Raw genomic sequence first — 56776 nt, forward strand, 5'->3', positions numbered from 1 at the left:
CTTTGATCGGAGCAAACGAGATGGTGGTCTCCAGCGACGCGGAACAGAAATTCGACCGGGTCAAGGCCCAGTTGAAGGCGCGCCTGGGAACCGAAGTCTATTCCAGCTGGTTCGGCCGCATGAAGGTCGCGGAAGCTTCCAAGGGCATTGTCCGCATCTCCGTGCCCACCGCGTTCCTGCGCTCGTGGATCAACGGCCACTATCACGATCTCATTTCCGAGCTGTGGAAGCAGGAGGATCCCGAGCTTCTCAAGATCGAGATCGTCGTGCGCACCGCGACCCGTCAGGGACGCAGCCAGCCTGAACCGGAGTTGGCCCCGGCGCGCAAGATGACGCGACAGACGCAGACGGCGCTGGCCGCCGGCACGGTCAGCCCAGGCAGAGTGGAGCGGTCTCCCATGCCGCGTCCGGGTGTGCCGGTCGAGAGCGAGTTCCGCCACAATGTGCTGGGTTCGCCGCTTGACCCGCGTTACACGTTCGGCTCCTTCATCGAAGGACCCTCGAACCGCGTGGCCTTCGCCGCCGCCAAGGCCGTGGCGGAATCGCAGTCGAGCGCGGTGCGCTTCAATCCGCTTTTCCTGCATGCCACCGTCGGGCTCGGCAAGACGCACCTCTTGCAGGCCATAGCCGCGGAATCGCTGAAGCAGAACCCGAAGTCCCGCGTCGTCTATCTTACCGCCGAGTATTTCATGTGGCGCTTCGCCACCGCGATCCGCGACAACAACGCATTGACGCTCAAGGAGCAGTTGCGCGACATCGACCTCTTGATCATCGACGACATGCAGTTCCTGCAGGGCAAGTCGATCCAGCATGAATTCTGCCATCTGATCAACATGCTGCTCGACAGCGCCAAGCAGGTCGTCGTCGCCGCCGACCGGCCACCGTCGGAGCTGGAATCACTCGAACCGCGGGTCCGTTCGCGCCTCAATGGCGGCGTCGCGCTCGAAATGTCGGCACCCGATTTCGCCATGCGGCTCGGCATGCTCAAACTGCGCCTGGCCACGGCCAGGATCGACGATGCATCGCTCGACATTTCCGAAGAGATCCTCAACCACGTTGCCCGCACCGTGACCGGCAGCGGACGCGAACTGGAAGGCGCCTTTAACCAGCTGCTGTTTCGCCAGTCGTTCGAACCGCAGATCACCATCGACCGCATCGACGAGATCCTCGGCCACATCTATCGCACGGGCGAACCGAAGCGGGTCCGCATCGAGGACATCCAGCGCATCGTGGCGCGCCACTACAACGTCTCGAAGACCGAACTTTTGTCCAACCGGCGCACGCGCACCATCGTCAAGCCGCGCCAGGTCGCCATGTATCTGTCGAAGGTGATGACGCCGCGCTCGCTGCCGGAAATCGGGCGGCGCTTCGGCGGCCGCGATCACACGACGGTGCTGCACGCCGTGCGCAAGATCGAGGACCTTTCCGGCAATGACAACACGCTGGCGCAGGAACTGGAATTGCTGAGAAGGCTGATCAACGACCAGGCCTGACCGGCTAGAAACCGCCCGCTTGCAGGGTTGGCCAGCTTTATCCCCAGAAAGCCCGCGTAACCGGCCCGAACCGGTGGCGCGGGCTTGCGTTCACTGGTTTTTTCCTGTCAGTTTGCGTAGATTCTGAAGCCTGTTCAGAGCTTTCGCGGGGCGCCGGCAGCCGGAGACCCGTTCATTCATTCAAGCGAGCCTGTTTCGTCATGCGTGTTATCCTGGAACGGTCAAATCTCCTGAAGTCGCTCAACCACGTGCACCGCGTGGTCGAACGGCGCAACACCATACCGATCCTGTCCAACGTGCTGCTCAGCGCCGAAGGCGCCAGCCTCGAAATGAAGGCCACCGACCTCGACCTGGAGGTGACGGAAGCGACGCCCGCCAAGGTCGAGCGCGGCGGCGCGACGACGGTCCCCGCGCATCTGCTCTATGACATCGTGCGCAAGCTTTCCGACGGCGCCGAGGTGATGCTGAAGACTGATGAGGACGGCAACGCCATGACGGTGACGTCGGGCCGCTCCAGCTTCCGCCTGCAGTGCCTGCCGCAATCCGACTTTCCGGAGCTTTCGGCCGGATCCTTCTCGCACATCTTCCGCCTCGACTCGGTGGCGCTGAAGGGGCTGATCGAGAAGACGCAGTTCGCCATCTCCACCGAGGAGACGCGCTACTATCTCAACGGCATCTACCTGCACACGCATGAAGTCGGCGGCAAGCTGAAGCTGCGCTCGGTGGCGACCGACGGCCACCGCCTGGCGCGCGCCGAGATCGACGCCCCGGCTGGCTCCGAGGGCATGCCGGGCATCATCATTCCGCGCAAGACGGTAAGCGAACTGCAGAAGCTGGTCGACGATCCGGATGTCGCCGTGACCACCGAACTGTCCGACACCAAGATCCGCTTCACCATCGGCAGCGTCGTCCTGACCTCGAAACTGATCGACGGCACCTTCCCCGACTATCAGCGGGTCATCCCGACCGGCAACGACAAGAAGCTGATCCTCGACCGCCAGAGCTTCGCCGCCGCGGTCGACCGCGTCTCGACCATCTCCTCCGAACGCGGCCGCGCGGTGAAGCTCTCGATCAGCGAAGGCCAGGTGACGCTTGCCGTCAACAATCCGGATTCGGGCAGCGCAACGGAAGAGCTGGCGGCCGACTATTCGGCCGACCCGATCGAGATCGGCTTCAATGCCAAATATCTGCTCGATGTCGCAGCGCAGCTAACCGGCACGGAAGCCAAATTCATGCTGGCCGATGCCGGTTCACCGACGCTGATCCACGACATGGCCGACGAGACCGCGCTTTACGTGCTGATGCCGATGCGGGTATAGCCGGCGCGGCGCCTGGCGAATACGGCCGGCGGCGGGCGTTGGTTGCGGTGACTTCCACGGGCGGATAGCGGTTGCCGGCACAAACCCATATAAGTAAGCTTACGCTTACCAATTTTCGTAACTACGCGACCCTGGCGATCGATGTTGCGCCGGGCGCCGTGGTCTTTTCGGGCGACAATGGTGCCGGCAAGACCAATCTCCTCGAAGCGATCTCCTTTCTGACGCCCGGGCGCGGCTTGCGACGCGCGCCTTATGGGGATGTGGCACGTGAGGGCGGCGATGGCGGCTTTGCCCTGCACGCACGGCTCGACGGGCCAGACGGCGAGGTCGAGATCGGCACGGGCATCTCCGGGGGCGACACGGCGGAAAGCGGCAGGCGGGTGCGTATAAACGGAGCCGCCGCACGGGCCGAGGGCATGCTGGAGTGGCTGCGGGTGGTGTGGCTGACGCCGGCGATGGATTCGTTGTTCACCGGACCGGCCGCGGATCGCCGGCGCTTTCTCGACCGGCTGGTGCTGGCGATCGATCCCGGACATGGCCAGCGTGCGCTCGACTACGAGAAGGCGATGCGGGGCCGTAACCGTTTGCTGACGGAAGGCTCGCGGGACGCCGGCTGGTTCGAGGCGATAGAGACGCAGATGGCAGAGACCGGCGTGGCGATCGCCGCGGCGCGCGCCGAAATGGTGCGGCTGCTGGCCGCCATGATCGGCAGGTTGCCCGACACCGGACCGTTTCCGCAGGCCGATATCGGCCTTTCGGGTGACCTGGAGGCCGAGATTGCCGGCGCACCGGCGGTCGACGTCGAGGAGCGGTTCCGGCGGGCGCTTGCCGATGGCCGAGACCGTGACCGTGCCGCCGGGCGCACCCTCGAAGGCCCGCACCGCTCAGACCTCATGGTCCGGCACCGGCCCAAGGCGATGCCGGCCGAACTCTGCTCGACCGGCGAACAGAAGGCACTGCTGGTCGGCATCGTGCTGTCGCATGCCCGGCTGACCGGCGAAATGTCCGGCCTGACGCCGATCCTGCTGCTCGACGAGATCGCGGCGCATCTCGACGGCGGCCGGCGCGCGGCACTGTTCTCGATCCTGGAGGAACTGAACTGCCAGGCTTTCATGACGGGAACCGATGCTGCGCTGTTTTCCAGCCTGCATGGCCGAGCGCAGTTCCTGACGGTCGACCATGGCACGGTTGGGCCAACCGAAGACCCCTGACAAGCTTTTTCGACCGCTATATGGTCCTGATATGACCACAGCGCTCACCGCCGACGAGATCGAACGCTATGCCCGCCACATCGTCCTGCCCGAGGTCGGCGGCGCGGGCCAGCAGAAGCTCAAGCAGGCGCGGGTCCTGGTGATCGGCGCCGGCGGGCTCGGTGCGCCGGTGCTTGAATATCTCGCAGCGGCCGGCGTCGGTACGCTCGGCGTGGTCGATGACGACACCGTGTCGCTCTCCAACCTGCAGCGCCAGGTCATCCATGGCACCGATACGATCGGCATGCTGAAAACCCAGAGCGCCGAGGCGGCGATCGCCCGCATCAATCCCAACATTGCAGTCGAACCGCACACATTCCGGCTGACCGCGGAGAACGCCCCTGCCCTCGTTGCCAAGTACGATATCGTCGTCGATGGGTCCGACAATTTCGAGACGCGTTATGTGGTGGCCGATGCCTGCGCCAGCCAAGGGAAGCCGCTGGTGCATGCAGCCGTCGGACGTTTCGATGGCTCGGTGACCGTGCTGAAGCCTTTCGAAAGCGGCAGCGACGGCAAGCCAAACCCGAGCTATCGGGATCTGTTTCCCGAGGCCCCGCCGCCGGGCCTGGTGCCGTCCTGCGCCGAGGCCGGGGTGCTCGGAGCGCTGACCGGGGTCGTCGGCACGCTGCAGGCGATGGAGGCGATCAAGCTGATCACCGGCATAGGCGAGCCGCTGATCGGCCGGCTGCTGCTCTATGATGCGCTGGCCGCGCGCTTCGAGACGATCCGCTACAAGAGACGCTGATCTTGGAACAATCCCATGTTTCGATCACGCGGATCTCGGCCGATTTCGGCCGCTGGGGCGATGTGCTCGCCCTCATCATGCGTGCCTTCGCCTTCATGGACGGCATCATCGACCCGCCGTCGTCGGCCCACCTGCTCACGGCCGATGCCCTGTGCGCCAAGGCGCTGCGGGAGACCGGCTTCCTGGCACTCGACGGCGACAGGATCGTGGGCTGCGTTTTTGCCCTTGAAAGGCCTGACGGTTTTTATGTCGGCAAGCTCGCCGTCGCCCCGGATCGCCAAGGGCACGGCATTGGCCGGCGGCTGATGCAAGCGGTCGAAGATCTGGCCCGCAGCCGCGGCAAGGCCGACATCGAGCTCGAGACGAGGATCGAGCTCACCGCCAATCATGCCGCCTTTGCCCGGCTCGGCTTTTGCGAGACCGGACGGACGGCGCATGACGGCTATGACAGGCCGACGTCCATCACCATGCGCAAAGCGATCCCGTAAGCTTCGCATTACATTGAACGGCGAGCCTGCGCCGGAAGGTGTTCAGGTTCTGAGCGGCAGCACGCGGTCCGGCGGGCGATGGCCATCGACGAAGGCGCGGATATTGATGATGACCTTCTCGCCCATGTCGATGCGGCCCTCGAGCGTGGCCGAACCCATATGCGGCAGAAGCACAACCTTGTTCCTGGCGGCGAGCTTCAAGAGCTTGGCGTTCAGGGCCGGCTCATGCTCGTAAACGTCGAGGCCGGCGCCGGCGATCTTGCCGTCCTGGATCAGCTTGACCAGCGCTTCTTCATCGATGATGTCGCCGCGGGCGGTGTTGACGATATAGGCGGTGGGCTGCAGCAACGCCAGCCGCCGTGCCGACAGAAGATGGAAGGTTGCCGGCGTCGACGGACAATTGACCGAGATGATGTCCATGCGGGCCAGCATCTGGTCGAGACTCTCCCAATAGGTCGCCTCCAACCCATCCTCGACCGCCGGCAGCACGCGATGCCGGTTGTGATAGTGGATGGACAGACCGAAGGCCTTGGCCCGCCTGGCAACGGCGGTGCCGATGCGCCCCATGCCGACAATGCCGAGCCGCTTGCCCCAGATGCGCCGGCCAAGCATCCAGGTCGGCGACCAGCCGGCCCATTTCTTGTCGCCCGTGAGCACGTTGGCGCCTTCCGCCAGCCGGCGCGGCACAGCCAGCATCAATGCCATGGTCATATCGGCGGTATCTTCGGTGAGCACGTTGGGCGTGTTGGTGACGGTGATGCCTTTCTTGGCCGCCGCCGCCACGTCGATCTTGTCGACGCCGTTGCCGAAATTGGCGATCAGCTTGAGGTTGTCGCCGGCCTGGGCGATCAATGCGGCATCGATGTGGTCGGTCACGGTCGGCACCAGCACGTCGGCTTCCTTGACCGCGGCGACCAGTTCCGGCTGCGTCATCGGCCGGTCCTCGACATTCAGCCTTGCGTCGAAGAGTTCGCGCATGCGGGTCTCGACCGGGTCGGGCAGCTTTCGCGTGATGACCACGAGAGGCTTCTTTTTGCCTGGCATTGTTTCCCTCGTTGAGACCTCTTTAACCAAGACCGGCGAAACTGAAAGCTGGTCGCGGTAGCCGATTTTACCCATGTAACAAGCGGTGCCGCCGAAGACAAAGAAAAAGGGGTGCCGCAGCCGTCGGGCCGGCGCCGAAAGGAACGAAAGTGTCTGGTTTCGCGTCGCTTCGCCTGGCCCTCAGCGCAGCATTTCTCGGCGCTCTCCTCTATTCTCCGCTTGCCGGCGCGCAGAGCGCGGCCGCCCCTGCCCAGAGCGCCATCACGCTCGGACCGAGCGGTCTGCCGCTGCCGCGATTCGTCAGCCTGAAATCCGGCCGCGTCAACTCGCGCGTCGGCCCCGGCGCCAACTATTCGGTCGACTGGATGTACATGAAGGCTGGCCTGCCGATGGAGATCATCCAGGAATTCGATACGTGGCGGCGCGTGCGCGACGCCGATGGGTCGGAAGGGTGGATCAACCAGTCGCTGCTGTCGGGCCGGCGCACTGCGATCGTCGCGCCCTGGCAGCGCGGCAAGGGCGGCCAGGTCAATCTTCTGAAAGGTCCCGACAAGGATGCCAGGGTGGTGGCGATCGTCGAACCGGGCGTTATGGGCATGATCAAGTCCTGCGACGGCCAATGGTGCGAAATGACGCTCGACGGCCACACCGGCTGGCTTGCCCAGTCGGTCGTCTGGGGCGCCTATCCGGGCGAGCGGGTCAAGGACTGAACGTCTCGCGTTTGCGCCCAATAGGGCCAAGATGGGTGTCCTGAAACCCTGTTGACAGCTTCAAGCCGTAACCCAGTGCACGGTCGATCGCGATATGAGCGGTCCAGATCAGTGCGATGGCGCTGCCGACCGCACTGCCGGCGAGACGCCCGGCAAGCAGTAGAAGCACCGGTACGATCAGAATGTGCAAGGCGTTGTAGGCAATTGCGCCGATGCGAGGTCCACCGAGATAACCCAGCATCGACAGGTCCGGCGCCAGGATGAGCAACGCGAAGAGCCACCAGGAAACGCCCGTCGCGCCATAAAAGACGATTGCGGCAATCGCCACCACCGCCCATTCGAGACGCACTATCCAATCCAAGGGTTTCATCCCACACCGATTGTTCCGGCTTCGCCGGTCATTCCGGACGCTTGGGACGCAGCCTCACCACGATATCGACATTGGCGATTTCCATGCCCTCGGGCGGGTCCGGCAGGTTGGTGACCGTGACCGGGCCGTTGGCGATGTCGAAAATCCTGTTTTCGCCTTCGATATAGAAATGGTGGTGATCGGAGGTATTGGTGTCGAAATAGGTCTTGGAACCTTCGACGGCGAGGATACGCAGGAGCCCCGCCTGGGTAAACTGGTGAAGCGCGTTGTAGACGGTGGCCAGCGACACCGGCACGCCGGCGGCCTGCGCCTCCTCGTGCAGTTCCTCAGCCGACAAATGGCGGTCGCCCTTGGCGAAAAGCAGGTCGGCCAGCGCAATGCGCTGACGCGTCGGCCTCAGGCCGGCTTCACGTACCCGCTTGTCCACAGCGACATTTTCCTTCCGGCAGCCCCGGTCCATCTGGTCTTCCAAGCCCACAGTCCCGCTTCAAGACACGCCCAGAGTGGCAAAAAAATGAATGTCTGCCGAACCCGGACCCCTGTTGACATATATTCTGTCGCCCGAATGCGATCAATAGCGCGCATTGACCCGGGCAGACTGGCGGGTTAAGCGCAAACGCCGGTTTCCGGCCTGAAACAGATTGTGTTAGGACACCAACGACAAGGGCGCGCTACCGCCCGGACGATATGGGGAGAAATTGATGGCGGGTTCGAAATCCAGCTACGACTACGAAGAATTGCTGGCCTGCGCCCGCGGCGAGCTGTTCGGAGAGGGCAATGCCCAGTTGCCCTACCCGCCGATGCTGATGTTCGACCGTATCACCGAGGTCAGCGAGACCGGCGGCGCCTTCGAGAAGGGTTTCATTCGCGCGGAATTCGATATCAAGCCCGACCTGTGGTTCTTTGCCTGCCATTTCATCGGCAATCCGATCATGCCTGGGTGCCTCGGCCTGGACGCCCTGTGGCAATTGACCGGCTTCTATCTCGGCTGGCTGGGCGAACCCGGCAAGGGAATGGCGCTATCGACTGGAGAGGTCAAGTTCAAGGGCATGGTCACGCCATCGGTCAAGAAGGTCGAGTATGGCGTGGATTTCAAGCGTGTGATGCGCGGCCGGCTGGTGCTCGGCATCGCTGATGGCTGGATGAAGGCGGATGGCGAGCCCATATACGCGGCGACGGACCTGAAGGTCGGTCTGTCAAAGCAGTCGGCGGTCGCTTGACCGCAGCCCTGGCCAGCCCATTGGCCAGCATCCCTGGAAGGAGTTGCGAATGAGACGTGTCGTAGTCACAGGCCTCGGCATCGTGTCGTCGATCGGCAACAATGCCAACGAGGTGCAGACCTCGCTGCATGACGCCAGATCCGGCATCAGCTTTTCCGATTCCTTTGCCGAGCATGGCTTCCGCTGTCAGGTCTGGGGCGCGCCGACGCTCGACCCTTCCGCCATGATCGACCGCCGCGCGATGCGCTTCCTGAGCCAGGGCGCGGCCTGGAATCACGTCGCCATGGACCAGGCGATCGCGGATGCCGGCCTCGGCGAGAGCGATATCACCAATGAGCGCACCGGCATCGTCATGGGGTCGGGCGGTCCGTCCACCCGCACCATCGTCGAGGCGGCCGAGACCACGCTCAAGAACGGCAGCCCCAAGCGCATCGGTCCCTTCGCGGTGCCGAAGGCGATGTCGTCGACCGCGTCGGCGACGCTGGCGACCTGGTTCAAGATCCATGGCGTCAACTATTCGATCTCGTCGGCCTGCTCGACCTCGGCGCATTGCATCGGCAATGGTTACGAGCTGATCCAGTGGGGCAAGCAGGACATGGTCTTCGCCGGCGGCCACGAGGATCTCGACTGGACCATGTCCGATCTGTTCGACGCTATGGGTGCCATGTCGTCGAAGTTCAACGACAGGGCCTCGACCGCATCGCGCGCCTATGACGCCAATCGCGACGGCTTCGTCATCGCCGGCGGCGCCGGCGTGCTGGTGCTGGAAGAACTGGAGCATGCCAAGGCGCGCGGCGCCAAGATCTACGCCGAGATCGTCGGCTATGGCGCGACCTCGGACGGCTACGACATGGTTGCGCCCTCGGGCGAAGGCGCGGTCCGCTGCATGCGCCAGGCACTGGCGACGGTCTCCACGCCGGTCGACTACATCAACACCCACGGCACCTCGACCCCGGTCGGGGATTCCAAGGAAATGGGAGCGATCCGCGAAGTGTTCGGCGAGAAGATGCCGTTCATCACGTCGACCAAGTCGCTGACCGGCCATTCGCTGGGTGCGGCCGGCGTGCAGGAATCCATCTATTCGATCCTGATGATGCAAGGCGGCTTCATCGGCGAAAGCGCCCATATCGAGACGCTCGATCCGGAATTCGAGGGCATGCCGATCGTGCGTAAGCGCATCGACAACGCCGCGATCGACACCGTTCTGTCGAATTCCTTCGGTTTCGGCGGCACCAACGCAACGCTCGTTTTCCAGCGCTATTCCGCATAGGGCCAAGTTTTATATAAGGATTGCCGGCCATGGACGGATTGATGAAAGGCAAGCGCGGGCTTGTCATGGGTGTCGCCAACGATCATTCGATCGCCTGGGGCATCGCCCGGAAATTATCCGAACATGGGGCGGAACTCGCCTTCACCTACCAGGGCGACGCTTTCGGCCGCCGCGTCAAACCGCTCGCCGACAAGCTCGGCGCTTCGTTGGTCGTTCCCTGCGACGTCGAGGACAGCGCTTCGGTCGCCGCCACGTTCGAGACGCTTGGCAAAGAATGGGGCGGGCTGGACTTCGTCGTCCATGCCATCGGCTTTTCCGACAAGAACGAGTTGAAGGGCCTCTATGCCGACACCAGCCGGGACAATTTCGTCCGCACCATGGTGATCTCCTGCTATTCCTTCACCGAGGTGGCGCGCAATGCCGCGCCGCTGATGACTGCCGGCGGCTCGATGATCACGCTGACCTATGCCGGCTCGGTCCGCGTCATGCCGAACTATAATGTCATGGGCGTTGCCAAGGCCGGGCTCGAGGCCAGCGTGCGCTACCTCGCCAACGACTACGGTCCGCGCGGCATCCGCGTCAACGGCATCTCGGCCGGTCCGGTGCGCACACTGGCTGGCGCCGGCATTTCGGACGCCCGCCACATGTTCTCCTACCAGCAGCGCAATTCGCCGTTGCGCCGGACCGTGACGATCGACGAGGTCGGCGGCTCCGCGCTCTATCTTCTGTGCGACCTCGCTTCCGGTGTCACCGGCGAAATCCACTATGTCGATTCCGGCTACCATATCGTCTCGATGCCGACGCTCGATGAGTTGAAGCAGACGGATGGCGGGCGCGACTGAAGAGCGGTCCCGTCAAGTGGGTCCTTTCCCAGTAAAGAAAATAATCCTCTCCAGTAAAATTGAATGCATTCACGGAAACTCATTTTAAGAGGATTTCCGCTATAGGGGTCTCCGACTTGGGGACCTTTTCATGCCTGCCGTCAGCAACCCGAAGCGAACACCAGTGTTCCGACTGCTCACGATAGCAAGTTCGGGCATTGGCAGTTTCGTCCTCGGCATCTGGGGCCTGAAGCACGGTCTCGGCGACGGGTTTGCCGGCATATCGGCTGACATGATGGTCGCGATCATGGCCGCGCTTTGCGCACTGGCGGCATCGGTGGCGGCAATGTCCTTCTTCGCCGGCATCGATGAATCGGCGGATTTCGTCTTCAACGAAACCCATTTCGACAAGCTGACCGGACTGCTGGCGCGCCCGGCCATGGTCGGCAAGATCGCCGAGGCGGCATGCGCGACAAGCCGTACCGGGGAACCGGTGTTCCTGATCGACATCGACATCGACCGGTTCAAGCAGATCAACGACGCGATCGGCTACACCCAGGGCGACGAACTGATCCGTGCCTTCACCCAGCGGCTGCATAGCTGCGTGCCCGCGCGCGCACTGATCGGCCGCATCGGGGCCGGCGAGTTCGCGGTGCTGCTCCCGGACCATCAGATCCAGGGAACCCTGGAAAGCATGGTCGAGAGGCTCATCGACGAAATGATGGAGCCGTATGAACTCGGCAGCCACCAGCAATCGTTGAGCCTGTCGGTCGGCATCGTGGCGATGCCCAAGGACGGTGTCGATCCGGTCCTCATCCTGCGGCGCTCCAACCTGGCGCTGCAGAATGCGCGTGCGAGCGGAGTTGGCAACTGGTCGGTCTTCGACAGCGAGATGGGACGCGTGGCCGACCATCGCCAATGGGTCGAATCCGAGCTGCACAGCGCCTTTGAACGCGGTGATTTCGACCTGCACTACCAGCCGCAGCTCGACCTCCCGACCGGCCGGATCGTCGGCTACGAGGCGTTGATCCGCTGGAGGCATCCCGAACGCGGCATGATCCCGCCGATGGAGTTCATCCAGATCGCCGAGGAGACCGGCATGATCAACCCGATCGGCGAATGGGTGCTGCGCAAGGCCTGCAGCGATGCCCGCCATCTGCCGGACGATTGTTTCGTCGCCGTCAACATCTCGCCGGTCCAGTTCATGACCAAGGACTTTGTCGGCATCGTGCGCGACACGATGCGGGCCACCGGCATCAAGCCGTCACGGCTGGAACTCGAAGTCACCGAGACGGCGATGATGCAGGACCGCGACCGCGCCGCCGCCATCCTGAAAGAGCTTGCCGAGATGGGCATCTCGGTCGCGGTCGATGATTTCGGCACCGGCTATTCCAACCTCAGCTATCTGATCGATTTCTCGTTCGGCAAGCTGAAGATCGATCGTTCCTTCGTCAGCCGCATCGATACCGATGCCAGCTCCGGCGCCGTCGTGTCGACCATCGTCGGGCTGTCGCGGGCGCTCGGCGTCAGCATCATTGCCGAAGGCGTCGAGACCGAAAGCCAGGCGACGCTGCTCAGGGCAGCCGGCTGCGAGGTGGTGCAAGGCTACCTGTTCGGCCGGCCGGCGCCACTCACTGCCAGTATCGGTGGCCATGCGTCAGAAGACACCAGGCGAGTCGCCAACCTCCATTGAGCGCCATGGCTCGCGCGTTGCATCAGCGGCGCGCCGAAAACACCTTGAACATGCCGTCACGGGCAAGCTCGGCGTGGCTGGCGAAGGCCGCTGACAGCACGGTTTCGTAAGGAAGCTGCCGGTTGGCGACCATGAACAGGCGTCCGCCGGGCTTCAGGGCCTTGGCTGCCGCGCGGATCATGCCGGCACCGATCTCAGGCTCCGCCGCACGGCTGCGGTGGAAGGGCGGGTTCATGGCGATGACGTCGTAACGGCGCTCGACAGGCTCGGCGAGCAGATCCGTCCAGAAGAAGCCCTGTGCCACGGTGTTGCCGAGATTGCCCCTGGCCGCCGCCAGCGCATCGAAATCGGCCTCGTAGAGATCGAGGGCCGACAAGCCCGGCGAGCGGACGGCCATCTCTGCCGCCACATAGCCCCAGCCGGCGCAGAAATCGGCCGCGCTGCCACGCAGATCGCCTGGCAGGTTGTCGACCAGCAGTTTCGAACCGGCATCGACGCGATCGAAAGAGAACATGCCGGGCGTGGTGTGGAACCGATCCGCAACCAGCAAGGCGGGATTGGCGGCGCGAAGCGCGATGGCGGCCTGCATGTCATCCGGGCGGCGCAGCCAAAAGGCAATGCCGTGATATTTCGGCATGTGGCCATCGAGCGGTGCAAGATCGCCGACGCGCTTGCGCAGACTGGCGATGCCATCCTCCTTGCCACCGGCAATGACGATCAATCCCCCCTCGGCCACGCGCTCGATGGCCTCGGCGATGCGCAATTCGTTCTGGCCGCGATGGCGGCCGGCGAGCACCAACGCGGCATCAAAACCGTCGCCGGCAGGTTGCGGCGTGACCGTGAAGCCCGCCGCCTGCAACGCACGAAAATACGGCCGGAAGCCCTGTACGAGATTGAGCGTAGCCTCGAAAGCCGGCGGCAATCGCAGGCCGGGTTCGGCGCCAAGGAAGAGAACGCGCTCGCCCTGCCGCGGCAAGGAAAGAGCCTCGGCCTCGAACGGGTGAAAAAGCGTCTTCAGCGCTTCAGCGGACATAGCCGTGCTCCATAAAACAAAAACGGGCGCGACCTAAGCCGCGCCCGCCTCGTTTTTCCGTCGGACCGATCAGGCGGCGTTTTCTTCGCCTTCGGCCTTCTTGTCGCGGGCGATTTCCTTGCCGGTGGCCTGGTCGACGACCTTCATCGACAGGCGAACCTTGCCGCGCTCGTCGAAGCCCATCAGTTTGACCCAGACCTTGTCGCCTTCCTTGACGACGTCCGAGGTCTTGGCGACCCGGTCATTGGCGAGCTGCGAGATGTGGACGAGGCCGTCACGCGGACCGAAGAAGTTGACGAAGGCGCCGAAGTCGGCGGTCTTGACGACCGTGCCTTCGTAAATTTCGCCGACTTCCGGCTCGGCGACGATGGTGTGGATCCACTTCTTCGCCGCCTCGATCTCCTTGGCGTTCGAGGAAGCGATCTTGACCGTGCCGTCGTCCTCGATGTTGATCTTGGCGCCGGTCTTCTCGACGATCTCGCGGATGACCTTGCCGCCCGAACCGATGACGTCGCGGATCTTGTCGGTCGGGATGTGCATGACCTCGATGCGCGGCGCGAACTCGCCGAGTTCGGGACGGGCGCCGGTCAGAGCATGGGCCATCTCGCCGAGGATGTGCAGGCGGCCGTCCTTGGCCTGGCCAAGGGCGATCTTCATGATCTCCTCGGTGATGCCATCGATCTTGATGTCCATCTGCAGCGAGGTGATGCCGCCTTCGGTGCCGGCGACCTTGAAGTCCATGTCGCCGAGATGATCCTCGTCGCCAAGGATGTCGGAGAGCACGGCGAAGCGCTCGCCTTCCTTGATCAGGCCCATGGCGATGCCGGCAACCGGCTTGGCCAGCGGCACGCCGGCATCCATCAGCGCCAGCGAGGTACCGCAGACGGTCGCCATCGACGACGAACCGTTGGACTCGGTGATCTCCGAGACGACACGCAGCGTGTAGGGGAACTGGTCAGCGGAGGGCAGCATCGGACGGATAGCGCGCCAGGCGAGCTTGCCGTGGCCGATTTCGCGGCGGCCCGGCGAACCCATGCGGCCGGTCTCACCGACCGAGTAGGGAGGGAAGTTGTAGTGAAGGAGGAACTTCTCCTTGTACATGCCGGTCAAGGAATCGACATACTGCTCGTCCTCGCCGGTGCCAAGCGTGGCAACGACCAGCGCCTGGGTCTCGCCGCGGGTGAACAGCGCCGAACCATGGGTGCGCGGCAGGACGCCGACTTCGGAAACGATCTTGCGAACCGTCTTCAGATCGCGGCCATCGATGCGCGAGCCGGTGTCGAGAATGTTCCAGCGCACGACCTTGGCCTGGAGCTCCTTGAACACCGAGCCGATCTGTTCGGAGGTGTACTTTGCGTCCTCGCCTTCAGCGGGGGCAAACGCGGCCTTGACCTTCGCCTTGACGGCGTCGACCGCGGCGTAACGCTTCTGCTTGTCGACGTTCTTGTAGGCATTGCTGAGCTCGTCGCCGACGATCTTGAGCATCTCGGCCTCAAGCGCGGAATAATCCGGCGCAGTGAAATCGCGCGGTTCCTTGGCCGCAACTTCGGCCAGCTTGATGATGGCGTCGATGACCGGCTGGAAACCCTTGTGGCCAAACATGACGGCGCCGAGCATCAGCTCTTCGCCAAGTTCCTTGGCTTCCGACTCGACCATCAGCACGGCGTCGGCAGTGCCGGCGACAACGAGGTCGAGCTTGGATTCCTGCATCTCGTCGACATGCGGGTTCAGCACATATTCGCCGTTGATATAACCGACGCGGGCGCCGCCGACCGGGCCCATGAACGGGACGCCGGAGAGCGTCAGGGCCGCCGAGGTGGCGACGATCGACAGGATGTCCGGATCATTTTCGAGATCGTGCTGCACGACGGTGACGACGATCTGCGTGTCGTTCTTGTAGCCGTCGGCGAAGAGCGGGCGGATCGGGCGGTCGATGAGGCGGGAAACCAGCGTTTCCTTTTCGCTCGGACGGCCTTCACGCTTGAAATAGCCGCCCGGGATCTTGCCGGCGGCATAGGTCTTTTCCTGGTAGTTGACGGTCAGCGGAAAGAAATCGAGGCCCGGCTTCGGCTCCTTCATCGAAACGACGGTGGCCAGAACCTTGGTCTCGCCATAGGTGGCGAGCACCGCGCCATCGGCCTGACGCGCGATCTTGCCGGTTTCCAGGATGAGCGGACGGCCGCCCCATTCGATTTCCACTTTGTGGTGATTGAACATGTCTTGTCCTTAATAAGCGGAAAGGGGCGCGCCGTTCACGGTGCGCGGATGCCCTTTCCCTGGCTTCCTTTCTCGGGCAGCCACGGGCAAGACAACGGGAAGCTCGGGTGATTAGGCGCGACGAGCGCGCACGAGCGTCCTGCAATCCTGCCCCATGACCGTCCATGGGCGGTTTCGAGTGGCCCTCTGCACGCTCGGAACCGGGTCTGGCCAGCCGATACGGCTGGCAGAATGCGTGACCGGCGGACTTTCCGAAGAAAGTCCGCCGGTCAAATCGTCAACGGCGTAGACCGAGCTTCTCGATCAGTGTCTGATAGCGCGCGTCATCCTTGCGCTTGAGGTAATCAAGCAGGCTGCGGCGCTGGGACACGAGAGCGAGCAGACCACGGCGGGAATGGTTATCCTTCTTGTGGTCCTTGAAATGGTCGGTCAGGTTCTTGATGCGCTCGGAAAGGATGGCCACCTGGACTTCCGGAGACCCGGTATCGCCCTTGGCGGTTGCGAATTCACCCATCAATTCCTGTTTGCGCTCGGCAGTAATCGACATCGTGTTTTTCCTTATCTGTTTGAGGAAACGGGTCGCCCACAGCCGGGATGTCGTCCAGCAGGGGCCGTGCATGCAAAGCGTCAAGGCGCTATGCTGCGGCGCATATAGTGCAATTCCCCGAAAAACACCAGCCCAATTCACAAGCCGGCTTTGTCGTGGCTTTTGCGGTATGAAAGAAGGCTTTCGCCGTGGCTAAAGCCACTTCTTCCATCTGAAGAAGGCGATCAGACCGGCCGCGACGAGCAGCATGAAGACGAGTGCCGCTGGATAACCATAGTAGGATCGCAACTCCGGCATGTTCCATGGCGAGGCGTCGGGACTGAAGTTCATGCCCCAGACGCCGACCAGGAAGGTGAGCGGCATGAAGATGACCGAGACGATGGTGAGGTAGGAGATGACGTCGTTGGTGCGCGCCTGGCTCAGCGACAGGTGCATCTCGATCAGCCCGGTCAGCATGTCGCGCTGGGTCTCGACCAGCTCGATCAGCCTGAGCGAATGGTCGAGCGTGTCGTTGAGGAAGACCTTGGTTTCAGCTCTGACATAGGACACGTCGTTGCGGATCAGCGTCGCCAGCGCATCGCGCATCGGCCACAGCACACCTTTCAGGACGTTGGCATCGCGCCGCAATTCGTGCAGCTGCCGCATCTGGTGCTTGTGCGTCGAATGCAGCATCTGGTCCTCGATGCTGTCGACCAGGTCGCCGGCAGCCTCGATCGGCGGAAAATAGCTGTCGACGATGGCGTCGATCAGCGCGTAGGCGAGATAGTCGGCGCCGCGTGTGCGCAAGCGGTTGGGCGCCGAACTCTCGATGCGCTTGCGTACGGGATTGAACGGATCGCCTTCGCGCTCCTGGAAGGTGACGACGAAGTTCTCGCCGAGAAAGAGAGCGATCTGCTCGTAACGATGCGACGTGACATCGTCGATCATACGCACGACGACGAAGGCGTGATCCTCGAAGAAGTCAACTTTCGGCCGCTGGCCGGTGTTGACGACATCCTCCAGCGCCAGCGGATGCAGGCTGAAGATGCGGCCGATTTCCTCGATCAATTGGATGTTGGCGAGGCCGGTGCAGTCGAGCCAGATGACGGGCCATTTCCGGCAATTGGCCTCGACATCGTCGATGCTGGCATTCTCGATCGTCTTGAATTTCTGCGGCGAGATCAGGGTCAGCCGCAATTCGGAGCGTCGCGCCGCCGGATCGGCGATCAGCGTGCCCGGCGAGGCGCCGACAGGCGGCCGCCTCGTCTTCACCGGCGCGCGCTTCTTGACCGTGTCAGCCTTTGCCATGGAGCCCTCTGCCGAGATGTCGCACCGACATTAGATGAGTGGCATCACCCGGCAAAGACCCGCTTGGGCTTGAACATGCCTTGCTCGATCGCGCCGATGGCGACCAGCTTGCCGCGTGACGTCGCGCAGGCCTCTTCGGCCTCCACCGGTGCGTCACGGCCACGAATGATGACAGGATTGCCGAGGCGGATCTTTGTCGCCGCGTCATCGCTGATGGCGATCTGCGGCAGGCAGTCGAGAGCAGCCGAGGTGTCGACCAGAAGCGTGTCGATGGCGCCGAAGTCGACCGGCTTGGCCAGTGCGTCCGCCGGTTCGGCTTCGTCGGCCGCTTCCCCTCCCTCATCGCCCTTGGCGCCGAAGCGGGCGGCCTCGAGTTCGGCGATGGTGACGAAGTCCTCTGGCGTGAACGGCTCGACCTCAACCCGGCGCAGCTCGCTGATATGGCCGAAGCAGCCGAGGTCGCGGCCCATGTCGCGGGCCAGCGAACGCACATAGGTGCCCTTGCCGCATTCGACTTCGAAAATCGTCTGGTCCGGCTTGTGCTCGACAATGTCGAGCCTGCCGATCTCGATCTCGCGCGGCGGTATGTCGATCATCTCGCCTTCGCGGGCGAGGTCGTAGGCGCGCTCGCCCGCAATCTTGATGGCCGAGAATTGGGGCGGCGTCTGCATGATGACGCCGGTGTATTTCGGCAGCAGCGCCCGCACCTCGGCTTCCGCCGGACGCAGGTCGGAGCTCTTCGTCACCGGCCCTTCAAGATCGTCGGTGGAGCGCTCATCGCCCCAGGCAACGGTGAAGCGATAGATCTTGGCGCCGTCCTGCACGTAGGGCACGGTCTTGGTGGCTTCGCCGAGCGCGATCGGCAGCATGCCGGAGGCAAGAGGGTCGAGCGTGCCGGCATGGCCGGCCTTTTCGGCCTGGAACAGCCATTTGATCTTGGAGACGGCTTCGGTCGAGCCCATGCCGACCGGCTTGTCCAGCACCACCCAACCGGAGACCGGCCGGCCCTTCTTCTTGCCGCGACGCGCCATCATTCTTCTTCCTTATTGCCGTCGCTATCCAGATCGCGTGCCACTTCGGGCGATTTCAGCAGGTCGTTGATCCTGGCGAAATTGTCGAAGGAGGTATCGAGCCGGAAGCGGAATTCCGGCATGTACTTCATCTGCCTGAGCGCGCCGGAGACACGGCCGCGCACGAACTTGGCATGCTTGTTCAGCGCCTCGATCACCGCGTCGGCATCCTTGGCGCCGAGCGGAGAAACAAAGGCGGTGGCGATCTTCAGATCGGGCGACATGCGCACTTCCGAGACCGAAACGACCGAGTTTTCAATCAACGGGTCGATGATTTCACCGCGCTGCAAGGTTTCGGAGAGCGCATGGCGCACCTGCTCGCCGACGCGCAACATGCGCTGGGATGGGCTTGATGTTGTGGAACGGGGCATTTTTCTCAATCCTGAAAGCGTGAGGCGCGGGATAGGACCGTGCCGCATGTCTCAAACGGTCATTCTCAATAGCACCGAGGCGGCGGTCTTTCGACCACCGCCCAATATCGACAAGCCACTCGAACTCAGAGTGTGCGGGTCACCATCTCGACGCGGAAGCACTCGATGATGTCGCCGACGCGCATGTCTTCGTAGTTCTGGAAGGCCATGCCGCACTCCTGGCCGCCCGGGACTTCCGAAACCTCGTCCTTGAAGCGCTTGAGGGTCTTCAGCGTGCCTTCGTGGATGACGACGTTGTCGCGGATCAGGCGCACGCCCGCGCCACGCTCGACCTTGCCTTCGGTGACACGGCAGCCGGCGATCTTGCCAACCTTGGTGATGTCGAAGATCTCGAGGATCTCGGCATTGCCGATGAAGGTCTCGCGACGCTCCGGCGACAGCAGGCCCGACAGAGCCGCCTTCACATCATCCACCAGGTTGTAGATGATCGAGTAGTAGCGGATCTCGATGCCCGCGGCCGCAGCCGCGGCACGCGCCTGCACATTGGCGCGCACGTTGAAGCCGATGATCGCCGCGCCGGACGTTTCCGCCAGCGAGACGTCGCTTTCGGTGATGGCGCCAGCGCCGGAATGAACGATGCGCGCACGCACTTCGTCGGTGCCGAGCTTGTCCAAGGCAGCATTGATCGCTTCGATCGAACCCTGCACGTCGCCCTTGATGACCAGCGGGAATTCCTTCAGTCCGCTCGTCTGCAACTGCGACATCATCTGTTCGAGCGAGCCGCGCTGGCCGGCATGCCTGGCCACCGCCTTCTCGCGTGCCAGACGCTGGCGATATTCGGTGATCTCGCGGGCGCGGGCCTCGTTGTTGACCACCGCGAAGCGGTCGCCGGCCTGCGGGGTTCCCTGAAGGCCGAGCACCTCGACCGGCATCGCCGGCGGCGCTTCCTTGATCTGCTCGCCGCGATCGTTGACCAGCGCGCGCACACGGCCCCATTCGTTGCCGGCGACGAGGATGTCGCCCGGCATCAAGGTGCCGGTCTGCACCAGCACGGTGGCGACGGGACCACGGCCCTTGTCGAGCTGCGCCTCGATGACGACGCCTTCGGCGGTGCGGTCGGGGTTGGCCTTGAGGTCGAGGATTTCGGCCTGCAGCAGGATCGCTTCGAGCAACTTGTCGAGATTGGTGCCCTTGGTCGCCGATACTTCGACGTCCAGCACCTCACCGCCCATCGATTCGACGAAGACCTCGTGGCGCAAGAGTTCCGAGCGCACTTTCTGCGGATCGGCATCATGCTTGTCGATCTTGTTGATCGCCACGATGATCGGAACGCCGGCCGCCTTGGCATGGCTGATCGATTCGATCGTCTGCGGCATGACGCTGTCGTCGGCCGCAACCACCAGGATGGCGATGTCGGTCGCCTGGGCGCCACGGGCGCGCATGGCCGTGAAGGCGGCGTGGCCGGGCGTGTCGATGAAGGTGATCTTCTGACCGTTCTTCTCGACCTGATAGGCGCCGATATGCTGGGTGATGCCGCCGGCCTCGCCGGAAACGACATTGGCGTTGCGGATGGCATCGAGCAGCGACGTCTTGCCGTGGTCGACGTGGCCCATGATGGTGACGACCGGCGGACGCGAAACGAGGTCTTCCGGACGGTCGGCGATGTTGAACAGGCCTTCCTCGATGTCTGACTCCGCGACGCGGCGGACCGTATGACCGAATTCGGTGGCCACCAACTCGGCCGTGTCGGCGTCGATGACGTCGCCGGGCTTCAGGATCTGGCCCTGCTTCATGAAGTACTTGACCAGGTCGACAGCACGCTCGGACATGCGCTGCGCCAGTTCCTGGATGGTGATGGTCTCGGGCAGGATCACTTCGCGCATGACCTTCTCGCGCGGCTCATTGTGCATCGCGCGCTTGAATTTTTCCTGGCGGCGACGCATCGACGACAGCGAACGGGCCCGCGCATCCTCGTCGGACAACGCGGAATTCAGTGTCAGCTTGCCACGGCGGCGGTCTTCCTCGCTCTTGGTGGGCTTGGCCGGGCGCGCCACTTCGGGCGTGACCAGGCGGCGCACCGGCGCACCGGCGGTCGCCCGCTTCGGCTTGACCTCTTCCTCCTCGTCGGCGGTCGCCAACTCAGCGGCTTGCGGTGCACGGCGGCGGGCTTCTTCCTCGGCGCGACGGCGCGATTCGGCCTCGGTCTGCAGCCGTGCCTCCTCCTCGGCCTGGCGGCGCGCAGAGTCCTCGCGTTCGCGCTTGCGGCGCTCTTCGTCCTCGGCGCGGCGCTTGGCCTCTTCGGCTGCGCGCTGGCGGTCTTCGACCTCGCGGACCTTCGAGCCCTCCAGCGCCCTGCGGCGCGCTTCCATTTCGCTGCGCGACAATTCGTTCAGCACCATGCCGCTGCGCTCGACCGGAGGCCTCGGCGGGGGCGGCGCCTTGGGCGCTTCCTGCACGACAGGTGCAGCCATGACCGCCGGCTTCGGCGTGAAGACGGGCGCAGGCGGAGCGGCAACCGGCTCCGGCTTATCGCCGGGCAGCGAGAACTTGCGCTTCTTGGTCTCGACCACGACCGACTTGGTACGGCCGTGCGAGAAGTTCTGGCGCACAGTGCCCTGTTCCATGCCGGGGCGCTTCAGCGTCAAGGTCTTCTTCGGTGTAACACTCAACGTCTTGTCGTCGCCCGATTTCGTATCGTTCATTCCATATCCTCTGCAGCATCATCTTCGTCAGCAACGGCCGCAAGCATTGCAAGATCGTCCGGGGTTCCGCCCCGATATCGGTCGAGCGCAACCATGCGCTTCTGGACCGCCTTACCCGCGTCTCCCGCGAGGACGGCAGCATGTATCACATTTGTACCCCCAATGCCAAGCTCAACTCGGCCTCGGAGAAAAGTTTGTAGGCAAGGATGGAAGGGCCGCCGATATGGACGGTCGCCCGCCGTGCCTGGCTGATCTTGCGCACGCCGTCGTCGGATGCCTCGGTCGCGTGGAGCACGAAAAGTGCCAGCCCGCCGCGCACCGCGCTCTCCACCTTGGTGGCACCTAGCGAAATCGCGCCTGCCTTGCGGGCGAGGCCCAGCATGCCTAGAGCGGATCTGGAGAGCAACCCGTCGACCATGCCGCCGAGATCGGGCGGTACGACCACCTGTGCCTTGAAGGCGCGGGCAAAAAGGTTCTTGGCCGCCGCCTTCTCGATATGTAGGCGGTCGGCGCTCACCCAGCAACCACGGCCGGGCAGATTTCTCTTGAGATCGGGAACGACGGCCGAATCCGGACCGACGACGAACCGGATCAGTTCATCCGGTTCGGCCTGTTTTCGGGTGACGATGCAGGTGCGATCGTTCATCTCGTCCAAGGGCGGGTTGTGTGCGATGCGGTTTCACCTCACGCACCAACGGCTTCGTCAGCCGTTTCTTCTTCGGCCGCAAGCTCGTCCTCGGTGATCCAGCCGGCCTTGAGGCGAGCGGCCAGAACCATCTGCTCGGCATCGGCGCGCGAAACGCCGTGGTTGGCCAGCACGCCGGGATAGACCTTGGTCTCGCCGTCCTTGCGTTCCTTCCAGCCGGTGAGGTCGTCGGCGGCGTAGCCGGCGAAATCCTCGATCGTCTTCACGCCGTCCTCGCCGAGCGTCACCATCATGGCGGTGGTGACGCCGGGAATTTCGCGTAGATCATCCGAAACGCCCAGCGCCTTGCGCTTCTCGTCATGCTCGGCTTCGATCTTCTCCAGATATTCGCGGGCGCGAGTCTGGATTTCAGAGGCGGTATCCTCATCGAAGCCGTCGATGGAGGCGATTTCGCCGGCATCGACATAGGCGACTTCCTCGACACTGGTGAAGCCTTCGGAGGCCAGCACCTGGCCGACCATCTCGTCGACATCGAGCGCTTCCATGAACAGCGCCGAGCGCTCGACGAATTCCTTTTGACGGCGCTCGGATTCCTCGGCCTCGGTCAGGATGTCGATATCCCAGCCGGTGAGCTGCGAGGCAAGGCGCACGTTCTGGCCGCGGCGGCCGATGGCCAGCGACAGCTGATCGTCGGGAACCACCACTTCGATGCGCTCCGCATCCTCGTCGAGCACGACCTTGGCGACTTCCGCCGGCTGCAGCGCATTGACGATGAAGGAGGCGGCCGAAGGCGACCAGGGGATAATGTCGATTTTCTCGCCCTGCAATTCGCCGACGACGGCCTGGACGCGGCTGCCGCGCATACCAACGCAGGCGCCGACCGGATCGATCGAGCTATCACGCGAGATGACGGCGATCTTGGCGCGCGAGCCCGGGTCGCGGGCGACCGACTTGATCTCGATGATGCCGTCATAGATCTCCGGCACTTCCATGGTGAAGAGCTTGGCCATGAACTGCGGATGGGTACGCGACAGGAAGATCTGCGGGCCGCGCTGCTCGCGGCGCACGTCGTAGACATAGGCGCGGACGCGATCGCCGTATTTGTAGTTTTCACGCGGGATCAGCTCGTCGCGGCGGATGATCGCCTCGCCACGGCCGAGATCGACGATGACATTGCCATATTCGACGCGCTTGACGGTGCCGTTGACGATCTCGCCGATACGGTCCTTGTATTCGTCGTACTGGCGGTCACGCTCGGCCTCGCGCACCTTCTGCACGATAACCTGCTTGGCAGACTGGGCGGCGATGCGGCCGAAATCCATCGGCGGCAGCTGTTCGGCGATGAAATCGCCGAGCTGGGCGTCGGGATTGCGCTCGCGGGCGGAGGAAATGGCGATCTGGGTGGCGTAATCGTCGACCTTCTCGACCACTTCCATCAGCCGCTGCAGCTTCATCTCGCCAGTGTTCGGGTTGATGTCGGCGCGGATGTTGGTCTCCTGACCATAACGCGAACGCGCCGCCTTCTGGATCGCATCGGCCATGGCGGCGATGACGATCGACTTGTCGATCGACTTTTCACGCGCGACCGCATCGGCAATCTGCAGCAGTTCAAGTCTGTTGGCGCTTACAACCATGTTCTTTCTCCCGAGCCTGTTCGCCGGACCTTTGCGCCCGGCAGCTCAATCAAATTTCCTGTTCGTGTTCTTCCGTGGCGTCCGGTTCGGCCCCCTCGGACACATCGTCGTCCGGTTCACCGCGGCGTCTCTTGGCTTCCTTGCGCGCCCTGTTGTCCTTCGACAACGCTTCGCGAATGAGGTCGTCGGTCAGGATCAGCCGGACATCGGCAATTGCATCGTAGGGCACGCGCACCGTAGGCTCCTCGCCATAGGCCGCCTTGTCGCGCTCGATCAGCACGTCGTTCTCACCGGCCTCGGCGATCTTGCCCTTGAAACGTTTGCGATCCGCGACGACGACCGATGTCTCCATCTTCACCAGATGACCGGTCCAGGTCACGAAATCCGATTTGCGCACCAGAGGCCGATCGATTCCAGGCGAAGAAACTTCGAGATGGTAGGCCTTTTCGATCGGATCATCGACGTCGAGCGCCGGCGACACCGCGCGGCTGACCTCTTCGCAATCCTCGACGGTCATGGTGCCGTCCTCACGCTCGGCCATGATCTGCAGGGTCAGCCCGTTCTGGCCGGACAGGTGCACGCGCACGAGGCGAAAACCGATGCCGCGCAGCACCGGCTGGACGATCAGCGCAATGCGCGCATCGATGCCGCTTTCGCGGATGATGCGGTCGTCACCTTCGCTTGCCGTTGCAGTCATCAATTGCCTGTCGTTCATTTCGAACCTATCGGCAGGTAATAAAAAAGAGCGGGACCGGGTGGACCCACTCTTCGTCATACCGACCAAGAATTTGAGGCTGATATAAACGATCCGGGCCGGTGTTTCAAGTCCGCAGTCCCGGCCGGACAAAAGCCTGTGGGTTCAGGGTTGTTCCAGGCGCATGGCCGCCATGCGGCAATCCCCCTGTGAGAGGCCGCGGCGCGCTCTTATTTGTTAGCCATCAAATGAATTGAATTGGCGCGCGTTGGCGTGCGGAAGGACAAGATCATGAGCAACCGCAGGATATTCTCCGCCTTGGGCGATCTCTTCACCACATTCGGCAGCGCCGTTGCCGCATCGCGCGCGGTGGAAGCCGGGCGCAAGCCACGGGCCGACGACCTACGCAATCTCGGCATGGACCCGGCCATATTCAACAGGATCGGCCGTTTCTGACTGCAATGCGCATTCGATTCGGCTCCCGGCAAGTGACGGAGCCGTTGGCGGTTGGGCGCGCCTACGTCCTGATGAAGGTAAGATAGGCCGGCCGGCGACCTTCGCGAATGGCCTTGGCCTCATAGCGCGTACCTGGCCAACCCTCGTAGGGACGATGCCAGTCGGCCGCCTCATCCGCCTGCCACGCAAAAGCGCCATGCGCCCGGCAATGCAGCAGGGTCCAGTTCACATAAGTGTCGATGTCGGACGCGAAGCGGAATTTTGAGCCGGGCTTCAGGACACGCGCGAAACGGTCGAGATTGACCGGGCTGACGAAACGCCGCTTCCAGTGCTTTTTCTTCGGCCAGGGGTCGGGATAGAGAAGGTCGATACCGTCAAGCGAGGACGGTGGGAGCCAGTCAAGCAACTGGGTGGCGTCGTCGTCATAGACTCTGAGATTGGCCAGCGGCGCTGTCCGCACTGCCATCATCATCTTGGCCATGCCGTTGACGAAGGGTTCCACGCCGATGAAGCCGATCGTCGGCGCCTCGGTCGCGCGATGCAGAAGATGTTCGCCGCCGCCAAAGCCGATCTCGAGCCGAACCGCCGAAACCTCGTTTTTGAACAGAGTTCGCAGATCCGACGGGGCTTCAGCCGTCAGATCGAGCCGATAGGCGCCAAGCCCCCTTTCCAGCGCCGCCGCCTGCTGCGGGCGAACGGGTTTGCCGCGCCGACGGCCGAAGAACGCTTCGGTCGTGCGGCTTGGCCTGTTCCCGTCACGCATCGATTGGCGCAAGTCCTGCCGCCGCCCTCAGGCCGCGACAGCATCCTTGAGCGCCTTGGCCAGATCGGTCTTTTCCCAGGAGAAAGACCCGTCACGGCCGGCCTTGCGGCCAAAATGGCCGTAAGACGACGTCTTGGCGTAGATCGGCTTGTTGAGATCGAGATGACGGCGAATGCCGGAAGGCGACAGGTCCATCACGGTGCGCAACGCGTCCTCGAGCTTGGCCTCGTCGACCTTGCCGGTGCCGTGCAGGTCGACATAGACCGACAGCGGCTGGGCGACGCCGATGGCGTAGGAGAGCTGGATGGTGCAGCGGTCGGCAAGCTTCGCCGCCACGACGTTCTTGGCCAGGTAGCGCGCCGCATAGGCGGCCGACCGGTCCACCTTGGTGGTGTCCTTGCCGGAGAAGGCGCCGCCGCCATGGGGGGCCGCGCCGCCATAGGTGTCGACGATGATCTTGCGGCCGGTCAGGCCGGCATCGCCGTCCGGACCGCCGATGACGAACTTGCCGGTCGGGTTGATGTACCACATGCAGTCGTCAGCGATCTTGAGGTCGCCCAATGCCTCGCGGACATAGGGTTCCACGACCTTGCGGACCTTCTTGGAATCCCAGCTTGAATCCAGATGCTGGGTTGACAGCACGATCTGCGTCGCCTCGGCGGCCTTGCCGTCGACATAGCGGACGGTGACCTGGCTCTTGGCATCGGGGCCAAGCTTGCCGGCCTCGCCATTGTTCTCGTGACGGGCGGCGGCCAGGAGTTCGAGGATCTTGTGGCTGTAGTAGATCGGCGCCGGCATCAGGTCAGGCGTCTCGCGGCAGGCGTAGCCGAACATGATGCCCTGGTCGCCGGCACCTTCCTCGCCCTGACGGTCGGCGGCGTTGTCGACGCCCTGGCCGATGTCGGGCGACTGGCCATGCAGCAGGACCTCGATCTTGGCCGTTTTCCAGTGGAAGCCGGCCTGCTCGTAACCGATCTCGCGGATCGCCTTGCGGGCGACGGATTTGAACTTCGCCGGATTGACGACCGGGTGGCCCGCGGCATCCTTGAGGATGTTGCCGGCCTTGTCCTTCTTCAAGAGCGTCTCGGGGACGCGCACCTCGCCGGCGATGACAACGCGGTTGGTGGTCGCCAGCGTCTCGCAGGCGACACGGACTTTCCACGGGTCCATGCCGGTCTTCTTGGCTTCACGATAGACCAGATCGACGATTTCGTCGGAGATCCGGTCACAGACTTTGTCGGGATGGCCCTCGGCAACGGATTCCGAGGTAAAGAAGTAGTTCTGCCGCGTCACGGGTGTCCCCTCTTGAAAAACGATCGGCAGGCTGCCGATTTTGGCGCGCCACGTGTTAGCGGGGCAAAGCGCTGCTCGTCAAGCGTTGCCGCGGATCTGGCCTGAATGTCGGAGACGATATCTTGTGCCACCGGCGGCGCACGCCGCCGGTGCGAAGCGCATTGCGGATCAGTCGAGATCGTCCTCGGCGAGCGATTTCACCAGGTCTATGATCCTGCGGCGTACCTTGACGTCGGCGATCTTGACAAAGGCCCGGTTGAGCTGAAGCCCTTCGGGACTGCCGCAGAATTCGACGGCGAAAGCCATCGAACTGTCCTCGGCAAAACCACGGTTGGCCGTCAGTTCCTGGCCCGGCGCATCCTCGAAAAAGAAGGCGACGGGTACGCCGAGTATGGAGGCTATCGCCTGCAGGCGGCTGGCACCGACGCGATTGGTGCCCTTTTCATATTTCTGGATCTGTTGAAACGTGATGCCGAGATTCTCGCCCAGCTTTTCCTGGCTCATTCCGAGCATATTGCGACGAAGCCGGACCCGGCTTCCAACGTGGATGTCGATGGGATTCGGTTTCTTCTTGTTTTCTTCTGTCATTTTTTCCTCGCCGAATTTTTTCGGCTTTGTGATTTTTTTCCTGCCCAAAGAAAACCGGAGGCGACTGCCCCAACAGAACGATCCACCGGCTTCGAGAAATTTTCAGGCGGTACAGTATGAGTTTCTAATGTGCCAACTGTCAATTCACCCGTAGCCTTTGCCTTACGTTCAACAACACCCCTCCCAGCGCAAACAGCAACATGATCAGCATTCCGTTAATGCGCCGCTGGCGGGGCGAAATCACCGTCTGTTCGGAGACAGGCACCCTCACATCGATGGCCCCGCGCGCGTCGATCGCCAGCGCATCGACGACGCGGCCACGTGGGTCGACAACGGCCGAGATGCCGTTGTTGGCAGCACGCAACAAGGGCAATCCGTTTTCCACCGCGCGAATCTGGGCCTGCCTGAAATGCTGATACGGTCCCGGCGTGTCGCCGAACCATGCATCATTGGTAACGTTCACAATAAGCTGCGCTGACGTAGCGTCAACTGCCACCAGATCGGGAAAGATCACCTCATAACAGATAAATGGCAGGGCACGCATGCCGCCCGGCAGCGTGATGGGATGGCGCTCGTTGCCAGCCGTGAACGTCATCGGCCCCGCGACGAGCTGTTCGATGCCGAAACGGCCGAGCAGGTCGGCAAAAGGCAGGTACTCGCCGAACGGCACCAGATGGACCTTGTCGACGGCATCGGCGATCTCGCCCTTGTCGTTGATCGCCACGACGGAGTTGTAGTAGCGGCTGTCGGGGCTTGCCGCCGAGCCGCCCTCTTCGCGCACGACGCCCGCGATCAGCATCTGGCCGTCGCCCAGCATGTCGCCCAGCGCCGTCAAGGCATCGGGGCGCTCGGTGAAAAGGAACGGCACCGAGGTTTCCGGCCAGAGAATCAGTTGCGGTTTCTCGTGACCTGGATCCGGCGCCTTGGAAGACAGGCCCAGCAAGGTGGCGAAGATGCGGTCGCGCACCGAGGCATCCCACTTTTCCGACAGGTCGACGGCCGGCTGGACGATGCGGACATTGAGACTGCGCGCCGCCGGCTTTTCGGGGGCCGTAAGCCTGACAAAGCCAAAGCCGGCATGGGCAGCGACGAGCAGGACAAACAGGGCGGCGCCCAGCCGAAGATGCCGGCGCGCCGCCAGCAGCGCCGGCAGTGCGAAAAGGAAGACCGCGAGCGCGTTCATGCCGATCATGCCGGTCACCGAGACGCTCTGCATCAATAGGGGCACCGGCATCGCCGCGTAGCCGATGGCATTCCATGGAAAACCGGTGAACAGGAAGCCGCGCAGCCACTCCGCCAGCGCAAAGCCGAAGGCAAGGGCAGCGATACGCCCGATATCGCTGCTCCACAGGAGCCGGGCGACCATCGTTGCGAAGCCATAGAAAAATGCGAGCGCGAAAGGAATGCCGACCACGGCGAAGGGAAGCGCCCAGGCAAAATCATCGGCCTCGACCAGCAGCGCCGAGCCGATCCACCAGAGGCCGGCGAGGAAATAGCCGAAGCCGAACCACCAGCCGACGGCGAAAGCTGGCCGCAGGCGCCGGACCAGGCTGCCGGAGGCTTCGCCGGTCGCGCCGTCGAGCAGCCAGACCAGCACCGGAAACGAAATGAAACAGGCGGCGAAGAAATCGTAAGGCGCCTGGCCCAGCACCGCCAGCGCTCCGGCGAGAAAGGCCACCAGCGCGCGGCGCCAGCCCCAGAGCAGAATTATCCGGCCGGCAAGGCGCACCATGAATACTTCCGAGTCGCGCGAATCAGGAGCCAAGATTTATCAGGCCGCGGCCTGCACTCCAAACGCCCGCCGCATGACCGACCATGGCTCTAGCGGTGCCAACCCTCGATTCGCAAGCCACCCAGGCGCTCGGCCTCTTCACGGGAAACAGAACGGATTGGCTGCGTGAACGTCCAGACATGGCCTTCGGGATCTCGCGCCCGATACTGGCGTTCGCCATAGAACTGGTCGGCCGGTTCCTGGATTATGGCGGCACCGGCCGCGCGGGCCTGCTCGCAATGCGCATCCAGGCCGTCTTTCAGCCTGATATAGACCGATTGCGTGTTCTTGCCACCGACCGATGCGGGGCTCGCGACATGATCGGCCCATTCGGAATCGACGATGATGCAACCATCCCCGAACCGCATCTCGGCATGCATCAGCTTCCCGCCGGTATCGCTGACCACCATGCTGGGCTCGAAGCCGAAGGCCGCTTCGAGCCAATTCAGCGCCGCACGCGGGTCTCGGTAGAACACGCCAGAACCGAGGACCGGATGCTTGAACGGATCCTCGATTGTCATGGCGCGGCAGCTTTTCAGGCCTGTTCGGTGCGCGCCGTGGCGCGCCGGCGGCGCTCGCCCTTCTGGCTCTGCACGATGCGCACGCGCTTGACGCGGCGCGGATCGGCATCGAGCACATGGAACTCGAAGCCAGGGATGGCCTGCACCACCTCGCCACGCGCCGGCACGCGGCCGAGCGTGTTGAAGATCATGCCGCCAATGGTATCGACATATTCGCCATGTTCACCCGCGGCGAAATCCTCGCCGATCATCTTGGCGACCTCGTCGATCTCGGCCTTGCCGTCGACGATGAACACGCCGTCGCCGGTCTGGGTGATCATCGGTTCATCGTCGTCGTGCTCATCCTCGATGTCGCCGACCACCATCTCGACGATGTCCTCGAGCGAGACGAGACCGTCCGTGCCGCCATATTCATCGATGACCAGGGCCATTTGCGTGCGCGTCGTCTGCATGCGGCCCATCAGGTCGGAAGCAAGCATCGACGGCGGCACGAACAGGACCTGGCGGATCAGATTGAGCTCGCCGATGGTGCGCGCGAGGTCGACCTGGGCAAGATCAAGAACCGTGGCGACGGGCGTTTTGCGGCTCGTGCGGCCTTTCCTGACGCGCGCCAGCTTGGTGATATGGGCCAGCACGTCTCGGATATGGACCATGCCGCGCGGGTCGTCGAGCGTCTCGGAATAGACCGGCATGCGGGAATGGCCGGATTGTTCGAACATGCCAAGCAAGTCACCAAGCGTCGTGGCGATCTCGACCGCCTCGATATCGGCGCGCGGCACCATGACGTCCTCGACGCGCACTTCGCGCAGGCGCAGGATGTTGTTGAGCATGGCGCGCTCGCCGGGCGAGAAGGATTCGACATCGCTCGTCGTCTCGGCGAGCGCGCCGGCGATCTCCTCGCGCAGGCTGGTGCCGTTGCGTTGCCGGAACAGGCCCAGCACGCGGTTGAACAGGGAGGGACCGGCAGGCGACGGCTCGACGGCGGCGCTGCCAGTAATGGTACTCGGACTTGATCCCTCTTCCGACGTATCGGAAGCCTTGGTCGCACTGCCGGCGTCCGGGCGGGCGGCAGTCTCTGGTTTGTCGTTCATCGTCGTCCGGTCAATTGGTCTTTTTTAGTTACGCGTAGGGATCGGGAATGGCAAGCCTTGCAAGCGCGGCGCGCTCGATGGCTTCCATCTCCTCGGCCTCGGCGTCGGTCTCATGATCATGGCCCATGAGGTGCAGCAGGCCATGGATGACGAGATGGCAGATATGGTTCTCCAGCGGCTTGTCTTCCAGTGCCGCTTCGCGCGCCACGGTTTCGGCCGCTAGCACGATGTCGCCGAGCATAGGCGGCAGTGGGCCACCTTTCAGATGCGGAAAAGCCGGGAAAGACAAGACGTTGGTGGGCTTGTCCTTGCCGCGCCAGTCCGCATTCAAGATACGGATATGGGCATCGTCGGAAAAAACAATGCTGAGTTCGGAATGACCCGTCGCACCGGTCTCGGCAAAGGCGGCATCAACCGCGCGATCGACCAGCCGCGTCAGGCTTGCTTCATCGGGCCAGTCGCCCGCTTCAATCGATATGTCGATCTCGACGGGAACCGGAAGGCTCCCGCCGCCGGATGTGTTGTCCTCAGGCATGAGGCTGCATCGTCACATCAATTCTCGGCGCCAAGGCCGCGCGCCAGCTTGGCGTCCCGGTCATAGGCCCTGACGATTTCAGCCACCAGCGGATGGCGAACGACGTCGACATCGTTGAAGCGCACGGTTACCGCGCCTGCAACACCGTCAAGGACACGCAAAGCCTCGACCAGGCCCGATTTGGTGCTCGGAGGAAGATCGATCTGGGTCGGATCGCCGGTGACGATCATGCGCGAATTCTCGCCGAGACGGGTGAGAAACATCTTCATCTGCATCGGCGTGGTGTTCTGCGCCTCGTCCAGGATCACCGCGGCATGCGCCAGCGTGCGGCCGCGCATGAAGGCAAGCGGCGCGATCTCGATCACTTCGGCCGCAATGGCGCGCTCGACCTTGTCGGCCGGCATCATGTCGTAAAGCGCGTCGTAGAGCGGTCGCAGATATGGATCGACCTTCTCCTTCATATCGCCCGGCAGGAAGCCCAGCCGTTCGCCGGCCTCGACTGCCGGCCGCGACAAGATGATGCGCTCGACCATGCCACGCTCGAGCAGCATCGCCGCATGCGCCACCGCCAGATAGGTCTTGCCGGTGCCGGCCGGACCGATGCCGAACACCAGTTCCGAACGCTCCAGCGCCCGCATATAGGCATCCTGGTTGAGCGAACGGGCATAGATGGTCTTCTTGCGGGTAGCGATCTGCGCGGCGGAGACCTTGCCCTTGCGCTCCAATGTCGGCAGCGTGAGCTGGTCGTCGGCGGCGATAGCCATGCGAACGGCACCGTCGACATCGGACTGGCCGATATCGACGCCCTTCTGCAGGATGCCGTAGAGATTGTCCAAGGCACGGCGCGCCTGTTCGGCGGCGGACGCCGATCCTTTGATGGTCAGCTGGTTGCCGCGCGAACGGATATCGACGCCGAGCTTCTGCTCGAGCCGGGCGAGGTTTTCGTCGAACTGGCCGTAAAGGGCGCTGGCAAGCTTGTTGTTGTCGAAAGTCAGAACGATGTGCGCCATGTCAGAAGCCCCGGATGCCGGTACCGGGGGCAGATTCTTCAGCTCCGCTGCGCTCAACCGTCTCTCCTCATCTGCCGAGACCATCAGGCCAATTCGGCGAACAGGCTGTTGTAGCCCGTCTTCGTGATTCGCACCTTGATAATGTCACCGATTTCGCCGGCCTTTTCATCAACAATAACCGGCTGCAGCCAAGGCGAGCGGCCGACCTTCTGGCCGGCCTGACGGCCGGGCTTCTCGATCAGCGTGTCGACGGTGCTGCCGACCAGGCTCAAGCCGAAATCCTGCTGTTGTTTCAGCAGCAATGCCTGCAGGCGCTGCAAGCGCTCGTCCTTGACCGTTTCCGGCACGTGGTCGGGCATGTCTGCGCCCGGCGTGCCGGGACGCGGCGAATATTTGAACGAGAAGGCCGAGGCGTAGTTCACCTGACGCACCAGTTCCATGGTCGCCTCGAAATCGGCCTCCGTCTCGCCCGGGAAACCGACGATGAAGTCGCCCGACAGCGCGATATCGGGGCGCGCGGCGCGGATGCGGTCGAGCAGCGCCAGATAGTCCTTGGCCGTATGCCTGCGGTTCATCGCCTTCAGAATGCGGTTTGAGCCCGATTGCACCGGCAGATGCAGATAGGGCATCAGCGACGGCAGGTCGCGATGCGCCGCGATCAATTCGTCGTCCATGTCGCGCGGATGGCTGGTGGTGTAGCGCAGCCGCGCCAGGCCGGGAATTTCAGACAACCGGAACAGAAGGCGGCCGAGACCCCATTCCGCGCCATTATCGCCCTCGCCATGCCAGGCGTTGACGTTCTGTCCGAGCAGCGTCACCTCGCGCACCCCGGCCTCGGCCAGGCGCTCGGCCTCCGCGATGATCTGCGCCACTGGCCGCGACACTTCCGAGCCTCTCGTATAGGGCACGACGCAGAAGGTGCAGAACTTGTCGCAGCCTTCCTGGACGGTGAGGAAGGCGGTGACGCCGCGCTTGATCAACTCGGCGCGCTTAGGCTGCGGCAGATGTTCGAACTTGTCCTCGATGGCGTATTCGGTCTCGACGATCTTCTCGCCGCCGCGAACCCGCGCCAGCACATCGGGCAGACGGTGATAGGTCTGCGGACCGATGACCAGGTCGACGGCCGGCGACCGGCGGATGATCTCGGCGCCCTCGGCCTGCGCCACGCAGCCGGCGACGCCGATCAGCATCTCGCGGCCGGCACCGGCGCGTTCGGCCTTCATGTCGCGGATGCGGCCGAGTTCGGAATAGACCTTTTCGGCGGCTTTCTCCCTGATATGGCAGGTGTTGAGCAGCACCAGATCCGCTTCGCCGATGGCGTCGGTCGCAGTATAGCCGTCGGCGGCCAGCGCGTCGGTCATGCGCTGTGAATCATAGACGTTCATCTGGCAGCCATAGGTCTTGATGAAGACCTTCTTCTCTGCCGTGGCGCGCACCGCCGGCTGTCCTGCCACAGTGCCGATGTCGTCGCTTTCAATCGTGTTCAAGTCCATCCGGCGGCTTCTAACGCCTTTCCGTGACAAAAAACAGACGATTCTCGGCATGCGCCGGCTGGCACCTGCCGGCGGCTAACGGCTCGGGAGCGGATCAGCGAGCGCCGCCTGCATCATCTCGCGCACCCGGCCTTCCATCAGCTTGGCCGTTTCCTTGCGGTTGGAGCCCTTGGCAAAGGCGATCGGCTCGCCGAAATGCACCTCGACGTCGAGCGCGCCCTCGGCCATCAGCACCTTGAGATGCGGCATCAGATCCTCGTCGCCGATCCAGGCCGCGATCGGGCGGTGGCGGCGGCCAAGCGGCACGCCGTGCAGGCGCGTGTAGACGATCGCCACCGGCTGGATGAACACTTCCTGCGCGGCCCCTTCCGAGATCGCCATCGAGGCGGCGCCGAACAGCGTGCTCTTGAAGGGCAGGACGATATTGCCGTCACCGGTCGACCCCTCCGCGAACAGCACCATGGCGTCGCCCTTGGCCATGCGGCTGGCGATCTCGCTGGCCTGATCGCCCGAGGAGCGCTTGCGCTCACGCTCGATGAAGACGGTGCGCTGCAGCTTCGACAGCATGCCGATCAGCGGCCAGCCCTCCATGTCGGCCCGGGCGATGAATTTCACATCGGCAAAAGAGCCCAGCACCATGATGTCGGTCCAGGAGATATGGTTCGAAGCAACCAGCAAGGGGCGTTTGTCTGAGAGCGTACCCTTGACATGGATACGCATGCCGAGCGCCCGGATGATCAGCCTGTGCCAGATCTTGAGGATGACGGTTTCCGGCCACCAGCCGGTTTTCATCGACAGGATCTGCAGCGGCACGAAAACCAGCGACCCGGCGACGACGAGGCCCAGCGCCAGGAAAATCCTGATTTTTCCGATCATCTGTCCTGGCCCTACCCGATCCCTCGCTAGCGAAGATCGCGGCGCATGACAAGCGCGCCGGTCGGCCCGCGATCAGGCGACTTGTAGTAATCCGGGCGCTTGCCGACTTCCCGAAAACCCAGCCGACGATAGAGGGCGATCGCGGCGGCATTGGTCTCGTCGACCTCGAGGAACAGCGCCTCGGCGCGCTGCGAATGCAGTTCGCGCAGCACGGCGTCCATCAACTGCCAGCCCAGGCCCTGGCGGCGATGCGAGCGCGCCACCGCGACGGTCAGGATTTCACCTTCGCCCGCGGCTAGCCGGGCGAGGACGAAGCCAACAGGCGGCTTGGCGCCCTGCCCGGTTTCGCGGGCGGCATAACCGAACACGGTGTCCTGTTCGAGCAAGGCTGCGAACTCACCGTCAGTCCATGGGCGGACAAAATCCTCGCGATGCAGTACCGATATAGCGGGGCTGTCGGTAATCCTGAGCGGCTCGAGCGCGTAGTCCCGGCGACGCGATTGGAGAAAAGGTATGCGCATTAATTCTCGTTTTCTCGTCTGACCATGATCTCTGGACAAACGGGGCCGTTTGTCCGCGAAAACCGGCTTCCACTTTTCGGGATCATGGTCTTTGCCTCGAAAGTATAAATCCGGCCTGTGGCTTGGCATCGGCGCCGCGCAGATAAAGCGGTTTCGGCCTTTCGCCCTGCCCCTTCGCGGCAGCAAGCCGGGCGTAGGTGAGAATGTCGGCGGTGGCCGTCCGAGGCCCGATGTCGAAGGGTCGGCCGGCCGCTTCAGCGATCGGCGTCGCGGCCGTGCCGGCAAGCACCACGGAACGTTCCGATGCCATGGCCGCCGCATTCGCAAGCGTGGCCACGGCCGGACCGTAAGTCAAAACTGACATTTCATCGTAGAGAGCGGCATGGATTTCCTCCCGTCCGGCATCAAGCGCCGCCAGCACGGCACGGCCTGGAAATGCGGTCGCCGCCTCGGCGGCCAGCGCTTCGAGCGTCGTTACCCCGATTGCCGGCACCTTGAGCGCCAGCGCCAGGCCGCGCGCGGTCGACACGCCGACACGCAGGCCGGTGAAGGAACCGGGGCCGACGGAGACGGCAATGGCGCCAAGGCCGGCATAGTCGCTCGCGCCTGCCTTCAGCGCCCCTGCGATGACGGCCATCAGGTGCTCGGCATGGCCTTTGCCCAGATCAAGCACCGAACGGCCGAGTTCCTGCCCGACGGCCGCGTCGTAGACGCAGGCGGCGCAGAGGCTGGCGGCACAGTCGATGGCAAGGACTTTCATGAAACGACCGGTTGCTAGAAACAATTCCCTGTGCCCGCCATAGCGCGCAACCGCAAGGGTATAGTGCACAATTTGTTAAGCGGCTTCGGTTTGGGCTGGCAGAAGAGCTTATGCCGCCTGCCCTATGCGCAGCATGTGGTTGTCCCAGACATAGTCCGGCTCCGACCGCGTGGCACCACTGTCCTCGATGATCTCGCCGGCGCCCGTTGTGGCCATGAACCCGGCCCCGTCAGGCGCCACGCCGCAGACCTCGACCAGCGCATTGGAGGAGACGACCCGGCCGCTGCCCGCATCGATGACGACCAGCGAATTGCCCTCTGGCGAGGATACGGCAACGGTGCCGGCAACAGGATTGGCGGCGACCGAGCCGATATAGTTGCGGAAGCCGGACAGCACAGTCTGCGGCATGTCGAGCAAAGCCAGATCCTTGCCACGCGCGGCGCGGCCGACCAGCAGCGGACGATCGGCGCCGGGGCCCCGGTACTGGCAACCGAACCAGACGGTGCCGGACCGGTCGGCATCCATGTGGCGGATCGACAGCTGGTGCAAAGCAGCCGGCAATTCATGTTTTTCGATGAGATCCCCGGTGACGCGGTCGACCAGCACATAGGACGGTTTCATGGTGGCGATGTTGAGCTCGGCGCGGCCATAGTCGGGATGGGTCTCGATGCCGCCATTGGCCACCGCGATCGTCCTGCCGTCGCCTAAAAGCAGAAGTTCGTGCGGGCCCATGCCGTAGGTCGGGAATTCGCCAATGCGACTGAATTTCGCCCGCGCGTCATAGACGCCGACCACGCCGGCGGCGTTGTCGAAATCGTTCTCGGTGGCGTAGAGCAACGCGCCGTCGGGCGAGAACACGCCATGGCCGAAGAAATGCCGGCCGGCGATGCTGGCGATGGTTTGTGGAGCGTCGCGCCCGGTGTGATCGAAAATGACGGCGAAGGTGCCGGGCTGGCGGGCGAAGACCACCGAACGCTTCGATATGGGATCGAAGGTGACGTCATGGCCGCGATCGGGCAGGTCGATCGCATGGAGCACCTTGCCTGCCTCGGACAGGACGGCGGCGCCAAAACCGCCGTCTCGCTTGACAAAGGCAGTGGCAAATACGGCATCCGCAGCAAGCGTGTTCGCCCAGGCCGACGGTGCCATCGCGGCGGCAAAGCCGATGCCGGCGGCCTTGAGGAAATCGCGGCGATCGATGAGCACTCTCTTCATGCTCAGTCCCCGTCCAGCGACGAGAAACCGGCTGTCAGGCCGAATTCGGCGGTCAGCCTGGTGCCGATCAGGGTCGAGAGGCTGGAGGTGATCAGGACGAAATGCTCAAGTTTTTCGCGCAGCGCGGGATCGGCGAGCGCCCTGTCGATCGGGCCTTGGACGGCCTTGGCGACCGCGACGCCGTTGACCAGCTGGATGTGGATCGACTCCGCCATCCAACGCGCATCCGGCGGCAGCGCGTCGCCAAGCTTCGACACCTGGAACAGCGCATCGATGCCGGCCAGATTTCCAGCCAGCGCATTGGCGGTGTTTTGCGAACGCCAGTAGATCGCCTGTTTTGGCTTGTCGGCGTCGGGCGTAGCGCCCAGAAAACCCTTCAGGCGCACATCGCGGACCATTTCCAGCTCGTTGATGAAGACGCCGACCAGTTCGGTGACCGCTTCGTTGCCATCGCGATAGAGCTCATTTTGCGGCCCCGGATTGGCCCAGAGTGCCGCGAAGCCGTCCGGTTTGTTCCAGGCCGCGCTGACATCGGCGGCGATGGTTTCGATGTTGCCGGCAACGGACGCGCCATAAGCGCAGCGATAGGGTTCGTCCTTGCCCGTCAAGGCATCGGCGGCGTCGCCGTAAAGCACGAATTCCAGCGCGCCGAGCCCCTGCATGGCAACGCTCTTGCCGGCGAGTTGTACCGGATCGGTGGCGGCGGGATCCTTGCCCGACAGCGCCGCCTGCACCTGTTTCAGACCGATGCTCTTGCGGTCCGGCCAGAACAGCATGCGCTCCAGCCTGTTGTTCTCCTTGATCGGCCCGAAACTGATGATCTCGGCCGATGACCAGGCATAGACGGTAGCCGAGAACGCCGCGCGCGCCGCATCAAGCTCCCCTTGCGAGGGTACCTCGCAGAGCTTGTGCATCGCCTTGGCGAGGGCTTCCGCATGCTGGTGCAGATCGGCATAGGCCGGGCGGACAAAGCCGTCGATCGCGCGCCGGATGACGTCCGAGGCTTTGACCGCGGCCGATGCGGGCAAGGCGGCCAGCAGAACCAGCGGAAGAACGAGAACCAGCGCGAAACGCTTCGGCATCACAATGACTCCAGGAATTTGACCAGCGCATCGCGCTCGGTAACGTTTGCGGCGGCAAAGCGGTCGCGCGCCTTTTGCGCCTCGCCACCATGCCACAGGATAGCCTCGACCAAAGAGCGCGCACGGCCATCGTGCAGATAGAAGGAATTGCCGTTGACCGTTTCGGTGAGGCCGATGCCCCATAGCGGCGGGGTGCGCCACTCATTGCCTGTCGCCTCGCCCACGGCCTGGCCGTCGGCAAGATCCGGCCCCATGTCGTGCAACAAAAAATCGGAATAAGGCCAGATCAGCTGGAACGCCTGCGCCTTGTCAGGCGCATCACGGCGGGTGACGAATTTCGGCGTGTGGCAGGCAACGCAGCCGATTTCGTAAAAGACTTTCTTGCCGGCGAGCACAGCAGGCGAGGCGAGGTCGCGCCGCGCCGGCACTGCCAGGTTCCGCGAATAGAAGGTGACGAGATCCATCACCGGCGCCGGCGCCTCGGCCGGGCCGAGGCGCGCCTGCACGCCGTTGGGCATGGCGAGGCATTTTTCCTGCGCGGCGGTGCAATCCCCCCAGTGTTTCGGCTCCTCGGGCGTCGAGATGCCGATGTCGCCGGCAAACGCATCCGCGGCCTGCTGGCGGATCGACGCGGCCTGCGCTTTCCAGCCGAAACGGCCAAGCGTCAGCTCGCCGCTCAGGCCATCACGCACGATATTCGGCTTGCCGGAGATATCATCGCCGTCCCTGTCGTCCGGGTCGGCATGGGCCAGAATGTCCGCCGGCGCGATCTGTTCGATCAGGCCAAGGCCGATCATGGGCGGCGTCAGGCGCGGCGACAGCGTGGTGCGCGGATCGAGCGGCCCATAGCCGAGATCGTCGATCGCGTAGGCGGGTTTGCGAAGGGAAATGACGGTGCCATCCGTCAGTTCCACCTTGCGTTCCTGATAGTCGACACGCATCCTGCCCTCGCCTTTGAGACCAGGGACCGCCAGTTCCTGCAACTGCGTGCCATAGACCGGGTCCGGGAGATTGAGCAGCCTGTGGTCGGCAACCGCCGCCTTCTCTTCCGCGCTGCTTGCGTCTCGCGCCAGCCGCAGGAGCATCGAGGTGGTGCCGGCATCGCCTTGCGGCGGCCGGCCACGGCCATCCTTCAGATGGCAGTTCTGGCAGGCCCGTTCGTTGAACAGGGGCCCGAGTCCATCCGAGGCCTGCGTCGAGGATGGCGACGACACCCAATTCTTGCGGAAAAGCGCGTTGCCGAGCTTGAAGGTCCCTTCTTCCTCGAAGCTGATGTTGACTGACGATTGCGAGAAGGAATCTCGGCTGGCGTCCTTCCGCGGGGTGCCGGCGCCACCTTGCATCAGTTCGAAGGGCTCGGGTTTGGAGAAATCCGTGGTCGGCCTGCTGACGGCGGTGACCCGCGCCTGATCCTTGGCATTGAGGTCGGTGCGCGAAGTGGCGAGGCTGGCGGGTTGAAGGTCGCCGGCGACGGCGGAAGTGGTCAGCACCAGCATGAAAATGACACCGCGCCGACCAGCCGATATGGCTGGCGTTTTCCGGAGGGGCAGCGGGGCTTTTGCCCGCCGCAAGCGGCGCGGGAAGTCTAAGAGGCGCCGCATTCCCGCATATCCTTAGTCCGCCTCGTCCGCCGATGCGGCGTTGAGCTGGCCGTATTTTTCCTCGCCGATCGAGGCCAGCAGGTCGAGCTGCGTCTCGAGGAAGTCGATATGGCTTTCCTCATCGGCCAGCAGTTCCTCGAACAGTTTCATCGTCACGTAGTCGCCCGCTTCCTCGCAGATTTCGCGCGAGCGCTTGTAAGCGGTGCGCGCGTCATACTCACCGGCAAGGTCGGATTCGAGCACTTCCTTGACGTTCTGGCCGATGCGCAGCGGCGCCACGGACTGCAGGTTGGGGTGGCCTTCAAGGAAGATGATGCGGGCGACGAGCTTGTCGGCGTGGTGCATCTCCTCGATCGATTCCGCCCGCTCCTTCTTGGCCAGCTTGGCGTATCCCCAATCCTCGAGAAGACGGAAATGCACCCAATACTGGTTGACGGCGCCGAGTTCCAGAAAAAGAGCCTCGTTAAGCCGCTCGATGATCTGTGGTTCGCCTTTCATGGGCTCTGCTCCCGTATTGGACGCGCAGGCCTCTGACGCGATCCAGATGTGAAACGATGTCAACGCCGCTCGCCTGCGAGCGGGCGTGGTAGTCCTCGGTGACCCGAATGATCGTTTCGACCACATTTGGGAAGCAGCCGCAACAGCGGCCACGTTTGTGCATGGCGTGATAGACCTTTGCCGGCACGATGAGCTGCCAGGGATCCTGATCCAGCAGGCCGATGATCGTCTGCTCGATCTCCTTCTCGGTGATGATGTTGCAATGGCAGATCAGCATTTCGTCGCTCTGGCTGACGGCGCCCGTGCGGCGCCGTTTGGCTAGGGGTAGCAGGCTTACTTGAACACCTTGTCGGGTGCGTCGAGGCTGTCGGAGCCTTCGAAGGCGATGGCATTCAACTTCAACGAACCGACCGCGCGCTCGATCGACTTGGTTTGGTCGATCAGCGCGTCGATGGCCGCCTGAACGGTGGCATTGCCCGCTGTATTGCTCTCGGCGATCTGCTGGTCGTAGGCGTCGCCGGCCTCGGCTCGCGCCTTGATCGCTTCCATCTTGGCGACGGTGACATCGAGCTTGTCTGACAACTCCTTGTCGATTGCCGGATCGGCTGCCTTCACCATGTCGTGCACCGACGGCCCCGAAACGACGGTGCCGTCCAAGCGCGTGTAGCTGGCGAGATAGGCGGCGCGAATGCCGACGGCATCGTAGAGATGAGAGTTGTAGGTGTTGTCGGAGAAGCAGTCCTGCTCCTCTTCGGGATCGTGCAGCAACAGGCCGAGCTTCATGCGCTCGCCTGCCAGTTCGCCGTAGGAGAGCGAGCCCATGCCGGTGAAGATGACCGAGATGGCGGTGTTCGGCTCGCCTTCCACGAGGTTCTTGCGCGCCGCACCGTCCTCCTTCCAGACGTTGACCATCTTCTGGAGGTCCGAGACCAGGAGGCTGGTCGCCGACTTCAGGTACTCTGCGCGACGGTCGCAATTGCCTCCGGTGCAGTTCTTCAGGTCGTAATCCGTATAGGGACGCTCGCCGGCGCCCGGACCGGTGCCGTGCAGGTCCTGGCCCCAGAGCAGGAATTCGATGGCGTGATAGCCGGTGGCGACGTTGGCCTCGACGCCGCCGGCCTGCTGCAGCGTGCCGGAGAGGAATTCCGGCGAAAGCTTCGAGCCATCGACCTTCTTGCCGTTGATCTCGATCTCCTTGTTGGCGATCACATTGGCCGTATAGAGCGAATTCGCGTCCGACTCGGTGCCGTAGCTCTTGGCGACATAGTCGATCAGGCCTTCGTCCAGCGGCCAGGAATTCACCTCACCTTCCCAGTCATCGACGATCTTGTTGCCGAAGCGGTAGACCTCGGTCTGCTGGTAGGGCACGCGCGATGCCTTCCAGGCGTCGCGGGCGGCATTGAGCGTTTCCGCCGATGGGTTGGCAAGCAGCGCGTCGACCGCCTTGTCGAGCGCCTGCGCCGTGGTCAGCGAATCCTCGTATTTGGCAAGCCCGATGTCGGCATAGGTCTTGATGACCGCCTTGGCGTCGGTTTCCGCCTTGGCGGGCAGCACGAACACCGCTGCCGTCAGCAGCGCCGTGGCGCCGATCGCCGCCAGCCTGCCGCCATATCGTGCTGTCATTATCGCTCTCCAGTTCCTCGGAAATTTGCTAAGCGGCGCACGCGCCAACCCGCGCCAGGCCACATTCATGCCGTTGGGCGCAAGACATGCCGCGCGATCGCGTGGCTCAGGGAAAAAAGACACCAAAATGCCTCCAATCGAACGGGTTCAAGGCCCAGACATCAAAGGGATGCGCCAGTGCGCGGCTTCCTTAAAGCTTCGAGTGCGATGGAAGTCAATGAAAATTACTGGAAAAGCCAATTGAAACAATAGTTTAGAATTATTCTAAACTACAATGGTCAACTTTACGCGCCCGCTGCACCGGCTTTGCGGTCGAACTGTACGATTGACAGTCGCCGTCCCGGGTGCGACCCGCAAACCCTCTCTTGCGGCGGCGTCAGACAATTGCCACTTGGCGAGACGTCCTAGGATCGATCGGGATCGGAATGCGATGAAGAACGGCGTGGTCATTGTCGGTGCGGGTCATGCGGGCGTGCAGGCGGCCGCCAGCTTGCGCGAAGATGGCTATGATGGGCCGGTGACCCTGGTCGGCGACGAGAACGAACTGCCCTACCACAAGCCGCCGCTCTCGAAGACCTTCATCAAGGATGCCGAAGCCAAGCCTCAACCGCTTCGGGGCGAGGCCTTCTACACCGGCAGCGCCATCGACTACCGGCCTGGGATCCGGATCGAGCGCATCGATGCGGATCGCCACAGTCTCGACATCGCCGGTGGCGGCGCACTTGCCTTCGACCATCTGATCCTCGCGACCGGATCGCGCCCGCGCGCCCTGCCGCTGCCAGGCTCCGATCTGTCGGGCGTGGTTTCGCTGCGCTCGCTGGCCGACGCGCGGCTGATCCGGGAGCTGAGCGCGCAGAGCGATGATATCGTCATCCTCGGCGGCGGCTTTATCGGGCTGGAAATCGCCGCGACGCTGCGGGCGGCCGGTCGCACCGTGACGGTTGTCGAAGCAGTCGACCGGCTGCTCGGCCGCGCCGTGGCGCCGGTGGTGGCGAGCCATGTCCGGCAAAGGCTGGAAGCGACCGGCGTGCGCATCCTCACCGGAACTTCGATCTCAAGGCTCGAAGGCGAAAACGGCAAGGTCACGGCCGCGATCACCTCATCAGGTGAAAGGCTGCCGGCGCGCATGGTCGTGGTCGGCATCGGCGCCGTGCCGAATGTCGAACTGGCGCAAGCCGCGGGCCTTGCTGTCGCCAACGGCATCCGCGTCGATCACCAGATGCGCAGTTCGGTGCCGGAGATTCTGGCCATCGGCGACGCCGCCTCGTATCGGCACTGGTTCACCGGCGGCGATGTCAGGCTGGAATCGGTGCAGAACGCCACCGACCAGGCGCGGCTCGCCGCCCGGACAATTACCGGTCACACCGACGCCTATTCAGCGGTGCCATGGTTCTGGTCCGACATTGGCGACATGAAGCTGCAAATGGTTGGCCTGACCGCCGGCGGCGACAGCCATGTCGTGCTCGGCGACCTGCCCGACAACAAATTCTCGATCTACCACTATGCCGGTGACCGGCTGCTCGGCATCGAATCCGTCAACCGCCCCGGCGACCACATGCTTGGCCGCAAGATGCTCGGTGCCGGTTTTTCGCCAACGCCGGAGACGGTTGCGGCGGGACCCGATGGATTGAAGGCGGCGCTGGCCGCATTTCAACAGGATGAGCCCGCGAGGGCTGCGGGTTAGACGCGCTTACCCTCCCCTTTGCGGGAGGGTCGCTGCGCAGCAGCGGGGGTCGGCGCCAACCCCCACTCGCGGACCTTCGGTCCGACCTCCCCACCAGGGGAGTTAGAACTTGGCTCAGGCGGCGCAGACCTCTCGGATCGAGCTTTCCAGAATGTCGAGCGCTTCGTTCATGACCTCGTCCTGGATGGTGATCGGCGCCAGGAAGCGGATGACGTTGCCGTAGACGCCGCAGGTCAGCAGGATCAGGCCCTTGTCGAGCGCCTTCAGGCGGATCGCGTTGGCGATCTCGGCCGACGGCAGGCCCTTCTTGACGTCGTTGAACTCCACCGCGTTCATGAAGCCCAAACCCCTGATGTCGACAATCTCGGGCACGTCGTCACGGATCGACTGCAAACGCTGCTTCAACCGCGCACCGAGCGTGTTGGCGCGGTCGCAGAGTTTTTCGTCCTCGATCACATCGAGCACGGCGTGCGCGGCGGCGACACCGATCGGGCTGCCGCCATAGGTGCCGCCGAGGCCACCGGGGCCGGGCGCGTCCATGATCTCGGCGCGGCCGGTGACGGCCGACAGCGGGAAGCCTCCGGCCAGGCTCTTGGCCATGGTGGTGATGTCGGCGGCTACCTCGTGATGGTCCATGGCGAACATCTTGCCGGTGCGGGCAAAGCCGGTCTGCACCTCGTCGGCGATCAACAGCATGCCGTGCTGGTCGCAGAGCTTGCGCAGCGCCGTCAGCAGTTCACGCGGCGCGTCGTAGAAGCCGCCCTCGCCCTGAACCGGCTCGATGATGATCGCGGCGACGCGGGCCGGATCGACATCGGCCTTGAACAGCTTGTCGAGCGCGGCAAGCGAGTCGGCGACCGAGACACCATGCAGTTGCACGGGGAACGGCACGTGGTAGACGTCGCCCGGCATGGCTCCGAAGCCAACCTTGTAGGGCACAACCTTGCCGGTCAGCGCCATGCCCATGAAGGTGCGGCCGTGGAAGCCGCCGCCGAAGGCGATGACGGCCTGGCGGCCGGTGGCGTTGCGGGCGATCTTGATGGCGTTCTCCACCGCCTCCGCACCGGTGGTGACGAAGATGGTCTTCTTCTCGAACTTGCCGGGCAGCATGGCGTTCAGACGTTCGGCCAGCCGCACATAGCTCTCATAGGGCACGACCTGGTGGCAGGTGTGGGTGAAGCGGTCGAGCTGCGCCTTGACCGCCTCGATTACCCTCGGATGGCGATGGCCGGTGTTGACGACAGCGATGCCCGAGGAGAAGTCGATATAGCGGCGGCCCTCGACATCCCAGATCTCCGAATTCTCGGCCCGGTCGGCGTAGATCTGCGTGGTCATGCCGACGCCGCGCGAGATCGACTGGTTCTTGCGTTCGGAAATGGCGGAGTTCTTCATGATATCCCTCATCGGGCCATCCCTCATCGAGATGGCGCCCGTTCTGTTTTGATGCCGTTGAATTCCCTTCTGGCCTTATTTCAGATTTTCCTCAAGCCGGCACCATCACAGCGTCGATTGGGCCTGATTTAACCAGTCCGACCATAGGCGTACGAGACCGGTTTCCTTTTTTCCGGGATCGATTATCTTCCTGAGATCCACGAAGGGATCGCGATCAGCGACCGGCGCGCGGCCAAGGGGAGCCATGAGCAGCAACGCGACATCGTCCGTCTCGCCGCCATCCGCCAAAACTCCCGGCCTTTTGTCTTGTCCAGCCGCTTCGATTCTCGCCTGCACGGCCTTGGCGCTGCTGGCCGGTTGCCAGAAGCAGGAGGCGGCGGACAAGAAGCTGCCGGTCATGGTGCGCACCGAAACGGTGGCGATGGCCGATTATGCGCCGAGAACCTCGCTGACCGGGGTGATCGCGGCGCGTACGTTGAACAATCTTTCGTTCCGGGTTGGCGGACGCGTCGCCGAGCGGCTTGTGGATGTCGGCCAGCATGTCGATCAGGGGACGGTGCTTGCCCGTATCGATCCGCAGGAGCAGGAGTCCGATTTGCGCTCCGCGCAGGCCGATCTCGATGCCGCGCAGGCGCAATTGACACAGGCCGCGGCCACGTTCGAGCGGCAAAAGACGCTGCTTGCCCAGGGCTTCACCACCAGGCGCGACTATGACGCGGCCGACCAGGCGCTGAAAGTCGCGCAAGGCAGCGTCGATGCCGCGCGGAGCGCATTCGCCAATGCCCAGCAGAACCTGTCCTTCACCGAACTCAAGGCTGGTGCGGCAGGCGTTATTACCGCACGCCAGGTCGAAACCGGCCAGGTGGTGCAGGCGGCGCAGACCGTCTTCACCGTCGCCGAGGACGGCGACCGCGACGCGGTGTTCAACGTGCAGGAGACGCTGGTCGCCAGGACGCCGGCTTCACCGACGGTAACGATCACGCTGTTGTCCGACCCGCAGGTCCGCGCGACGGGCAAGGTGCGCGAAATCTCGCCGGCGGTCGACCCGGCTTCGGGCTCGATCAGGGTCAAGGTCGCCATTCCCGACACGCCCGCCGGGATGCCGCTGGGGGCGGCCGTCATCGGCTCGGTCGGCGCCAAGCCGGCGAAGGCGATCCTGTTGCCCTGGCAGGCATTGACATCGAGCGCCGGCAAGCCGGCGGTCTGGATCGTCGATCCCGCGACCAAGGCAGTGACGGCGGCGCCGGTCGAGGTGCTGGCGTTCGATTCGGGTACTGTCGTCATCGCGGAGGGCCTGAACGAAGGCCAGAGCGTCGTTACATCAGGCGGGCAATTGCTCAGCCCCGGCCAGACGATCGAGATATCGGGAGCAGGGCAATGAAGCGGCTGCTACCGGTTCTGCTTGGCCTTGCCGCGCTTGGCGCCTGTTCGAAATCGGACGAAAAACCGCCGGAGATCGTCCGCCCGGTGCTGTCGGTCGTGGTCGAGCCGCGCACCACCCAGACCTTCGGTTTCGCAGGCTCGGTCGAGCCGCAGGTCAGCGCCGATCTTGCCTTCCGCCTGCTCGGCCGCGTCGTCTCGCGCGACGTCAAGGTCGGCGACATCGTCAGCAAGGGCACGACGATCGCGGCGCTCGACCCGACCGCGCTGGAGCTGGCCGTCCAGGCGGCCAAGGCCGAACTCTCCAATGCCGAGGCACAATTCGCCAATGCCGCCGCCAGCGAGGAGCGCCAGCGCCAGTTGCTCGCCTCGGCCAATACGTCGCAGTCGGTCTTCGACGCCGCGCAGCAGGCACGCAAAGCCGCGGAAGCCAGCGTCGAGCGGGCCAAGGCTTCGCTGGCCAAATCCCAGGAGCAGCTCGGCTACGCCAGGCTGTTCTCTGATTTCGACGGCGTCGTCACCGCCGTCGGCGCCGAGGTCGGCCAGACGGTTTCACCCGGGCAGACCATCGTCACCGTGGCGCGCTCGGACTTGCGCGAGGCAGTGGTCGACATCCCCGACCAGTTGACCGGCGATCTCTCGGCCGGCACGCCGTTCCAGGTCATCCTGCAGTCGCTGCCGACGATCCAGACCGAGGCCAAGCTGCGCGAGATCGCCCCCCAATCCGAGGGCTCGACCCGCACACGGCGCGTCAAGCTGACGCTCACCGATCCGCCGCAAGCCTTCAGGCTCGGCTCGACGGTGACGGCGACCCGCATGACCAAGGTTGTGCCGACAATCGAACTGCCCATTTCGGCTCTGCTCGAAAAGGACGGTTCCGAAAAAGTGTGGATCGTCGATCCAAAGACATCGAGCGTGAGCGCGCACGATATCAAGGTCGCGTCGAAGAATGGCGGCACCTTCACCGTGGCGGAAGGACTGGACGCCGGCATGCGCGTCGTCACCGCCGGCGTTCACAGCCTCGTCGACGGCCAGAAAGTGAAAGTGCCCGAGGGAGGGGCCTCATGAAGGGCTTCAACCTCTCCGACTGGGCGCTCAACCACCGCTCGCTGGTCTGGTATTTCATGCTGGTCTTCGTCGTGGCCGGCATCTTCTCCTATCTCAATCTCGGCCGCGAGGAAGATCCCAACTTCACCATCAAGACAATGATCGTCCAGGCCAACTGGCCGGGCGCCTCGGTGAAGGAGACGGTGCAGCAGGTGACCGATCGCATCGAGAAAAAGCTCGAGGAACTCGACAGCCTCGACTACACCAAGTCGGTGACGACAGCCGGCCAGACCGTCATCTTCGTCAACCTGAAGGACACCACCAAGGCGCGCGACGTCGTGCCGAACTGGCTTCAGGTGCGCAACATGGTCAACGACATCAAGGCGCAGTTTCCGCAAGGCGTGCAGGGACCGTTCTTCAACGACCGCTTCGGCGACGTCTACGGCAACATCTATGCCTTCACCGCCGACGGGCTGACGCCACGCCAATTGCGCGACTACGTGGAGGATGTGCGAACCAAGATCCTGACCGTGCCCAATGCCGGCAAGGTGGATCTGGTCGGCGCGCAGGACGAGGCGATCTATCTCGAATTCTCGACCCGCCAGATCGCCGCGCTTGGCCTCAACCAGCAGCAAATCGTGGCCAGCCTGCAAGCGCAGAACGCGATTACGCCGTCCGGCGTCATCCAGTCCGGGCCGGAGCGCATCAGCGTGCGCGTCGGCGGCCAGTTCGCCTCCGAGGAGAGCCTGCGCGCGATCAATCTGCGCGTCAACGACCGGTTCTTCCGGCTGAGCGACGTGGCGACGATCACGCGCGGTTATGCCGACCCGCCGACGGCCCTGTTCCGCTTCAACGGCCAGGATGCGATCGGGCTTGCCATCGGCATGAAGCCCAACGCCAATCTGCTCAAGTTCGGCGAAGCGCTGCATGAGGAAATGAACAAGGTGCTGGCCGACCTGCCGGTCGGCGTCGGCGTGCATCTGGTCGCCGACCAGCCTGTCATCGTCGAGGAGGCCGTCTCAGGCTTCACGCGCGCGCTGTTCGAGGCGGTGGCGATCGTGCTTGCCGTCTCCTTCATCAGCCTCGGCATGCGCGCCGGCTTCGTCGTCGCGCTATCGATCCCGCTGGTGCTGGCCATCACCTTCACCGTCATGGAGTATCTCGGCATATCGCTGCAGCGCATTTCACTCGGCGCGCTGATCATCGCGCTCGGACTGCTGGTCGACGACGCCATGATTGCGGTCGAAATGATGGTGGCGCGGCTGGAGGTTGGCGACACCCAGCGCAAGGCAGCGACCTATGTCTACACCTCGACCGCCTTCCCGATGCTGACCGGCACGCTGGTGACGGTCGCGGGCTTCATCCCGATCGGCCTCAACTCGAGCGCGGCAGGCGAATACACCTTCACGCTGTTCGTCGTCATCGCGGTGTCGCTCTTGGTGTCATGGATCGTGGCGGTGCTGTTCGCGCCGCTGCTTGGCGTCACCATCCTGCCAGCGACGATGAAGGAGAAGCATCACGACCAGCCGGGCCGCTTCACCTCGCTGTTCCGGCGGGTGCTTGTCGGCTCGGTGCGCCATCACTGGCTGACGATCGTCGTGACAGTGCTCCTGTTCGCTGGCTCGATCGCCGGCTTCGGGCTCGTCCAGCAACAGTTCTTCCCGCCTTCCGATAGGCCGGAGCTGATCGTCGACTGGAACCTGCCGCAGAACTCCTCGATCACCGAGACGCGCGACCAGATGGAGCGCTTCGAACAGCGGGCGCTGGTCGGCAATCCCGACATCGACCACTTCTCCTCCTATATCGGCCAGGGCGCGGTGCGCTTCGTGCTGGCCTATGATGTGCAGCCCGCCAATCCCTATTTCGGCCAGACCGTGATCGTCACCAAGAGCATCGAGGCGCGCAACCGGGTGAAGCCGGCGCTGGAGAAGCTGCTGCGCGCCGAATTCGTCGGCACCGACGCCTTCGTCAAGCCGCTCGAGCTTGGGCCACCGGTCGGGAGGCCTGTACAGTACCGCGTCGGCGGCCCTTATATCCAGACGGTGCGGGAACTGGCGCAGCAATTCGCCGGCGTCATCTCGGCCAATCCGAAGCTTGCCGCTCCCACTTTCGACTGGAACGAACCACAGCGCGTGCTGAGGGTCGATGTGCTGCAGGACAAGGCGCGCCAGCTCGGCATCACCTCCTCCGACATCGCCAGCACGCTGAACAGCACGGTGGGCGGCGCGACGATCACGCAGGTGCGTGACGCGACCTACCTGATCAATGTCGTGGCACGTTCGCGCGGAGCCGAGCGCGGCTCGATCGAGACGCTGCAGAACATCCAGCTGCCGACGGGCAATGGCGAGGCTATCCCGCTCGCGGCGGTTGCCAACTTCCGCTACGATCTGGAGCAGCCGACGGTGTGGCGGCGCGACCGCATCCCGACCATCACCGTGCGCGCCGGCCTGGTTGGCGACGTGCTGCCGGCGACCGTCGTCAACGAGCTGAAACCGTCGGTCGACGCCTTCATCACCAAGCTGCCGCCCGGCTATTCGGTCGAGACCGCCGGCTCCGTCGAGGAAAGCGCCAAGAGCCAGGGGCCGATTGCCGCCGTCGTGCCGCTGATGCTGTTCGTGATGGCGACTATCCTGATGGTGCAGTTGCAGAGCTTCCAGCGCCTGTTCCTGGTCGTGGCGGTCGCGCCGCTCGGACTGATCGGTGTGGTGGCGGCGCTGGTGCCGAGTGGCGCGCCGCTCGGCTTCGTCGCCATCCTCGGGGTGCTGGCGCTGATCGGCATCCTGATCCGCAACTCGGTCATCCTGATCGTGCAGATCGAGGATCTTGTCGCTGAGGGCAAGGATCGCTGGGCCGCCGTCATCGAGGCGACGGAGCATCGCATGCGGCCGATCGCGCTGACCGCCGCCGCCGCCAGCCTGGCGCTGATCCCGATCGCGCGCGAAGTGTTCTGGGGGCCGATGGCCTATGCCATGATGGGCGGCATCATCGCCGGCACGGCGATCACGCTGCTGTTCCTGCCGGCGCTTTATGTGACTTGGTTCCGGATCAAGGAGCCTAAGCAGGCGGCGGACGGCGAGGCGACGGACAATGCTGCTGTTGCAGAGACGTGAGGCAAGGTGGACAACGACAAGTCAAACTTGCCCGGCAGCCGTTCGCACAAATCCATCGCTCGCCCTTAAGAGGTTGCGCGTATAATCCTTTGTCACACGGCGCTCGACCAGATCGTTCGCCACCAGATTTTCCACTGCCTCGCCGCCCTGCATCACCATCAGCCGCTCGCACATATGGGTGATGATGGCGAGGTCGTGGCTGACCATCAGGAAGGTCAGCTTGCGCCGCCGCCGGACTTCCTCCAGCAGGTTGAGCACTTCCGCCTGCACCGAAGCATCGAGCGCAGAGGTCGGCTCGTCGAGCAGCAGGATAGAGGGCTCGAGGATCAGCGCGCGGGCGATCGCGACACGCTGGCGCTGGCCGCCCGAGAGCTGGTGCGCGTAACGGAAGCGAAAACCGTTGCCGAGGCCGACCTCGTCGAGCGCGCGCTCAATGCGCTTTTCGCCGTCGGCAAAGCCGTGGATGGCGAGCGGCTCCTGCAGGAGGCGGTCGACCGTCTGGCGCGGGTGCAGCGAACCATACGGATCTTGGAAGACCATCTGCACTTCGCGGTAAAAAGCCTTGTCGCGGCGCGCGCCGAGCGTCTTGCCGTTGACGGCGATGCTGCCCGAGGCGACCGGCGCGAGACCGGCGATGGCCCGCAACAATGTCGATTTGCCGGAACCGGATTCACCGACCAGGCCGAAGGATTCGCCCGGCTGCACGTCGAGGCTGACGCCCTTCAGCGCGCGAAAGCGGTCGAAGATCACCTCCAGCCTGTCGACGGCGATCGCTGATGTCATGCCGCCCACTCCGGCTTGCGGTCGAGCACCGGCAGCGGGTGACGGTCGGCGCCGATCTTGGGCATGCAGTTGAGCAGGCCGCGCGTGTAGGGATGCTGGGCCTGGCTGAGTTCCGAGGCCTTGAGCTGTTCGACCACCTTGCCGGCATACATGACGATGACGCGGTCGCAGAAGGAGGAAACCAGGCGCAGATCATGCGAGATGAAGACCAGTCCCATGCCCCGCTCCGCGACCAGCCGGTCGAGAATGCCGAGCACATCGAGCTGCACCGTGACGTCGAGCGCCGAGGTCGGCTCGTCGGCGATCATCATTTCCGGCCCGGCGATCAGCATCATGGCGATCATGGCGCGCTGGCCCATGCCGCCGGACACTTCGTGCGGGTGAAGATCGAAGACGCGTTTGGGATCGCGGATCTGCACCGCCTCGAGCATGGCCAGCGCGCGCTCGCGCGCCTCAGCCTTGCCGACCTTTTCGTGCGTGCGCAGCGTCTCGACGATCTGGCGGCCGATGCTCATCACCGGGTCGAGCGAATATTTCGGATCCTGCAGGATCATGGCGATGCGGTTGCCCCGCAACGCGCGGCGTTGGCGTGGCGAGATGCCGAGCAGGTCGATGCCGTCGAAGGTCAATTTGTTGGCCGATATCCGGGCCTGCGGCGGCGTCAGGCCCATGATGGCGCGGCCCGTCTGCGACTTGCCCGAGCCGGACTCGCCGACGATGCCGAGGCGTTCGCGGCCAAGCGAAAAGGAAACGCCGCGCACCGCCTCGATCACGCCCGTGCGGGTCGGAAAGGTGACCCGCAGATCGTCCACCTCAAGCAGAGTCCCAGTTCGGCCGTTCATTGGTCACCACTCCGAGGATCGAGCGCGTCACGCAGGCCGTCGCCGAGCAGGTTGAAGCCGAGGCTGACGATCAGGATAGCGAAGCCCGGCGCACCGGCCACCCACCATTGGTCGAGGATGAAGCGGCGGCCCGAAGCGATCATGGTGCCCCATTCCGGCAGCGGCGGCTGCGCGCCAAGGCCGAGGAAGCCGAGGCCCGCTGCCGTCAGGATGATGCCGGCCATGTCGAGCGTGACGCGGATGATCAGCGAGGAGATGCACAGCGGCATGATGTGGCGCAGCACGATGCGGAAGGGAGAGGCGCCCATCAATTGCACCGCCTTGATGTAGTCCGAGTTGCGCACGGTGAGCGTCTCGGCACGCGCGATGCGGGCATAGGGCGGCCAGGAGGTGATGGCGATCGCCAGCACGGCGTTCTCGATGCCGGGGCCAAGGGCGGCGACGAAGGCCAGAGCCAGCACCAATTTGGGGAAGGCAAGGAAGATGTCGGTGATGCGCATCAGGATGGCATCGGTCCAGCCGCCGGCATAGCCGGCGACGGTGCCGACCAGGAGCCCGATGGGTGCGGCGATGATGGCGACCAGGACGACGACATAAAGCGTCCAGCGCGAGCCGTAGAGGATGCGCGAATAGATGTCGCGGCCGAGGTCGTCGGTGCCGAACCAGTGCTGCACACTCGGCGCCAGCAGCCGCGCGTTCTTCAGGTCGCCGAAGGTCGGCGAATACGGCGCCAGCACACCGGCAAGGGCGGCGACGAGCAGCAGGGCGATGATGATCAGCAGGCCGACAAAGGCCAGACGATTGGCGGAAAAGCGCCGCCAGGCGACATAGGCGCGACCGAGCCTCGCCTGCACGCGCGAGGCCGGCCGCTCCGACAGCAACCATTCGCGACGGGAGAAGGGGCGGGCGTCGGAGACGGTCATGACGATGCCTCTTGGAGCCGTCGACCCCCACTCCGGTCTGCTTCGCAGGCCACCTGTCCCCCATTCGACGGCGGTGAGGAAAGGCGCCAGGCGTGCAGCCCCCTTTTCCTTTCCCCCGGGCAGGGGGAGTGGTGGCCCGAAGGGCCGGAGTGGGGGTGATTAGCCGCAGCCAAGCCCGAAAGCGCGATACCTCTGCTCATCCTGTCTTCGTCCTCGGGTCGAGCACGCGGTAGAGAAGATCGGACAGAAGGTTGATGCCGATGAACACCGAGCCGATGACGATGGTGCCGCCGAGCACGGCGTTCATGTCGGCGTTCTGCAGCGAGTTGGTGATGTAGAGGCCGATGCCCGGCCAGGAGAAGACGGTCTCGGTCAGCACCGAGCCCTCGAGCAGCCCGGCATAGGACAACGCGATCACGGTCACCATCGGCACGGCGGCATTGCGCAGCGCGTGGCCCCAGATGATGCGGGTTTCCGACAAACCCTTGGCGCGCGCGGCGACCACGTATTCCTGGGCGAGTTCATTGAGCATGAATGACCGTGTCATGCGGCTGATATAGGCGAGCGAGAAATAGCCGAGCAGCGAGGCCGGCAGGATGATGTGCCGGAAGGCGTCGTAGAAGACGTCCCACTGCCCCTGCGTCGCGGAGTCCAGAAGGTAGAAACCGGTGACCGGCGTGAAAGTGTATTCGTAGACGACGTCGAGCCGTGCGGGAAAAGCCACCCATTGCAGCTTGGCGTAGAAGAGTACGAGGGCTAGCAGGCCCAGCCAGAAGATGGGCACAGAATAGCCGATCAGGCCGATGATGCGCACGATCTGATCGACGAGGCTGCCGCGTTTGACCGCGGCCAGCACTCCGAGCGGCACACCGAACAGCGCGCCGATCAGTGTCCCCAATGTCGCCAGTTCCGTCGTTGCGGGAAGAGCGCGACGGATGTCGGTCATGACGGGATTGGTGGTCAGCACGGAGATGCCGAAATCGCCGCTCAGCGCATGTTTCACATAGATGTAGAACTGCTCGATCAACGGCAGGTCGAGGCCCATCTCGCGGCGCGTACGCTCCACGACATTGGCGGGTGCCCGGTCACCGAGCACGGCCAGCACCGGGTCGATCGGGATGACGCGGCCAATGAAGAAGGTGACCGCGAGAAGACCAAGATAGGTCGTCACCGCGATGACCAGGAAGCGGCCGAGCGATGATACAAGGGCGACGGCGCGGGCGCTGCCGCGCCCGCCCTGATTTTCAACCGCGCTCATGCGGCGTGTCCGCGAACACTATTCCTTGGCAACCGGCCCGACGAAGTTGGTGTCGAAGCTCGGACCGAGCGCGAAGCCCTTGAGGTTCTTGCGCAGGCCGGCGACTTCCAGCTGCTGGTGGATGATGACGAACGGGCTGGTGTCGAGGATCTTCTGCTGCAGGTCCTTGTACATGTCGGCGCGCTTGCCCGCGTCTTTCTCGAGCAGAGCCGCCTCCGTTTCCTTGGTCAGGTCCGGAATGTCCCAGCTGTTGCGCCAGGCGAGCGTGTGGGACTTGCCGGCATCCGAATTGTCCGGGTTCGAGGCAAAAGTCTGGGCGTTGGAGTTCGGATCGAAATAGTCCTGGCCCCAATTGCCGATGTAGATGTCATGGTTGCGGGCGCGGTATTTGGTCAGCGTCTGCTTGCCGTCCCCGGGAATGATCTCCAGCTTGATGCCGGCCTGGCCCAGCGTCTGCTGGATCGATTCCGCCATGCCGGTGGTCGGCTGGCCGGTGCGCACATCCATGGTGACGCTGAAGCCGCCCGCCAAGCCAGCCTTGGCCAGCAATTCCTTGGCCTTGGCGACATCGAGCTTGAACGGGTTGTCGTCCACGGCACCGAGGTCGCCCTTGGGCAGGAAGGACTGGTGGATGTCGCCAATGCCCTTGAGGATGGTCGAGCTCAGCGCATCATAGTCGACAAGGTACTTGAAGGCCTGACGGACCTCGGGCTTGGCGAGGTTCGGGTTCTTCTGATTGAGGCTGATGTAGTAGACGGTGCCCTTCGGCGCGCTGGTGGTGGTGAGGTCGGCGTTCTTGGCGATGGCATCGAGGTCGTTCGGCTCGAGGTTGCGGGCAACGTCGATATCGCCGGCTTCGAGCGCCAAGCGCTGCGCCGAGCTTTCCTTCATGTTGCGGTAGATGACGCGGGCAAGCTTGGCCTTCTCGCCGTGATAATTGTCGTTACGCTCCATGACGACGGCCTCGTTGGCGCGCCATTCGCGCAGCTTGAAGGCGCCCGAGCCGGCATAGCCTGTTTTCAGCCAGGCATTGCCGAAATCGTTGTCCCATTTGTAGTCGGCGCTCGGCGTGACAGCCGCGACATGTTCCTTGACCAGCTTGGCGTCGACAACGGAGGCGACGGTGGCCGACAGGCAGTTCAGGACGAAGCTCGGCGCGTAGGCCTTGTCGACGGTAAACTGGAAGGTGGTGTCGTCGACCGCCTTGGCCTTTTCGGTGACGTTGTCGCCGCTGATGCCGAACTGGTCGATGATGAACGCAGGGCTCTTGTCCAGCTTGACGGCGCGCTCGAACGACCAGGCGACGTCGGCGGCGGTGATCGGGTTGCCTGAGGCGAATTTCAGGCCCGGCTTGAGCTTGAACGTATAGGTCAGGCCATCGTCGGAGACGGTCCAGCTTTCGGCGAGATCGGGCTTGACCTTGGAGGTGTCGCTGAGGTCGAGGCGGACAAGAAGATCATAGGTGTTGCCGGTGACCTCGGCGGTCGACAGCTCGAACGCCTCGCCCGGATCCATCGAGATGATGTCGTCGATGGCAAAACCTTCGACAAGCGTGTCGGCGGGGGTGACCGCGCCAGCCGGCGCTCCGGCCAGAAGCAGCGCCGACATGGCGGCGCCCGCCAGCAAGATGCGGGATCGTAGAGCAAGCTTTTCCATCATCATGATGATTGTTCCCTGTTTTGTTGTTTGTTGACCTGAGTTCCCGGCTCAGGGTTGCGGTGTTCTTTCAGGGCTCCAATGAAAGCCCTTGACCCGCTACCGTCGTGGTTTTTGTCCAGTTGGTCAACACCTTATCCGGCGACTCCCGGCCCGGCAACGAGGATTTGCGAGACGGCCCCAGTGGATCAGAATACACAGCGGCGTGTCCACGCATACGCCGGCCAAATGATGCCGGCGATCGGGAAAAATCTGCTAAAATTCGAAGCTATTTCAGCGCGGCAACCAAACCAGCATCGGGAAAACAGGTGGCGGCCTGACCATTCTTTTCCTGCCATCCGCCGATCGAACGGCGGGTCTTGAAGCCGGGCAGGCCGTCG

54 protein-coding genes and 1 pseudogene (2 of these 55 cut by a window edge) are annotated in these 56776 nt (G+C 63.7%); 16 read left to right on the forward strand and 39 right to left on the reverse strand.

The window, feature by feature from the left end; all coding sequences use genetic code 11:
- The 5 genes from dnaA to EJ077_RS26295 all read left to right on the forward strand — a co-directional run.
- Window positions 1-1493: the 3' portion of a chromosomal replication initiator protein DnaA gene (gene dnaA, locus EJ077_RS26275; RefSeq protein ID WP_208697465.1), read on the forward strand. The gene continues 52 nt to the left of window position 1, outside the view; 1493 of the gene's 1545 nt are visible here — the last part of the coding sequence; its start codon lies beyond the left edge, outside the window; the stop codon is at window positions 1491-1493.
- 200 nt (window positions 1494-1693) lie between these two features.
- Window positions 1694-2812: a DNA polymerase III subunit beta gene (dnaN, locus tag EJ077_RS26280; protein WP_127276856.1), complete on the forward strand. Its 1119-nt coding sequence runs from the start codon at window positions 1694-1696 to the stop codon at window positions 2810-2812.
- Window positions 2813-2883: 71 nt separating this feature from the next.
- Window positions 2884-4023 (forward strand): DNA replication/repair protein RecF, encoded by a 1140-nt coding sequence (recF, locus tag EJ077_RS26285; RefSeq protein ID WP_208697467.1) that lies wholly within the window; start codon window positions 2884-2886, stop codon window positions 4021-4023.
- 31 nt (window positions 4024-4054) lie between these two features.
- The gene (locus EJ077_RS26290; protein WP_208697469.1) at window positions 4055-4807 is read left to right on the forward strand and encodes a molybdopterin-synthase adenylyltransferase MoeB; all 753 of its coding nucleotides are present in this window, start codon (window positions 4055-4057) and stop codon (window positions 4805-4807) included.
- A 2-nt stretch (window positions 4808-4809) separates the two neighbouring features.
- Window positions 4810-5295, forward strand: coding sequence for a GNAT family N-acetyltransferase (locus EJ077_RS26295; protein ID WP_245458557.1), 486 nt, complete (start codon window positions 4810-4812; stop codon window positions 5293-5295).
- Between the two features lie 42 nt (window positions 5296-5337).
- On the opposite strand, the gene EJ077_RS26300 is transcribed toward EJ077_RS26295, so the two are convergent.
- Window positions 5338-6339: a 2-hydroxyacid dehydrogenase gene (locus EJ077_RS26300; RefSeq protein WP_127276862.1), complete on the reverse strand. Its 1002-nt coding sequence runs from the start codon at window positions 6337-6339 to the stop codon at window positions 5338-5340.
- 149 nt (window positions 6340-6488) lie between these two features.
- On the opposite strand from EJ077_RS26300, the gene EJ077_RS26305 reads away from it, so the two are divergent.
- Entirely contained in the window at window positions 6489-7049 is a 561-nt protein-coding gene (locus EJ077_RS26305) for an SH3 domain-containing protein (RefSeq protein WP_208697471.1), read from the forward strand.
- Here EJ077_RS26305 and EJ077_RS26310 read toward each other — a convergent pair.
- Entirely contained in the window at window positions 7039-7419 is a 381-nt protein-coding gene (locus EJ077_RS26310; RefSeq protein WP_208697473.1) for a DUF4260 domain-containing protein, read from the reverse strand. The genes EJ077_RS26305 and EJ077_RS26310 overlap by 11 nt on opposite strands.
- Before the next feature lie 28 nt (window positions 7420-7447).
- On the reverse strand, window positions 7448-7879 hold the full coding sequence (gene irrA / locus EJ077_RS26315) for an iron response transcriptional regulator IrrA (protein WP_027142023.1): 432 nt from the start codon (window positions 7877-7879) through the stop codon (window positions 7448-7450).
- A 241-nt stretch (window positions 7880-8120) separates the two neighbouring features.
- Here irrA and fabA point away from each other — a divergent pair, with 241 nt between their 5' ends.
- The 4 genes from fabA to EJ077_RS26335 all read left to right on the forward strand — a co-directional run bounded on the left by fabA (window position 8121) and on the right by EJ077_RS26335 (window position 12423).
- Window positions 8121-8639 carry a 3-hydroxyacyl-[acyl-carrier-protein] dehydratase FabA gene (fabA, locus tag EJ077_RS26320; protein ID WP_208697475.1) on the forward strand — a complete coding sequence of 173 codons (519 nt, stop codon included), beginning with the start codon at window positions 8121-8123 and terminating at the stop codon, window positions 8637-8639.
- A gap of 49 nt (window positions 8640-8688) precedes the next feature.
- The gene (fabB, locus tag EJ077_RS26325) at window positions 8689-9909 is read left to right on the forward strand and encodes a beta-ketoacyl-ACP synthase I (RefSeq protein ID WP_127870747.1); all 1221 of its coding nucleotides are present in this window, start codon (window positions 8689-8691) and stop codon (window positions 9907-9909) included.
- Window positions 9910-9938: 29 nt separating this feature from the next.
- Entirely contained in the window at window positions 9939-10751 is an 813-nt protein-coding gene (gene fabI / locus EJ077_RS26330) for an enoyl-ACP reductase FabI (RefSeq protein ID WP_208697477.1), read from the forward strand.
- 130 nt (window positions 10752-10881) lie between these two features.
- Window positions 10882-12423, forward strand: a complete 1542-nt coding sequence (locus tag EJ077_RS26335; protein ID WP_208697478.1) for a putative bifunctional diguanylate cyclase/phosphodiesterase — start codon at window positions 10882-10884, stop codon at window positions 12421-12423.
- 22 nt (window positions 12424-12445) lie between these two features.
- Here the strand turns inward: EJ077_RS26335 and EJ077_RS26340 are convergent, their stop codons facing one another.
- The 10 genes and pseudogenes from EJ077_RS26340 to rimP all read right to left on the reverse strand — a co-directional run bounded on the left by EJ077_RS26340 (window position 12446) and on the right by rimP (window position 24627).
- The gene (locus tag EJ077_RS26340; protein ID WP_208697479.1) at window positions 12446-13456 is read right to left on the reverse strand and encodes a class I SAM-dependent methyltransferase; all 1011 of its coding nucleotides are present in this window, start codon (window positions 13454-13456) and stop codon (window positions 12446-12448) included.
- A 69-nt stretch (window positions 13457-13525) separates the two neighbouring features.
- Window positions 13526-15673 carry a polyribonucleotide nucleotidyltransferase gene (pnp, locus tag EJ077_RS26345; protein ID WP_208697480.1) on the reverse strand — a complete coding sequence of 716 codons (2148 nt, stop codon included), beginning with the start codon at window positions 15671-15673 and terminating at the stop codon, window positions 13526-13528.
- Between the two features lie 277 nt (window positions 15674-15950).
- Complete coding sequence (gene rpsO, locus EJ077_RS26350) at window positions 15951-16220, reverse strand: 30S ribosomal protein S15 (RefSeq protein WP_006202929.1); 270 nt, start codon at window positions 16218-16220, stop codon at window positions 15951-15953.
- A gap of 192 nt (window positions 16221-16412) precedes the next feature.
- The gene (gene corA, locus EJ077_RS26355; protein ID WP_208697481.1) at window positions 16413-17507 is read right to left on the reverse strand and encodes a magnesium/cobalt transporter CorA; all 1095 of its coding nucleotides are present in this window, start codon (window positions 17505-17507) and stop codon (window positions 16413-16415) included.
- A gap of 44 nt (window positions 17508-17551) precedes the next feature.
- Window positions 17552-18538 (reverse strand): tRNA pseudouridine(55) synthase TruB, encoded by a 987-nt coding sequence (gene truB / locus EJ077_RS26360; protein WP_208703139.1) that lies wholly within the window; start codon window positions 18536-18538, stop codon window positions 17552-17554.
- The gene (gene rbfA / locus EJ077_RS26365; protein ID WP_208697483.1) at window positions 18538-18948 is read right to left on the reverse strand and encodes a 30S ribosome-binding factor RbfA; all 411 of its coding nucleotides are present in this window, start codon (window positions 18946-18948) and stop codon (window positions 18538-18540) included. Before rbfA ends, truB begins: the two co-directional genes overlap by 1 nt.
- 125 nt (window positions 18949-19073) lie before the next feature.
- Entirely contained in the window at window positions 19074-21650 is a 2577-nt protein-coding gene (gene infB / locus EJ077_RS26370) for a translation initiation factor IF-2 (protein ID WP_208697485.1), read from the reverse strand.
- Window positions 21647-22296 (reverse strand): annotated as a pseudogene (locus EJ077_RS26375) (RNA-binding protein). The gene infB and the pseudogene EJ077_RS26375 overlap by 4 nt, the downstream one beginning before the upstream one ends.
- Window positions 22297-22334: 38 nt before the next feature.
- On the reverse strand, window positions 22335-23930 hold the full coding sequence (gene nusA, locus EJ077_RS26380) for a transcription termination factor NusA (protein WP_027142036.1): 1596 nt from the start codon (window positions 23928-23930) through the stop codon (window positions 22335-22337).
- Between the two features lie 49 nt (window positions 23931-23979).
- Window positions 23980-24627 (reverse strand): ribosome maturation factor RimP, encoded by a 648-nt coding sequence (rimP, locus tag EJ077_RS26385; RefSeq protein WP_135921055.1) that lies wholly within the window; start codon window positions 24625-24627, stop codon window positions 23980-23982.
- A gap of 288 nt (window positions 24628-24915) precedes the next feature.
- Here rimP and EJ077_RS26390 point away from each other — a divergent pair, with 288 nt between their 5' ends.
- A complete protein-coding gene (locus tag EJ077_RS26390; protein ID WP_127279034.1) occupies window positions 24916-25080 on the forward strand; it encodes a hypothetical protein in 165 nt (54 codons plus the stop codon).
- Between the two features lie 61 nt (window positions 25081-25141).
- Here the strand turns inward: EJ077_RS26390 and EJ077_RS26395 are convergent, their stop codons facing one another.
- The 17 genes from EJ077_RS26395 to EJ077_RS26475 all read right to left on the reverse strand — a co-directional run bounded on the left by EJ077_RS26395 (window position 25142) and on the right by EJ077_RS26475 (window position 40915).
- Window positions 25142-25843: a tRNA (guanine(46)-N(7))-methyltransferase TrmB gene (locus EJ077_RS26395; protein WP_208697488.1), complete on the reverse strand. Its 702-nt coding sequence runs from the start codon at window positions 25841-25843 to the stop codon at window positions 25142-25144.
- Window positions 25844-25870: 27 nt separating this feature from the next.
- Window positions 25871-27136 carry a methionine adenosyltransferase gene (gene metK / locus EJ077_RS26400; RefSeq protein WP_208697490.1) on the reverse strand — a complete coding sequence of 422 codons (1266 nt, stop codon included), beginning with the start codon at window positions 27134-27136 and terminating at the stop codon, window positions 25871-25873.
- Between the two features lie 168 nt (window positions 27137-27304).
- Window positions 27305-27724: a helix-turn-helix domain-containing protein gene (locus tag EJ077_RS26405; protein WP_127279029.1), complete on the reverse strand. Its 420-nt coding sequence runs from the start codon at window positions 27722-27724 to the stop codon at window positions 27305-27307.
- Window positions 27725-27863: 139 nt separating this feature from the next.
- Entirely contained in the window at window positions 27864-29456 is a 1593-nt protein-coding gene (lnt, locus tag EJ077_RS26410) for an apolipoprotein N-acyltransferase (RefSeq protein ID WP_208697492.1), read from the reverse strand.
- A gap of 89 nt (window positions 29457-29545) precedes the next feature.
- On the reverse strand, window positions 29546-30016 hold the full coding sequence (locus EJ077_RS26415; protein ID WP_208697494.1) for a VOC family protein: 471 nt from the start codon (window positions 30014-30016) through the stop codon (window positions 29546-29548).
- A gap of 14 nt (window positions 30017-30030) precedes the next feature.
- Window positions 30031-31107, reverse strand: coding sequence for a hemolysin family protein (locus EJ077_RS26420; protein ID WP_208697496.1), 1077 nt, complete (start codon window positions 31105-31107; stop codon window positions 30031-30033).
- A 28-nt stretch (window positions 31108-31135) separates the two neighbouring features.
- Complete coding sequence (gene ybeY, locus EJ077_RS26425) at window positions 31136-31642, reverse strand: rRNA maturation RNase YbeY (protein ID WP_208697498.1); 507 nt, start codon at window positions 31640-31642, stop codon at window positions 31136-31138.
- 17 nt (window positions 31643-31659) lie between these two features.
- Entirely contained in the window at window positions 31660-32652 is a 993-nt protein-coding gene (locus EJ077_RS26430; RefSeq protein WP_224536181.1) for a PhoH family protein, read from the reverse strand.
- Between the two features lie 83 nt (window positions 32653-32735).
- A complete protein-coding gene (miaB, locus tag EJ077_RS26435; protein WP_208697500.1) occupies window positions 32736-34145 on the reverse strand; it encodes a tRNA (N6-isopentenyl adenosine(37)-C2)-methylthiotransferase MiaB in 1410 nt (469 codons plus the stop codon).
- 75 nt (window positions 34146-34220) lie between these two features.
- Window positions 34221-35021, reverse strand: coding sequence for a lysophospholipid acyltransferase family protein (locus tag EJ077_RS26440; RefSeq protein WP_127280631.1), 801 nt, complete (start codon window positions 35019-35021; stop codon window positions 34221-34223).
- A gap of 26 nt (window positions 35022-35047) precedes the next feature.
- Complete coding sequence (gene rimI, locus EJ077_RS26445; protein WP_127870736.1) at window positions 35048-35542, reverse strand: ribosomal protein S18-alanine N-acetyltransferase; 495 nt, start codon at window positions 35540-35542, stop codon at window positions 35048-35050.
- Between the two features lie 82 nt (window positions 35543-35624).
- Entirely contained in the window at window positions 35625-36302 is a 678-nt protein-coding gene (gene tsaB, locus EJ077_RS26450; protein ID WP_208697501.1) for a tRNA (adenosine(37)-N6)-threonylcarbamoyltransferase complex dimerization subunit type 1 TsaB, read from the reverse strand.
- A gap of 108 nt (window positions 36303-36410) precedes the next feature.
- The gene (locus tag EJ077_RS26455; RefSeq protein WP_208697502.1) at window positions 36411-37517 is read right to left on the reverse strand and encodes a DUF1513 domain-containing protein; all 1107 of its coding nucleotides are present in this window, start codon (window positions 37515-37517) and stop codon (window positions 36411-36413) included.
- A gap of 2 nt (window positions 37518-37519) precedes the next feature.
- Window positions 37520-38599, reverse strand: coding sequence for an imelysin family protein (locus tag EJ077_RS26460; RefSeq protein ID WP_208697503.1), 1080 nt, complete (start codon window positions 38597-38599; stop codon window positions 37520-37522).
- Window positions 38599-40200, reverse strand: a complete 1602-nt coding sequence (locus tag EJ077_RS26465) for a di-heme oxidoredictase family protein (protein ID WP_208697504.1) — start codon at window positions 40198-40200, stop codon at window positions 38599-38601. The genes EJ077_RS26460 and EJ077_RS26465 overlap by 1 nt, the downstream gene beginning before the upstream one ends.
- 12 nt (window positions 40201-40212) lie before the next feature.
- Window positions 40213-40698, reverse strand: coding sequence for a bacterioferritin (bfr, locus tag EJ077_RS26470; protein ID WP_208697505.1), 486 nt, complete (start codon window positions 40696-40698; stop codon window positions 40213-40215).
- Window positions 40664-40915, reverse strand: coding sequence for a (2Fe-2S)-binding protein (locus EJ077_RS26475; protein ID WP_245458805.1), 252 nt, complete (start codon window positions 40913-40915; stop codon window positions 40664-40666). Before EJ077_RS26475 ends, bfr begins: the two co-directional genes overlap by 35 nt.
- Between EJ077_RS26475 and EJ077_RS32430 the strand changes: the two genes are divergently transcribed.
- Window positions 40823-41020 carry a hypothetical protein gene (locus tag EJ077_RS32430; RefSeq protein WP_245458806.1) on the forward strand — a complete coding sequence of 66 codons (198 nt, stop codon included), beginning with the start codon at window positions 40823-40825 and terminating at the stop codon, window positions 41018-41020. The genes EJ077_RS26475 and EJ077_RS32430 overlap by 93 nt on opposite strands.
- A gap of 11 nt (window positions 41021-41031) precedes the next feature.
- Here EJ077_RS32430 and EJ077_RS26480 read toward each other — a convergent pair whose 3' ends face one another.
- Window positions 41032-42321, reverse strand: coding sequence for an imelysin family protein (locus EJ077_RS26480; protein WP_208697507.1), 1290 nt, complete (start codon window positions 42319-42321; stop codon window positions 41032-41034).
- 430 nt (window positions 42322-42751) lie between these two features.
- Here EJ077_RS26480 and EJ077_RS26485 point away from each other — a divergent pair, with 430 nt between their 5' ends.
- Window positions 42752-44005 carry an NAD(P)/FAD-dependent oxidoreductase gene (locus tag EJ077_RS26485; protein ID WP_208697509.1) on the forward strand — a complete coding sequence of 418 codons (1254 nt, stop codon included), beginning with the start codon at window positions 42752-42754 and terminating at the stop codon, window positions 44003-44005.
- 114 nt (window positions 44006-44119) lie between these two features.
- On the opposite strand, the gene EJ077_RS26490 is transcribed toward EJ077_RS26485, so the two are convergent.
- Together EJ077_RS26490 and EJ077_RS32435 are read right to left on the reverse strand one after the other, a co-directional pair.
- Window positions 44120-45397, reverse strand: a complete 1278-nt coding sequence (locus EJ077_RS26490) for a 4-aminobutyrate--2-oxoglutarate transaminase (RefSeq protein ID WP_127279220.1) — start codon at window positions 45395-45397, stop codon at window positions 44120-44122.
- A 105-nt stretch (window positions 45398-45502) separates the two neighbouring features.
- The gene (locus EJ077_RS32435) at window positions 45503-45796 is read right to left on the reverse strand and encodes a hypothetical protein (RefSeq protein ID WP_245458558.1); all 294 of its coding nucleotides are present in this window, start codon (window positions 45794-45796) and stop codon (window positions 45503-45505) included.
- On the opposite strand from EJ077_RS32435, the gene EJ077_RS26495 reads away from it, so the two are divergent.
- The 3 genes from EJ077_RS26495 to EJ077_RS26505 are packed head-to-tail and all read left to right on the forward strand — an operon-like array spanning window position 45795 to window position 50934.
- Window positions 45795-46778, forward strand: coding sequence for an efflux RND transporter periplasmic adaptor subunit (locus EJ077_RS26495; protein WP_245458559.1), 984 nt, complete (start codon window positions 45795-45797; stop codon window positions 46776-46778). The two genes, EJ077_RS32435 and EJ077_RS26495, sit on opposite strands and share 2 nt — an antisense overlap.
- Window positions 46775-47845 (forward strand): efflux RND transporter periplasmic adaptor subunit, encoded by a 1071-nt coding sequence (locus tag EJ077_RS26500; protein WP_208697513.1) that lies wholly within the window; start codon window positions 46775-46777, stop codon window positions 47843-47845. The genes EJ077_RS26495 and EJ077_RS26500 overlap by 4 nt, the downstream gene beginning before the upstream one ends.
- Entirely contained in the window at window positions 47842-50934 is a 3093-nt protein-coding gene (locus EJ077_RS26505) for an efflux RND transporter permease subunit (RefSeq protein ID WP_208697515.1), read from the forward strand. The genes EJ077_RS26500 and EJ077_RS26505 overlap by 4 nt, the downstream gene beginning before the upstream one ends.
- 21 nt (window positions 50935-50955) lie before the next feature.
- On the opposite strand, the gene EJ077_RS26510 is transcribed toward EJ077_RS26505, so the two are convergent.
- From EJ077_RS26510 to EJ077_RS26535, 6 genes are all read right to left on the reverse strand, one after another.
- Window positions 50956-51717: an ABC transporter ATP-binding protein gene (locus EJ077_RS26510; RefSeq protein ID WP_208697516.1), complete on the reverse strand. Its 762-nt coding sequence runs from the start codon at window positions 51715-51717 to the stop codon at window positions 50956-50958.
- Window positions 51714-52559: an ABC transporter ATP-binding protein gene (locus tag EJ077_RS26515; protein ID WP_208697518.1), complete on the reverse strand. Its 846-nt coding sequence runs from the start codon at window positions 52557-52559 to the stop codon at window positions 51714-51716. The genes EJ077_RS26510 and EJ077_RS26515 overlap by 4 nt, the downstream gene beginning before the upstream one ends.
- Window positions 52556-53482, reverse strand: a complete 927-nt coding sequence (nikC, locus tag EJ077_RS26520) for a nickel transporter permease (RefSeq protein ID WP_208697520.1) — start codon at window positions 53480-53482, stop codon at window positions 52556-52558. The genes EJ077_RS26515 and nikC overlap by 4 nt, the downstream gene beginning before the upstream one ends.
- Window positions 53483-53678: 196 nt before the next feature.
- Window positions 53679-54740 carry an ABC transporter permease gene (locus EJ077_RS26525; RefSeq protein ID WP_208697521.1) on the reverse strand — a complete coding sequence of 354 codons (1062 nt, stop codon included), beginning with the start codon at window positions 54738-54740 and terminating at the stop codon, window positions 53679-53681.
- 18 nt (window positions 54741-54758) lie between these two features.
- Window positions 54759-56402, reverse strand: a complete 1644-nt coding sequence (locus tag EJ077_RS26530; RefSeq protein ID WP_208697523.1) for an ABC transporter substrate-binding protein — start codon at window positions 56400-56402, stop codon at window positions 54759-54761.
- Window positions 56403-56664: 262 nt separating this feature from the next.
- Window positions 56665-56776: the end of a lytic murein transglycosylase gene (locus EJ077_RS26535; protein WP_208697525.1), read on the reverse strand. Its footprint extends 1178 nt past the window's final position; the window shows 112 of its 1290 coding nt (coding positions 1179-1290); its start codon lies off the right edge, out of view; it ends in the stop codon at window positions 56665-56667.

The sequence above is a fragment of the Mesorhizobium sp. M8A.F.Ca.ET.057.01.1.1 genome (assembly GCF_003952565.1).
GTDB lineage: Bacteria > Pseudomonadota > Alphaproteobacteria > Rhizobiales > Rhizobiaceae > Mesorhizobium.

Bases quoted from the DNA above. Each gene is read 5' to 3' on its own strand.
- dnaN (WP_127276856.1), top strand. From the start codon at position 1,694: ATGCGTGTTATCCTGGAACGGTCAAATCTCCTGAAGTCGCTCAACCAC.
- EJ077_RS26290 (WP_208697469.1), top strand. From the start codon at position 4,055: ATGACCACAGCGCTCACCGCCGACGAGATCGAACGCTATGCCCGCCAC.
- EJ077_RS26300 (WP_127276862.1), bottom strand. From the start codon at position 6,339: ATGCCAGGCAAAAAGAAGCCTCTCGTGGTCATCACGCGAAAGCTGCCC.
- EJ077_RS26310 (WP_208697473.1), bottom strand. From the start codon at position 7,419: ATGAAACCCTTGGATTGGATAGTGCGTCTCGAATGGGCGGTGGTGGCG.
- irrA (WP_027142023.1), bottom strand. From the start codon at position 7,879: ATGGACCGGGGCTGCCGGAAGGAAAATGTCGCTGTGGACAAGCGGGTA.
- fabA (WP_208697475.1), top strand. From the start codon at position 8,121: ATGGCGGGTTCGAAATCCAGCTACGACTACGAAGAATTGCTGGCCTGC.
- fabB (WP_127870747.1), top strand. From the start codon at position 8,689: ATGAGACGTGTCGTAGTCACAGGCCTCGGCATCGTGTCGTCGATCGGC.
- fabI (WP_208697477.1), top strand. From the start codon at position 9,939: ATGGACGGATTGATGAAAGGCAAGCGCGGGCTTGTCATGGGTGTCGCC.
- EJ077_RS26335 (WP_208697478.1), top strand. From the start codon at position 10,882: ATGCCTGCCGTCAGCAACCCGAAGCGAACACCAGTGTTCCGACTGCTC.
- EJ077_RS26340 (WP_208697479.1), bottom strand. From the start codon at position 13,456: ATGTCCGCTGAAGCGCTGAAGACGCTTTTTCACCCGTTCGAGGCCGAG.
- pnp (WP_208697480.1), bottom strand. From the start codon at position 15,673: ATGTTCAATCACCACAAAGTGGAAATCGAATGGGGCGGCCGTCCGCTC.
- rpsO (WP_006202929.1), bottom strand. From the start codon at position 16,220: ATGTCGATTACTGCCGAGCGCAAACAGGAATTGATGGGTGAATTCGCA.
- corA (WP_208697481.1), bottom strand. From the start codon at position 17,507: ATGGCAAAGGCTGACACGGTCAAGAAGCGCGCGCCGGTGAAGACGAGG.
- truB (WP_208703139.1), bottom strand. From the start codon at position 18,538: ATGGCGCGTCGCGGCAAGAAGAAGGGCCGGCCGGTCTCCGGTTGGGTG.
- rbfA (WP_208697483.1), bottom strand. From the start codon at position 18,948: ATGCCCCGTTCCACAACATCAAGCCCATCCCAGCGCATGTTGCGCGTC.
- infB (WP_208697485.1), bottom strand. From the start codon at position 21,650: ATGAACGATACGAAATCGGGCGACGACAAGACGTTGAGTGTTACACCG.
- nusA (WP_027142036.1), bottom strand. From the start codon at position 23,930: ATGGTTGTAAGCGCCAACAGACTTGAACTGCTGCAGATTGCCGATGCG.
- rimP (WP_135921055.1), bottom strand. From the start codon at position 24,627: ATGACTGCAACGGCAAGCGAAGGTGACGACCGCATCATCCGCGAAAGC.
- EJ077_RS26390 (WP_127279034.1), top strand. From the start codon at position 24,916: ATGAGCAACCGCAGGATATTCTCCGCCTTGGGCGATCTCTTCACCACA.
- EJ077_RS26395 (WP_208697488.1), bottom strand. From the start codon at position 25,843: ATGCGTGACGGGAACAGGCCAAGCCGCACGACCGAAGCGTTCTTCGGC.
- EJ077_RS26405 (WP_127279029.1), bottom strand. From the start codon at position 27,724: ATGACAGAAGAAAACAAGAAGAAACCGAATCCCATCGACATCCACGTT.
- lnt (WP_208697492.1), bottom strand. From the start codon at position 29,456: ATGGTGCGCCTTGCCGGCCGGATAATTCTGCTCTGGGGCTGGCGCCGC.
- EJ077_RS26415 (WP_208697494.1), bottom strand. From the start codon at position 30,016: ATGACAATCGAGGATCCGTTCAAGCATCCGGTCCTCGGTTCTGGCGTG.
- EJ077_RS26420 (WP_208697496.1), bottom strand. From the start codon at position 31,107: ATGAACGACAAACCAGAGACTGCCGCCCGCCCGGACGCCGGCAGTGCG.
- ybeY (WP_208697498.1), bottom strand. From the start codon at position 31,642: ATGCCTGAGGACAACACATCCGGCGGCGGGAGCCTTCCGGTTCCCGTC.
- EJ077_RS26430 (WP_224536181.1), bottom strand. From the start codon at position 32,652: ATGGCGCACATCGTTCTGACTTTCGACAACAACAAGCTTGCCAGCGCC.
- miaB (WP_208697500.1), bottom strand. From the start codon at position 34,145: ATGGACTTGAACACGATTGAAAGCGACGACATCGGCACTGTGGCAGGA.
- EJ077_RS26440 (WP_127280631.1), bottom strand. From the start codon at position 35,021: ATGATCGGAAAAATCAGGATTTTCCTGGCGCTGGGCCTCGTCGTCGCC.
- rimI (WP_127870736.1), bottom strand. From the start codon at position 35,542: ATGCGCATACCTTTTCTCCAATCGCGTCGCCGGGACTACGCGCTCGAG.
- tsaB (WP_208697501.1), bottom strand. From the start codon at position 36,302: ATGAAAGTCCTTGCCATCGACTGTGCCGCCAGCCTCTGCGCCGCCTGC.
- EJ077_RS26455 (WP_208697502.1), bottom strand. From the start codon at position 37,517: ATGAAGAGAGTGCTCATCGATCGCCGCGATTTCCTCAAGGCCGCCGGC.
- EJ077_RS26460 (WP_208697503.1), bottom strand. From the start codon at position 38,599: ATGCCGAAGCGTTTCGCGCTGGTTCTCGTTCTTCCGCTGGTTCTGCTG.
- EJ077_RS26465 (WP_208697504.1), bottom strand. From the start codon at position 40,200: ATGCGGCGCCTCTTAGACTTCCCGCGCCGCTTGCGGCGGGCAAAAGCC.
- bfr (WP_208697505.1), bottom strand. From the start codon at position 40,698: ATGAAAGGCGAACCACAGATCATCGAGCGGCTTAACGAGGCTCTTTTT.
- EJ077_RS26480 (WP_208697507.1), bottom strand. From the start codon at position 42,321: ATGACAGCACGATATGGCGGCAGGCTGGCGGCGATCGGCGCCACGGCG.
- EJ077_RS26485 (WP_208697509.1), top strand. From the start codon at position 42,752: ATGAAGAACGGCGTGGTCATTGTCGGTGCGGGTCATGCGGGCGTGCAG.
- EJ077_RS26490 (WP_127279220.1), bottom strand. From the start codon at position 45,397: ATGAAGAACTCCGCCATTTCCGAACGCAAGAACCAGTCGATCTCGCGC.
- EJ077_RS26495 (WP_245458559.1), top strand. From the start codon at position 45,795: ATGGTGCGCACCGAAACGGTGGCGATGGCCGATTATGCGCCGAGAACC.
- EJ077_RS32435 (WP_245458558.1), bottom strand. From the start codon at position 45,796: ATGACCGGCAGCTTCTTGTCCGCCGCCTCCTGCTTCTGGCAACCGGCC.
- EJ077_RS26500 (WP_208697513.1), top strand. From the start codon at position 46,775: ATGAAGCGGCTGCTACCGGTTCTGCTTGGCCTTGCCGCGCTTGGCGCC.
- EJ077_RS26505 (WP_208697515.1), top strand. From the start codon at position 47,842: ATGAAGGGCTTCAACCTCTCCGACTGGGCGCTCAACCACCGCTCGCTG.
- EJ077_RS26510 (WP_208697516.1), bottom strand. From the start codon at position 51,717: ATGACATCAGCGATCGCCGTCGACAGGCTGGAGGTGATCTTCGACCGC.
- EJ077_RS26515 (WP_208697518.1), bottom strand. From the start codon at position 52,559: ATGAACGGCCGAACTGGGACTCTGCTTGAGGTGGACGATCTGCGGGTC.
- nikC (WP_208697520.1), bottom strand. From the start codon at position 53,482: ATGACCGTCTCCGACGCCCGCCCCTTCTCCCGTCGCGAATGGTTGCTG.
- EJ077_RS26525 (WP_208697521.1), bottom strand. From the start codon at position 54,740: ATGAGCGCGGTTGAAAATCAGGGCGGGCGCGGCAGCGCCCGCGCCGTC.
- EJ077_RS26530 (WP_208697523.1), bottom strand. From the start codon at position 56,402: ATGATGATGGAAAAGCTTGCTCTACGATCCCGCATCTTGCTGGCGGGC.